Here is a 55,773-nt window from a genome sequence, read left to right as displayed (position 1 = left end):
CAACCCCTGCTTGCTGACCTTGCCGATGCCGGTCTGCGGGAAGGCGTCGACGAACGCGACGCGGTCGGGGACCTTGTAGGCGGCGACGCCGCGCTCGCGGACGTAGCGCTTGAGGTCGGCCGGTCGGAGCGGTGCGGCGTCGGCCCGCAGGATGACGTAGGCCAGGGTGCGTTCGCCGAGGAAGGGGTCGGCGACGGCGATGACGGAGACGTCGTGCACGGCCGGGTGGCCCAGCACGATGTTCTCGACCTCCTCGGGCGCGATCTTCTCGCCGCCCCGGTTGATCTGGTCCTTGGCCCGCCCCTCGACGACGAGGTGTCCGGTGGGGGTGCGGCGCACGATGTCCCCGGTGCGGTAGAAGCCGTCGTCGGTGAAGGCCGTGGCGTTGTGCTCCGGGGCGCGCCAGTAGCCGCGGATGGTGTAGGGACCGCGGGTGAGCAGGTGCCCGAAGGCGCCTTCGGGGACGTCGCGGTCGGCGTCGTCGACGATGCGGACCTCGTCGTCGGGGGAGATCGGTCGGCCCTGCGTGGTGACGACGGTCTCCGGGTCGTCGTCCAGGCGGGTGTAGTTGACCAGGCCCTCGGCCATGCCGAAGACCTGCTGGAGGCGGCAGCCCAGGGCGGGGGCGAGCCGGCGGGCCGCCTCGGTGCTGAACTTGGCGCCGCCGACGAGCACCACGTCCAGGCTCGACAGGTCGTGCGGGTGCTCGGTCGCGGCCTGCGTCCAGACCAGTGCGAGGGGCGGCACCAGGCCGGTCATGGTGATCCGCTCCCGTTCGATCAGCGGGAACGCGGTCTGCGGCGCGGGCTCGGGGCACAGCACGGCGGAGCCGCCGGCGTACAGCGCGCCGAGCCAACCCGGTGAACTCATCGGGAAGTTGTGGGCGGCGGGCAGCACGACCAGGAAGCGGGTGTCCTCGTCGACGCCGCAGATCTCGTTGGATCCGCGCAGGGAGTAGAGGTAGTCGTCGTGGGTGCGCGGGATGAGTTTGGGCACGCCGGTGGTGCCGCCGGACAGCTGGAGGAAGGCGATCTCGTGCGGTTCCGGGCCGGTGAGCGGGGCGGTGGGGTCGCACGGGACGTCGCTCAGCGCGGTGTGCTCGCCCGGGTCGCCGACCACGAAGACGTGGCGCAGGCTCGGGGTGCGGGCCCGGACCTTCGAGGCGAGGACGCGGTGGTCGAAGCCGGCGTGCACGTCGGGCACGACGTACGCGGTGGCCTCGGTGAACGAGCAGAAGTAGCCGATCTCCGTGTCGCGGTGCGCGGGGAGGGCGTAGACCGGCAGCGCCCCGATCCGGAAGAGGGCGAAGACCACTTCGACGAACTCGCCGACGTTGGGCAGTTGCAGCACGACCCGGTCGCCCTTGCCGATGCCGCGGGCCAGGAAGCCGGCCGCGAGCCGGTCGGCGCGCTCGTCGAGTTCGCGGTAGGTCCAGGTGCGGCGGGTGGGCGCGGGATCGACCAGGGCCGTGCGGTCCGGGTGGGCGGCGGCGCGGTCGCGCAGCATCCCGCCGAAGGTCTCCCCGCGCCAGTGGCCGGCCGCGCGGTAGCGCTGGGCGAACCGCAGCGGCCAGGTGGGGGCGTGGAGTCCGGGGGTGGTGGCGGGGAAGCGGGGGGCGGTCATCGGGCGGCTCCCACGGCGGTGAGGAAGGTGCGGAACTTGGCGGCGGTCTCGGCGGTCTCGGCCTCCGGTGTGGAGTCGGCCACGACCCCGGCGCCGGCGAACAGCCGCAGCGTCCGGCCGTGGGCCTCGGCGCAGCGGATCGTCACCACCCACTCGCCGTCGCCGTCCGCGTCCTGCCAGCCGACCATGCCGGTGTAGGGGCCGCGCGCGAACGGTTCGGACGCGGCGATGACCTGCCGGGCGGTCGCGGTCGGGGTGCCGCACACCGCGGGGGTGGGGTGCAGCGCGGACGCCAGTTCCAGGGCGGTGGCGGTCGGGTCGGCGAGGGTGCCGGTGACGGTCGTCGAGAGGTGCCACATGGTGGCGGTGCGCACCAGCGTCGGGCGGTCGGGCACGTCCAGGTGGGCGCAGAAGGGGGCCAGTGCCGACCGCACCGCGTCGACGACGACGGCGTGTTCGTGCAGGTCCTTGGCGGAGTCGAGGAGCGCCGCGGCCCGCCGGACGTCCTCGGCCAGGTCGGCGCTGCGCGGCGCGGAGCCGGCGAGCGGATTGGCGACCAGGTGCCCGGCGGAGCGGGAGACCAGCAGTTCGGGGCTGGCGCCGAGGAGGGTGCGGCCGGGGCCGCTGGGCACCGCGAAGGTGTAGCCGGCGGGGTCGCGGCGGGCCAGGCGGTTCAGCATGGCGGGGAGGTCCGGTTCGCGGGCGCCGGTCAGTTCCAGGGTGCGGGCCAGGACCACCTTGTCCAGTTCGCCGTTGCGCAGGCGGGCCACCGCGGCGGCGACGGCCGCGCCGAAGGCCCCGGCCGACGGGACCTCCGCCAGCTGCCAGGCCAGGTCCTCGGCGGGCGGTGCGGGCAGGGCGGTCAGCGGGTCCTCCCGCAGGGGCGGCGCCCACTGCACGGTCTCGGGGACGGCCAGGGCTGCGGGCGCGTCCGGCGCGAAGGGCACCGAGCCGACGACGATCGGCGCCGGGTCACCGGTGCGTCTGCGTGCGGAGAGCAGCTCGCCGACCCGCCGGGCCAACGGTCTGTCGTCGTGCGGGACTTCCTCGGCCGTGCCGCGGGCCAGCAGGGTGCGGTGCGGGGTGGCGAGGAAGCGGTCCGGGCCGCCGCGGTAGTCGTCGAGGAGTGCGGTGGCCGCGCCCGGGACCGGCAGCGGGTGGACGTCGGGTGCGGCGAGGGGGGCGGCTGGTTCGAAGAGCGTGGTGGACATGGCGGTCTCCAGGGAGGTGTGCAGCGGGTGGGGTGCGGGGGTGCCTCGGTGCGGGGGTGGTGGGTCAGGCGCGCAGCGTCGCGCCGCCGTCGACGTAGAGGTCGTGCAGGGTGATGTGCCGGGCGCGGTCGGAGGCGAGGAAGAGGACCGCCTCGGCGACGTCGTCCGGGGCGGCGATCCGGCCGAGCGGGATGCCGGTACGGTGCGCCGCGAGGTCGCCCTCGATGACCCGGCGGGCGGCGGCGTCGCGGTCCGTGCTGCCGGCTTCGGCCCACAGGGCGCGTTGCATGTCGGTGTCGGTCGAGCCGGGCGAGACGGTGTTGCAGCGCACGCCCCGCGCGGCCACTTCCAGGCCCAGGCACTTGGTGAACATCACGGCGGCGGCCTTCGACGCGGCGTAGGCCGCCATGCCCGTGCGGGGGATGCCCGCGGCGTTGGAGGCGACGGTGACGATGCTGCCGGTGCCGCGTTCGACCATGCGTCGGGCGGCGGCGCGCGAGACGTGCAGCACCCCGTTGGTGTTGACCGCGAAGGTGGCCGCCCAGTCCTCGTCCCGCAGTGCGGTCACCGGTGAACTGCGCAGGATCCCGGCGACGTTGACGGCGACGTCCAGGGGCCCGACGGTCCGCTCGACGTCCGCGACGAGCGCCTCGACGGCCTCCGGGTCGGTGACGTCGAGGGGGCGGACGGTGAGGCGGTCGGGGTGATCGGGGTGGTCCGCGGCGAGCCGGTCCAGGCCCTGGGCGTCCCGGTCGGTGGCGACGACGTGGGCACCGCGGGCGACGAGCGCCCGGGTGACCGCCGCGCCGATGCCCCGGGCGGCGCCCGTCACCAGCGCGAGGCGTCCGCGGAATTCGGTGTCGGGGCTCACTTGACCATGGCCTTCCGGATGTCGCCGAGCACCGAGACGGCCGCCTGGGCGCCGCCCTGGCTCGTCCACTTGGAGCCGTCGACGGTGGTCGCGTGGTGGCCGCGGACCGCCTTCAGCTGCCGGTAGGCCGGCTTCGCCGCGAGCTTGTCCAACAGGCCGGCGTCGGGGCCGCCGGTGGCGAGAGTGCCGATGAACAGCCAGTCGCCGTCGATCTCGTGGAGGTTCTCGTCGCTGATCGGGGTCGAGTGCCCCTCGCCCTTCTGGTTCTGGACGCCGGGCCGGGTGAAGCCGAGGTCCTTCAGCACGTCGCTGATGAAGACGCCCTGCTGCATCACGGCGGTGCCCTTCGCCGAGTAGCGGGCCACGGACACCTCCGCCCCGGCGGTCGGCCCGAGGTCCTTCGTGAGCGCGGACACCTCGGCGCGGTAGTCGGCGAGGAACTTCTCGGCCTCGTTGCGCTTGCCGAGGACCTGCCCGGTGAGTGCGAGGGACTGCTTCCAGTCCTTGCCCTTGCCGAGGGTGAGGACGGTGGGGGCGATCTTCCGCAGTTGGTCCAGCACTTGGGAGTCGGTGGTCTGTCCAGCGAGGATGACGTCGGGTCTGGTGCGGACCACCTTCTCGATGTCCGGGCCGGTCACCGCGCCCACGACGGGTATGCCCCGGGCTCGTTCGGCGAGGTAGCCGGGGGCTCCGTGCTGGCCGCGGCCGGCGGTCAGGCCGACCGGCTTGACGCCGAGGGTCAGTGCCGAGTCGAGGTCCATCTCGCTGAGCACCACCACACGTCGGGGGGCGGTGGGCACCTCGACCCGGGCACCGGTCGCGTCGGTGATCCGGTGGGTGCCGCCGGGGGCCGCCGCGTCGCTGGCGCCCGGGGCGTCGGTGCCGCCGCAGGCGGCCAGGGCGGGGGCGCAGGCCGCGAGGAGGCCGGCCGCGAGCGCCCGGCGGGCGCGGCGGGCGGGTCGGGGGGTGGGGGACAACATGGCCTGGGATCTCCGTGGTTCGAGGAGGAATGAGTCCGGGAGGGTGCCGACTCCGCCGCACTGGCGGGTGAGAAGTGGGGGCGAAAGGGGTCGTTCTTCGCCCGGGGTCGTCAACCCACGCGGAGAGTCGAACTTAGGTTAGGCTAACCATATGTCAATCACGCAAGGGGACGAACCGGAAGCGGACGGTTCCGCTCACCAGGCGCCGCCCGCCCCCCGAAACCGCCCCGTGCGCCGGGCGGCGCTCGCACTGCTCGTCCTCCTGCTGGGCCTGGCGGTGGCCTCCCTCCTCATCGGCACCGGATCGAGTTCGCCCGCCCGCGCCTGGGAGTTCCTGGTCGGCGCCCCCGATGCCCGCGCCGACCCCCAACTGCGGCTCGCCGTCGTGGACGTCCGCCTCCCGCGCACCCTGGCCGCCGTGCTGGTCGGCGTCTGCCTGGGCACCTCGGGCTGCCTCCTCCAGGCCGCGACCCGCAATCCACTGGCCGAGACCGGCCTGCTGGGCGTCAACTCCGGTGCCGCGTTCGCCGTGGTCCTCGCCCTGACCTTCTTCGGCGCCGACTCCCCCACCGCCCTCCTGCTGTGGGCGCTGCTCGGCGGGATGGCGGCGAGCGCGGTGGTGCTGCTGCTCGCCGGCTCCGGGCGGGCCGCCGGTTCCCCGCTGCGCCTGGTGCTGGCCGGCTCCGCGCTCGGCGCCACGTTCCACGGCCTCACCGCGTACGTCCTGCTCGGCACCCAATCGACCTTCGACACCTACCGGTACTGGACCATCGGCTCCCTCGCCGGCGTCGAGACCGGCACGCTGCTCCGGCTCCTCCCGCTGGTCGCCCTCGGCCTGCTCACCGCCTTCGGCTGCGCCCGTCCACTGTCCGCCCTCGGCCTGGGCGACGACGCCGCCCGCTCGCTCGGCCACCACCCCGCGGCGATCCGGCTCGTGGTGGCCGGCGCCGTCGCCCTGCTGGCCGGCTGCGCGGTGGCGGTCGCCGGGCCGATCGCCTTCCTCGGACTGCTCGCGCCGTACGCCGCCCGGGCGCTCGCCGGGGCCCGCACGACCGCCCAACTCGCCCTGTCCGGACTGATCGCCGCGGACGTCATGATCGTCGCCGACGTCCTCGCCCGGATCGTCATCCGCCCGTGGGAGACCCCGGTCAGCGTGCTGCTCGCCTTCGTGGGCGGCCCCCTCCTGGTGTGGATCGCCCGCTCGTCCCGCCTGTCCACCGCTGGAGCCTCGGCATGACGCCACCGCGCACCGCCCCGGCGCTCACCCCGCCCGACAGCACCGTGCTGCGCGCCGGCACCCTCTCCTGGCTCTTCCCCCGCCGCAGCGCGCTGGCCGTCGCTCTCCTGGCACCGCTGGCGCTGCTGCTCATCACCGTGGCCGTGGCGGCGAGTTCGACCGGCATGAGCCCGTCGCAGACCGTGTCCGGCCTGCTGGGCACCGGCGACCCGGGCACCGTGCTGATCGTGCGCGACTTCCGGCTGCCGCGCGTCCTGGTCGGCCTCATGGTCGGCGCCGCCCTCGGCATCGCCGGCTGCCTCACCCAGACCCTGGCCGACAACCGGCTCGCCACGCCGGACCTCGTCGGCGTCAACGACGGCGCCACCGCGGCCGTCGTCGCCGCGGCGGCCGGCTCCACCACCGGTCTGGTCGGCCACTGGTGGCTCGGGCCGCTGGGCGCGATCGCCGCCGCGGCCCTGGTGGTGCTGTGCGCGGGCGGCGCCGGCAGCCGCGGCTACCGGGTGCTGGTGGTCGGCATCGGCGTGTCCACGTTCCTCGGCGCGGTGGGCGACCTGGTGATGTCCCGTCAGAACGACAACACCGCCGGCGGGGTCTTCCTGTGGGCCGTCGGCAGCCTCAACGGCCGCGACGCCACCGCCGGCACCCCGCTCCTGGTGGCCCTGGTGTTCCTGGTGCCGCTGTGCCTGGCCGCCGGCCACCGGCTGCAACTCCTGCGCTTCGACGACGACCTGGCCGCCGGCCTCGGCGTGGACCTGCGCCGCCTGCGGGCCGCCGCGCTCGCACTCGCCGTGGCCCTGGCCGGCGTCGCGGTCGGCGTCGGCGGCCCGATCTCCTTCGTCGCGCTCGCCGCCCCGATCCTGGCGCAGCGGCTGAGCGGCCCCACCCGCGTCCCGGTCCTCGGCTCCGCCCTGGCCGGCGCCTGCCTGACCACCGCGGCCGATGCGTTGGCCCGGGTGGCCGCCCCCGTCGAACTCCCCGTCGGGGTCGTCACCAGCGTCCTCGGCGGCCCCTTCCTCCTCTGGGTCCTCTTCCGCCCGGACCGCAACACCGGAAAGGTCTGACCACCATGACCGCAACCGCCGGGCTCGCCCTCGACGGCCTCACCGTCGGCTATCCGCACCGCCGCGTGGTCCACGACGCCTCGTTCGCCGTTCCCCGAGGGAGCGTCACCGCGATCGTGGGCCCCAACGGCTGTGGGAAGTCGACCCTGTTGCGGGCCGTCGCCCGCCTCCACCGACCGGACTTCGGGACGGTGCGGGCCGACGGGCACGACCTGTGGCAGCTGACCCGGCGTCAGGCCGCCCGGCACGTCGCCCTGCTCCCGCAGGCACCGCGCGCCCCGGAGGCGGTGACCGTCGCGGGCCTCGTCCGCTACGGCCGCCATCCCCACCAGGGACTGCTGCGCCAATGGTCACGCGAGGACGAGCGCGCGGTGCACGAGGCGCTGGAGGCCACCGGCACCCGGGCGCTGGCCGCCGAACGCCTGGACCGGCTCTCCGGCGGCCAGCGCCAACGCTGCTGGCTCGCCATGGTCCTGGCCCAACAGACCCCGGTGGTCCTGCTCGACGAACCCACCAGCGCCCTCGACCTGGGCCACGTCATCGACGTGCTCTCGCTCGTCCGCACGGTGGCGGCGGCCGGCCGGACGGTCGTCATGGTCCTGCACGACCTGGCCTCGGCCGCCCGCTACGCCGACACCGTGATCGCCATGAAGGACGGCCGCGTCATCGCGCAGGGCGCCCCCCGCGACATTGTCGACGGCCTGCTGGTCAAGGAGCTCTACGCCGTGCACGCCGACATCCTCACCGCCCCCGGCGACGCCGCCCCCATCGTGGTGCCGCGGGTGCCCGGGGCCTGAGGACCACCCGCCGGAGCGCGTCGACCGCGGTGCCGAGAACCGCGATCCGCGATCGAGGTGCATCGAACCCTCTACGGAATTGCATAGTGTCGGGTGCAGTTCGATGCGGGGATGAAGCCAGAACCAGCCACCATGGCGGACACTCACCGCTTCGCCAGGACCGTGGTCCCCTTCGAGCACTGGTACTTGGGGTTCCCCGCCGCACTGTCGCCGGTGCTCAACCTCGTCGTCGAGGGCGCCGGCCGGATCGACGCCGCAGAACTCCGCCGGGCGGTCGCCACGGCCGCGGAGTCCTGTCCCGGCGCCCGGTTGGCCCGGCGGGGCAACCGCTGGTCCGACAGCCGCCGGCCACCACCGGTCCATTGCGCGACCGGCACCGTGCTGGACCGCACCACCCTCAACGACGTCCCGGAGCTGCGGCGGCCCCTGCCGGTGCACGGCGCGTACTGCGAGGTCGTACTGTGCGACGGGGAGTTCCCGGCCGTCGTCTTCCGCGCCTCGCACGCGGTGATGGACGCCCGCGGGCTGCGCCTGTGGGCGCTGGACGTCTTCCGGGCGCTGCGCGGTGAGGAACCGGAGGGCGCGCAGTCGGTGACGACCGTGGCCGAACTGGACGACCCGCTGATCGCCCAGGCGGACGCCAAGAACCAGGACTTCGTCCTCCCGTCGCTGCTGGGCGTGCCGGCGGACGCGCGGTTCGGCGGCCACCGCTGGTGGCGGCGCTCGCTCGACGGCACCTTCCCCGCGGTGGCCGCCCGGCTGGCCACCGAACTGGCGCGGCTGTCGGGGCAGGAGACGGTGCCGGTGAGCATCCCGGTGGACCTGCGGCCGTACCACCCGGGGGTGCGCTCCACCTCCAACTTCGCGGTCACCGTCTCGCTCCAGGTCACCCCGGCGGACGGGTGGCAGGCCACCCAGCAGCAGCTGCTGACGGTGCTGTCCGAACGCCGGGGCACCGTGCGCGCCCCGGGGCCCGAGGTGCTGAAGGTGCCGCTCGGGCTGCTGCGCATGCTCGTGCGCGGGGTGGACCGCAAGGCGCGCCGGACGGACCGTTTCTCCTCGCTGGCCGGCGTGAACAGCCTCGGCAAGACGTCCGCCGACGCGTTCGCCACCGACACCTTCGAGCCGGTCGCGAGCTACCTGCTCGCCCCGCGCGAGCCGGCGAGCCCGTTGGGCCTGAACGTCGTGGAGTCCGACGGCCGCACCGAACTGACCCTGTCCTGGTGGCCCGGCGAGGAGACCGAGGCCGGAGCGGAACGGCTGCTCGACGCGCTCTGCGAGTCCCTGTCGCCGGCCGCCCACCGGGAGCGGGCCACGCTGCTGCCGCCGGCCCCGGCCGACGGGGCTGCCGCGCCCGGGGACCGGACGGTGGTCGACCTGTTCCGCGAACAGGTGCGCTCGCGGCCCGACGCGGTGGCGATCAGCGGCCCCGAAGGCGAGGTGACCTACGCCGAACTCGACCGCCGGGCGCGGGTGGTCGCCGCGGAGCTGCGGGCCCGCGGCATCGGCCGGGACACCGTCGTCGGGTTGTGCACGGACCGGACGGTGGCCGCGGTCACCGGGGCCTGGGGGGCGCTGCTGGCCGGCGCGGCCTACCTGCCGATGGACACCAAGCACCCGGACGGGCGGATCCGCGACCTGCTCCAGGACGCCCGGGCACCGCTGTGCCTGACCCAACACCCGCACGACGGACGGGACTTCCTGCCCGAGGGCTGCGAACCGCTGGTGCTGGACGAGCTGTCGTACGCGGCCGACCCGGCCGAGCCGCCGACGCCGCCCGCGCCGTCGGACCTGGCGTACGTGGTGTACACCTCCGGCTCGACCGGCCGGCCCAAGGGCGTCGACATCGAGCACCGCAGCCTGACCAACTACGCCGACTGGGCGCTGCGGGAACACGGCATCGGCCCGGACACCCGGCTCCCCCTGCTGTGTTCGCTCTCCTTCGACGTCGCGCAGATCTCCCTCGTGCTGCCGTTCCTGGTCGGCGGCACGCTGCTGCTCATGCGCGACGAGCTCGACCACCTGTCGTTGCAGGAGGTGTTGGAGGCCGGGGCGACCGCGCTCGCGCTGACACCGTCGCACCTCGACCTGATCACCCGGTTGGGGCTGCGGCCCGGTGCGGTCGGCACGCTGATGGTGATCGGGGAGCAGTTCACCCGGGCCCTCGCCCTGCGGGCCCGGGAGGTGTTCGGCCCCGCCTGCCGCATCATCAACCTCTACGGGCCGGCCGAGGCCACCATCGGGGTCAGCGACCACGTCTTCGACCCCGAACAGGACACCGGTGCGAACGTGCCCATCGGGCTGCCGCGGGACGGCGTCTCGCTGTTCCTGCTCGACGCGGAGCGCCGGTTCGTCGCCCCGGGCGAGACCGGTGAGCTCTACATCGGCGGCGTGCAGCTCGCCCGCGGCTACCGGGGCCGGCCGGACCTGACCCGGCAGCGGTTCGTGCGGCTGGCCGACGGCACCCGCGCCTACCGGACCGGGGACCTGGCGCGCCGGCTGCCGTCGGGCGAGGTGGAGTGCTGCGGGCGCGTCGACGACCAGGTCAAGGTGCGGGGGCACCGCATCGAACCGTCGGAGATCGCGTTCACGCTGGAGTCGCATCCGGCGGTCGCGGCGGCGGTCGTCGTGCCGCGGACGCCGCCCGGCCGGACCGACCGGGCGCTGTGCGGCTACGTCGTGCTGCGGCCCGACGTCCCCCCGGTCGAGGTGGCGGAGCTCACGGCGCACCTCCTCGAACGCCTGCCGTCGTACATGGTGCCCGCCGCCATGCTGGTGGTCGCGGAGATCCCGCGCACCGTGAACGGGAAGGTCGCCGCGTCGGCGCTGCCCGATCCGTTCGCCGACGCGCAGGCGCCCGCCGACGCGACGCCGTTGGACGACACCGAGGCGGCCGTCGCGAAGATCTGGGCGCGGGTGCTGGGCACCGACCCGGACGGGATGGGGTCGGGGACCGACTTCCACCAACTGGGCGGCGATTCGCTGGCGATGATCGCCATGGTCGCGGAGGTGGCGAGCGCGCTCGTCGGCGCCGCGGGGGCCGAGGCGTTCACCCGCCGGGCGCCCGAATTCCTCGCGGAGCCGACGCTGGCCCGGGTGGCCCGGCTCGCCGACGCGGTCCGCTCGGCGTGACGGGCCCGGGATCCGGCCGCGTCGGGCCGCCGGAGCGGTGCGGCGCGGTGCGCGCCCCGGGCGGCGGGCGCCGCCCGGGGCCTCCCCCGCGCCGGTGCGGTCCGCGACCGCCGGCGCCGGTGTGGCCTGCGGCGCTGTCAGACTGAGCCGATGGACTACCTCAACGGCGAACCGGTCGGTGTCGACGCGCTCAAGGCACTGGCGCTCACCAACTTCGGCCACTTCACCACGCTGCGCGTCGACGACGGGCGCGTCAAGGGACTGTCGTTGCACCTCGACCGCTTGGCGGCCGACTGCCGGACCGTGTTCGACGCCGCGCTGGACCGCGCGCGGGTCCGCGCCCTCCTCGGCCAGGCCGTGGACGGGCGGACGGGTTCGCTGGCCGTGCGGGTGACGGTGTTCGACCCGGGCCTGGGGCTGGCCCGGCCCGGGGCCGACGCCGAGCCGCACCTCCTGGTCACCTGCCGCCCGGTGGGCGGCCCGCTGGCGCCGTTGCGGGTCACCACCGTCGCGTACCAGCGGGAGATGCCGGAGGTGAAGCACGTGGGGCTCTTCGGGCAGTTGGCCATCCGGCGGGCCGCGCAGCGGGCCGGTGCCGACGACGCGCTGTTCGTCGAGCCGGGGACCGACGTGCTGTCCGAGGGTGCGACGTGGAACGTCGGCTTCGTCGACGCGCAAGGACACGTCGTCTGGCCGGCGGCCCGGGTGCTGCCGGGGGTGACCATGCGGCTGCTCCAGACCGTGCACACGTGGCAGCGGCGCCCGGTGCCGCGCACCGAACTCCCCCAGCTGCGGGCCGCGTTCGCGACCAACGCCGCGATCGGCGTCCGCCCCCTCGCGGCCGTCGACGACGTGCCGCTGGACACCGACCACCCGCTCCTCGACGTGTTGCGGCAGCGCTATCGGGAGCTGCCCGACGACCGCCTCTGAGCCGGCCGCCGGGCGCGTCACGGCCGGTGCGGCAGGACCAGGGCCGCGCCGGTGCGCGGATGCGGCAGGACCTCGACGGGGTGCCGGTAGACGCGGCTGAGCAGTGCGGGTCGCAGGGCGTCGGACGGCGGCCCCACCGCGACGATCCGGCCCTCGTGCAGGACCGCCGTGCGGTCGGCGTGCGCGGCGGCCAGGCCGAGGTCGTGCAGGACGACCACCACCGCGGCGCCGGTGGCGGCCCGGCCGCGGCACAGGCGCAGCACGAGTTCCTGGTGGCGCAGGTCGAGGGCGGCGGTCGGCTCGTCCAGCAGCAGCAACGGCGTCGACTGGGCGAGGACCCGGGCGAGGGCGACCCGGGCCCGTTCGCCGCCGGACAGGGCGGAGAACGGGCGGGCGGCGAAGCACCGGCTGCCTGATCGCCGACGTCGCCACCAAGGACCGGGAGTCCGGCGAGGTCCGCACGTACCGGCAGCTGACGGTGGCGGACCCTCGCGCTCGGCTCCGGAGTGCCGTCCGCGCAGCGCGACGTGGTGGCCCTGGAGCGGGTTCCGGCCGCGCTCACCGAGGGCGGCGCGAAGGCGTTCGGCGGCTCCTACCGGGCGGGCGACGCCCTCGACCCGGTCAGCGTGGCGGTCGCCCTCACCGACGGCGCCCGACTCCCCTCTTCCGGCGCCTCGTCGGACGGCGCGAGCACGGCGCCCGGTGCCACCGGACCGGCCGGCTCGACCGGGCCGAGCGGCTCGACCGGCACCCTCGCCGCGACCGGTTCCGACGTCCCGGCCGGCCCGCTCGCCGCCGCCGCGGCGCTGACCGTGGCCGCCACGCGACGCAGCCGCCGACGCCTCACCAACGGGGCGTCGCAGTAAGGCAATCACCGCCTGATCGCGACGGAGTCCGCGGACGTCGAACGGCCCGCCCTTCGGGGCGGGCCGTTCTGTTGACGCGGGCGGGCGCGGCTCAGGTGAGCAGGTGGCTGGTGTGGGAGAGGCGCCGCGCCGTGGCCGCGAGGGCGTGGACCCGGGGGCCGGCCTGGTCGACATGGGCCAGCGGTGCGCTGAACGGCAGCCGGACATCCCGGTGGCCGCTCGGGTATTCGAGGCGCAGGACCAGCCCGTGGCGGTCCATCCGCACCGGCAGCACGCGCAGCACGCCGGCTTCCGGCACCGGCCGGACGAGGCGCAGCAGCAGGGGGACGAGTTCGGCGTGGTGGTCGACGAGGTGGGTCAGCATGCCCGCCTCGCTCGTCGCCACGGGGTCCGGTTCGGCCGCCTCCAGGGCTTCGAGGGTCACGTAGGCGCGGCCGTCGGCGTCTTCCAGGACGGCTTGGCCGAATTCCATACAGGTGCTCTGGGTGGCTTCGGGGCCGTACGGGGCGGCCAGCAGCCCGGCCACGGTGACGCGGGCCCGCAGGCGGTCGCGCACCGGGGTGGGCGCGATGTCGGTGAGTTCCAACCGGACCGGGACGCGTCCGACCAGGTGGGCGGCGTCGCCGTCGCACGGGGCGTGCAGGTGGAAGTGGCCCATCGCGTCGGTGCCGTCGAGGCGCCGCACCTCGGTGTGCAGCCCGTCGCTCACCACCGTCATGGAATGGGCGGCGGCCAGGATCGAGCGGACACGCTCGGCGGCGGTCGGGGGGTGAGCGCGAGCACTGAAAAGACGCATCCGGGTTCTCCAGGGGCAACCAGGGAGGGCTACTTAGGTTTGCCTAACCTAACCTACACCTCGTGGGTCGGCACCCGAACGAACCCGGCCGGTCGGCGCGCCCCCGTTCCGCCCCCAGAGACCCCCACCCCTCCCCACCCCACCTCCCTCTCGAATCTCACCTGCGTCCCCCCGTACCACCGCGCTACCTTGCTGCGATGACCGTCGACACACAGACCGTGATCCGCCCCGGGGAGCCGACCGACGCGGCCTCGATCGCCCACGTCCACATGACCTCCCGGGCCGCGACCATGCCGTACCTCCCGCCGCAGCGACGCACCCACGACGACGTGACCCAGTGGATCCGGGACATCGTGCTGCCCTCGTACCGGACGTGGGTCGCCCTGCGCGACACCGAGGTCGTCGGTTACGCCACCGTCGAGGGGGCGGTGCTGCACGACCTCTACCTGCGTCCGGACGTCCTGCGCCAGGGCATCGGGACGCTCCTGCTCGACGAGGTCAAGCGGCACAGCGGCGGCGACGTCTCGCTGCACGTCTTCCAACAGAACACCGGCGCCCGGGCGTTCTACACCCGGCACGGATTCACCGTGGTCGACACCGACGACGGCAGCCGCAACATGGAGGGGCTGCCCGACATGACCCTCCGCTGGCGGGCGGACGACGCGCACTGAACCGCCCCGGAACCGCCGCGCCGGACCGCACGCCCACTCCCCCGTGGTCGGCCCACCGGCGCGGCGGCAAGGGAGCCGACGCTCAGCCCAGCGAGCCGGCGGACGGCACGACCACGCCGTAGAGGTCGGCGATCGTGGCGAGCGCGCCGTGGTGGATCTGGTCTGCGGGCTGTTCCGCGACGGCCGTCCGCAGCGGCCGGGTCGCGCAGGCGTCGGCCACCACGGTGGGCCGGTTGCCGCGCAGGAAGGCGCCCTGGGCCGTGAAGGTCACGCACATGTGCGTCATGAATCCGATGACGATGACGTCCTTGTTGCCGGCGGCGTCGACGCGCTCCCCCAGGTCGGTGCCGACGAACGCATCGGGGGCCGCCTTGACGACGACGTCCTCGCCCTCGACGGGCGCCACGCTGGAGTGGATCTGACCGATGTCGGTCCGGATGTCGTAGGCACTGCCCTCCCCGCCGTCGTGGATGACGTGCAGGACCTTCGCGCCGGCCTGCCTCGCGTCGGCCAACAGCGCCGCCGCGGCGTCCAGGGCGGGCTGCCACCCGGTCAGTTCCAGCACGCCGCGGGTGTAGGTGTTCTGGTAGTCGACCAGGATCAGGGTCGCGTCGGCCAGTGACGCGGGCGTCTGGTCGAGGCCGGTGAGTTCGCGCAGGGTCGTCGTAGGCATGGCGGTGTCCCCTCGGGGTGCGGATCGGATGGTCAGGGCCAGCACGTGGTGGCCGCCTCCCACGCTAGGAGCCGCCGCGCATGTCGGCAATGACATGTAACCTGCAGATCCGGACATCGCCGGAGGCTCGCCAGCCGGACGGAGACCCTCGTGAGCAGCATCGAACGGTTCATCGTCGTCGTCCTCTTCGACGGCGTCGACCTGCTGGACGTGACGGGACCTCCGGAGGTGTTCGCGCTCCTGCAAAGGGAGTTGGCCGGCGAAACGGGCTACCGCGTCGCGCTGGCCGCCGAGACCATGGACCCGGTCACCACCTCGGCCGGCGTCCGCGTCCTGCCCGACACCACCTTCCGCGAGGTCGCCGACCGGAGCATCGACACCCTGCTGGTCCCGGGCTCGGTCGAGGTGGACGGCGACGGCCGCGTCCGCGCGGTCACCGACCCGGCGGTGGTCGCCTGGGTCAGGACGCTCGCCGGCCGCACCCGGCGCGTCGCCTCCGTCTGCGTCGGCGCGCACCTCCTCGCCGCCGCCGGGCTGCTCGACGGCAAGCGCGCCACGACCCACTGGTCGACCGCCCGGCAACTCGCCGCCGAACACCCGTCGATCGAGGTGGACGCCGACCCGATCTTCATCCGCGACCGCGACGTGTGGACCGGGGCAGGCATCAGCGCCTGCCTGGACCTGTCACTGGCCCTGGTGGCGGACGACTTCGGCGAGGCCGCGGCGCTGCGCGTCGCCCGGCAGCTGGTGATGTACCTCAAACGCCCCAGCGGACAGAGCCAGTTCAGCGTTCCGCTGGAGCCCGTCTCGACGACCCGGCGCATGGACGAACTCCGCCACCACATCACGCGCACCCTCGCCGGCAGCCTCACCGTCACCGACCTCGCCGCGCACGCCAAGGTCGGCGAGCGGCAACTCACCCGCATCTTCAAGTCCGAACTGGGCATGACGCCCGCGGCCTACGTCGAGGCGGCCCGGGTGGAAGCGGCCCGCAACCGACTGGAATCGACCGACGACACCCTCGAACGCGTCGCCTCCGCCTGCGGGTTCCACACCGTCGACACCCTCGTCCGCGCCTTCCGCCGCAAGCTCGACACCACCCCGACGGAATACCGGAACCGCTTTCGCTCCACCGTCTAGCGGGCCAGCGGGGCCGGGCCCGCGGTTCCGGGCAGGACCGGGTCGGCCGCCGGCCCCCTGCCGGCTCCGGCCCCGACGATCGGGCGACCGGCCAAAGGTCCTCCCCCAAGGTCCCCGGCCGGCCGCCCGGTCATGGCGTGCCGGCCGGGTCGGCCCGGCAGGTCGCGCCGCGGCGGCGCTTACGGCACGAGCACCACGGAGTTGATCGGCGTCATGTTGTAGGGCGCGGACTCACCCACGCCACGCATCACGACGGAGCAGCCGCCACCGCCGTTGTACCCGTAGCAGAACTGGAATCCGGCGCCGCCCGTCTGGTTGTTCACGATCACCCGGTCACCGGTGACGTTCGACAGGTTGTGGGCGCCGTAGCTGTAGAAGATGTTCTTGCTCAGGATGCTGCCGTTGGTCTCCCGGATACAGACCGCTCCGGACGGACAGGGCGTCGCCGCCGCGGCACTGGGCACCACGGTGAGCCCGAGGACCCCCACGGCCAGCGTCAGACCAGCGGCCGATACAGCAATCTTGCGCATTTTTCCCCCCAATCTCTTGATGCCCCGTTATGGGGCACCTCGCAGCAGAACGTATCCCCCGCCGACGAGTGGGCACCAGAGCGCCGGTACAAGTCATCGGCACCGCTTCCGCTTCCGGGGCCGACCCGGGCGGGCCACCGGAAGCGGGAGGGTCCGGCCGTCACTTGGCCAGGTATCCGCCGTCGACCACGTGGTCGCTGCCCGTCAGGTACGAGGCGTCGTCGGACACCAGGTACGCGACGAGTCCGGCCACCTCGGCCGGGCGGGCCGCGCGCCCCAGCGGGACGGCGGCGAGCAGTCCGTCGGTGGCACCGGGCGGCAACGCGGTGACCATGGGCGTCTCGACGATGCCCGGCGACACCGACAGCACCCGGATGCCCTGGTCGGCGTGTTCCCGGGCCGCGGTCCGGGTCAGCGCGAGGACGCCCTGTTTGGCCGCGGTGTAGGCGGCGTGGTTGCGGAAGCCCGCATGCGCGGCGATGGAGGCGAGGTTGACGATGACGCCGCCGGTGGCCGCCATCGCGGGCAGTTGGTGGTGCAGGGCGTGGAAGACACCGTGCAGGTTCACCTTCAGCACGGCGTCGAAGTCGGCGGGCGACAGCTCGGCCAGCGGGCTGAGCGGGCCGTTGATCCCGGCGCTGTTCACCGCGATCCGCAGGCCGTTGCGCACGGTGGCGGCATCCGTGACGACCCGGGCGACGCTGTCCGGGTCGGTGACGTCGACCCGGCGCGCCAGGGCCGTGCCACCGGCCGCGCCGATCCGTTCGGCCACCCGCTCCGCACCGTCCTCGTCGAGGTCCGCGACCACCACCACGGCCCCCTCCCCGGCCAGGCGCGTCGCACAGGCCGCACCGATCCCGGAGGCGCCACCGATCACCAGGGCGACCCGGTCCTGAAGCCGCCCGGACCAGGGCCCGGGCCACGGACCCGCCTGCGAAGCGGTCACGGTGCCTGGCTGCGCGCCTGGCTGCGTGCCTGGCTGCGGCGCGGCGGGCGCCGCGCCGTCGGACGGTGATGCGGGGCTGGACATGTGCGGCTCCGACCAACGAGGAGGGACGGGGGAAGCGTTCCGGTGATTGATGGTTGGCGATGGGCGATTGGTGGTTGGTGGCTGGTGGCTGGTGATTGGCCGCCGACGGTGCGGTGAGGTGCTGGCGGCGACGGGTCAGGCCGGGCGGGGCCGGGCCGTCAGCGGGAGCCGGTCCGGGCGCAGGACGGTGCCGACCAGGGCCCGGACGGGGGCGGTCCCGGCCGGTTCCAGGCGGCGTCCCGCGGTGAACGCGGCCACCGCCAGGGTGAGTTCGGTCCAGGCGTAGTCCTCGCCGATGCACAGGCGACTGCCCGCCCCGAACGGCAGGAAGGTGTGCCGCGGCGCCTTCGCCGCGGCGTCGGCCGGCCACCGGTCGGGGGCGAAGTCCTCCGGGTCCTCGTACAGGTGTGGATCGCGGTGCAGGGCGTACGGGCTGAAGAACACCTCGTCGCCCGGGGCGAGCCGGACCCCGCCGAGCGTGACCGGCCGCACCGCGCGGCGCATCAGCAGCCAGGACGGCGGATGCAGCCGCAGCACCTCGGTCAGCACCTGCCGCGTGTGGACCAGCGCGGGCAGGTCCTCGAACGCGGGTGGTCGTCCCGCGAGCACGGTGTCGAGTTCGTCGTGGATCCGTCGTTGGACGTCCGGGCGGCGGGAGATCTCGTGCAGCGCCCAGGCCAGGGACGCGCTGACCGTGCCGGTGCCGGCCAGGAACAGGGTGATCAGTTCGTCGGTCACCTCGGCGTCGGTCAGCGCCCCTTCCGGGCCGCCGGCGAGCAGGAGCATTGACAGCAGGTCGCCGCGGTCCCGCCCGTCCGCCCGGTAGCCCTCGATGATCCGGAGCTGGACGTCGACCAACCGCCGCAACGGGCCGGCGTCCGGCGGTCGCCACCCGGGGAGCAGCGGGACGCGTTCGGCCCAGGCGTGCAGCGGGGACAGGGCCAGGCGCATCGAGTGGTACTTGACCGACAGCCAGTCCTGCACGGCGGCGTCCAGGCCCGGCTCGTGCGGAGCGGCGAAAAGCGTGCGCAGCAGGACGTCGAGGGTCAGGCGGTGGATGTCCGGCACCAGATCGCGCGTGGTGCCGGGCGCCCAGTCGGCGGACCGGGCCAGGGAGCGTTCCGCCATGGTGCGGGCGTAACGGGCGATCCGCTCGTGGTGGAAGGCGGGTTGCACCAGTCGGCGGTGGCGCAGGTGGCGGTCGCCGGCGGCGGTGATCAACCCGTCGCCGAGCGGGACGCGCAGCGCGTCGAACATGGCACCCTTGTCGAAGGACCGCGCCTGCACCGTCAACAACTCCCGCACCTGCTCTGGTGAGTTGACGACATGCACCGGCCGTGGCCCGATGTAGATCTTCGTCACCGGGCCGCGCTGTCGCAGCCCGCACAGGAAGCGCAGCGGGTCACGCCGGAGCGGGACGGAGTGCCCCACCAGCGGCAGGCGTCCGGGGGCGCCGGCGGCCCCTCGCCGGCTGCCGCCCCGCGGGTCGTCGCCCGGCACGCCGGCCCCCGTCACGGCGTTCCGCCGGCGGCGCGGAGCCGACGCACCACCGCGAAGAGGCCGTCGGCGGTGAGGGCGTGGTTCTGGGTGGGGAAGTGCGTCAAAAGCGGGCGGGGGCCGTACATCAACGGAACGCCGGGCCAGGTGCCGTCGTCGCGCTGGGTCCGCAGGAGGTGGCGCAGCCCCTGCGTCCCGTACGTGGCGTCGTGCACGCCGCCCCGTTCCAGGGCGGCGAGGGCCAGGCCGGTGGCGACCGGCGTGCTGGGGTCGCCCGGCTCGACGGGCCAACCACCGTCGGCGTTGCGGGTCGCGGCCAGGGCCCGGGCGGCGGGGTGGCCGCCCGCGTGGGCCGCCGCGTCGAAGGCCGGCAGCACCTCGGCGGTGGCGTACGGCAGGCCGCGGTACCAGCCGGCGTGCCACCGCCCCTGCTGGGCGAAGCGCCCGGCGAGCCAGTCACGGGCCGCGGCCACCGGTACCCGGTGCCGGTCGACGTGACGGTCCAGTGCGGTCACGACATGGGCGATCACGTCGTCCACCGGAGGATCGCCGGCGGACTGCCAGGTGCGCCAGAGCCCGTCGGGCGTCTGCTGGTCGGCGAGATGGCGCAGGCCGGCCCGTAACGTCGCGGCCGGCGCACCGCACGCGCCGGCCAGGGCGATCAGGGCGGCCGCCGTGGTGTCGTTGTCGGACTCGACGCCCGACCGGTACGGCCAGCCGCCGTCCGGGTTCTGCGCGGCGACGAGGAACGCCACCGCGCGCCCCGCCCCCCGGTCGTCGAAGTCCGCCGCACCACGGAAGACCCGCAGGGTCAGTGCGGTGTCCCAGACGTCGCTGGAGACGAAGCGCCAGGTGCCGTCGGCCAGTTGGCTGGCGAGGAGGTACTCCGTGCAGCGCCGGATGGCCGCCGTGCCCGGGGCGGCCGCCTGGAGCGCGAGCGCGGCAAGGGCGGTGCTGACCGGGTTGGCGAAGAAGTCACCCGCCGGGGACTGCTGGTCGGCGATCAGCCGGGTGGCCCGCAGCGCGGCCGCCCGGTCGCCGAAGTGCAGCTCCACCAGGGCGTGTGCCGACCAGAGTTCCACCTGGGTCCAGCGCTTGAGCCGTTCCGGGGCCGCGACGGCGGCGGCCAGTCGGGCGCGCAGCGCGGCGGGCTCGGCGCCGCCGCGGGTCGGCCGGGCGGTGTGCAGGGCGACGGACGCGAGGAGCCTGGCGCGGGCCGACAGCGCCCGGTCCGTGAAGGCGGGGTGGCTGACGTCGACGGGTTCGCCGGTGTCCAGGGCCAGGGAGCGCAGCGCGGTCTCCACCGCGTGGGCCACCGGATGGTGCCGCTGCGGGGCGGCTCCGGCGACGAGCCACGCCTTCCCCCGTTCGGCGGCGCGGCCGGCTCCCGGGTACGGGGAGCGCGCCAGGGCCAGTGTGCACAGTGCGGTCTCGGTGATGCGGGGGTCGGGAACCGCGCGCCACGAACCGTCGCCCCGTTGGGTGGCGAGGACGTAGCGGGTGGCGAGCGCAAGGGCCTGGTCGGCACGGCGCAGGAGGGGCGGTGCGAGGTGCGCGTCCGGTATCGCGGGCTCGGTACGTCCTGGTGACATCGGTCCTCTGCTCCTCCTGGTTCCGCCGTGCACGGTTCGGCCGTTCGCGCAGGAACCGTCCGCCGCTCCGTACGCGGGAACCTCCGGGGCACCGGACGTAGCCTGACGGCGTGGACACTTCGCGACCTGCCAGTCACCCTCCCCGGGAGATCGTTTCCCAAGCGGACACATGCTCCGCCGCACTGCGGAACATGCCGCGGCTCGACATCTGGCTCAAAGGGCTCGGCCTGCCCGTGAGCCCCGCGCTCGTCCCCCTGATGTGCCTCCAAACGGCCTTCTTCACCCCGTGGTTGCCTCCCGAGCGCTGCTATCTGCTGTCCCGCCTCACGGTCTGGCTGATGGCGATCGACAACGTCCTGGACGCACCGGAACTGCCTGTCCCCCAGGGCCCGTTGGGCACCGGGGCGGGTCAGCGCACCACCGAACGGGACACCACGGACGCCCGCGTCCGGGCCTGGCACGAGGTCCTGGCCGGACGCGCCGACGGCAGCACCAGCGCCGACCCGGTGACGCGCGCACTGGCCGAGATCGTCGCGGCCATGGAGCACGACGGCCGGCCCGAACTCCTCGCCGTCTGGCGGAAAAGCATGCACCAGACCCTCGTGGGCATGGACCGCGAACGCGAGGCCGCACGCACCGCTGCCACCGGCGGCGGAATACCCCGACTGGCCGACTACCTGACCCACGGCGCCTGGACGATCGGCGTGGAACAGCAGGTCACCGCCCTGTGGGCGCTCATGGACGAGCCCGATCTGCCCAGGCGCCTGCCGGTGCTGCGCGGGGCGCTGCGCCAGGCGGCGATCGCGATCCGACTGCTCAACGACCTCCGCGGCCACCAGCGGGAACGGCACGAGGGGAAGACCGACGCCCTGGCCATCGGTCTCGGCCAACAGGAGGCGTACCAGCGGGCCGAGGCGGCGCTCGACGACTGCCGGCGGTCCCTGGCTCCGCTCACCGCGGCCGGGTATGGTTCCGCGGTGGCGCTGGAGCGGGTGGCGCTCTGGCATGCGCGCATGTACCACCGCTTCGACCCCGTTCGGCCCGGCCGGGCGGACTCCGCTCCCCTGCCTGGTGAGCCGGGCGCCACCCCGCACACCCCACCCACCCCGTCCGCCCGCCGGCCGAAGGAGACCCCGCCCATGAGCACCGAGCAGGAAGTCCTCGACGTCATCGCCTCCGGAGGGGAGTACGACGACTCGACGTTGGCCGAACTCTTCGACCGGCTCGAACCGGTCGACGTCGACCTCCTCGTCGGCACCTGGGAGGGCGGCGGGTTCGAGCGGACGAGCGAGAACGCCGCGCAGCTGGCGCACATGCGCTGGTACGGCAAACGGTTCGTCGACGCCGAGCACGTGGAGCCGCTGCTCTGCCGCGACGAGCACGGGGCGGTCTTCTCGTTCGAGGGCATGGGCCTCGCGACGCTGCGCGAGGTGGTCTTCCGCGGCAAGCAGTCCGCCGCGATGGTCTACGACCAACTCCCCATCGTCGACCACTTCCGCCGGCTCACCGACGACGTCCTGCTGTGCGTGATGGACAAGAAGGACGACCCGACGGACTTCTACTTCCACCTCACCCGCGTCGCCGGTCCGGTGTCCCCACCAGCCGGCGAAGACAACTGACGCCTCATCAGCCCACCGTTCCGACGGAGCGGGACGGGAACGGGCGGTCCCGCGGCGGAGCCCGCGGCCGGCACGCCCGTCGATTCAGCCGTTGAGGGTGGCGAGCCAGGCGATCAGCAGGCGGTTGACCTCCTCGGGACGCTCCTGTTGGATCCAGTGCCCGCAGCCGGCCAGGATGTGGCTGGCGGCCAGGCCGGGGAGGGTGACGGGGTAGGCGTCGATCGCGTCGGCCATCCAGGTCGTGGACGCGTCCAGGGCGCCGCCGATGAACAGCGACGGCTGCGTGATCGGGGCACCGCGGTACGGGGCGAGGTCCTCCCAGTCGCGGTCCATGTTGCGGTAGCGGTTGAGGGCTCCGGTCGTGCCGGTGCGCTCGAACTCCCCGGCGTACACGTCGAGGTCGTCCTCGGTCAGCCAGGCGGGCGGCTTGCCGCCGGGGAAGCGGTCGCGCAGCCGGCCGCCGGCGCGGGCCACGAAGTGCGGGTCCGGCTCTCCCGGGGCGGGCATGGTGTCGGCGGACAGGGCCGCGTAGAAGCCCGCGAGCCAGCCCCGGACGTCGGGCTCCATCTCCGCTTCGGCCCGGCCGGGTTGCTGGAAGTAGGAGACGTAGAACTCCTCGTCGCCGCCCATCTGCGCGAAGGCATCGGTGGGGCGGGGGCCGCCGGGCGGCGCGTAGGGGACGCTCAGCAGCCCGACGGCGCGGAAGACCTCGGGGTGGAGCAGGGCGGAGGTCGCCGCGATGTTGGAGCCCCAGTCGTGCCCGACGACGACCGCCCGCTCCTCGCCCAGGGCGCGCACCAGAGCGACGTTGTCCGCCACCAGGTCGAGCATCCGGTAGGCGTCCGGCGCGGCCGGTTTGGAGGAGCGGCCATAGCCGCGCACGTCGAGCGCCACGGCCCGGTACCCGGCCGCCGCGAGGGCCGGGAGCTGGTGGCGCCAGGAGTACCAGGACTCGGGGAAGCCGTGGACGAGCAGGACCAGCGGTCCGGTGCCCTGCTCGACCAGGTGGAGGCGCCCGGCGGGTGCCTCGACGGTGCGGTGGCTCAGGTCGGCGGACGGTGCGGGCTGATGCATCGCTTCTCCTCGGTTTCACGGACGGCCGTGGTTGCCCACCGATCATGCGGCGGGGCGGCCGACCGGCGCGAGCATCCTTGCCATCCTGGCAAACTGGCAGGACAGGACGGTGGAGGCGGCACGGCCGGCGAGGGAGCGGGGCGACGATGACGGACGACGGCACGGCGGACACGCTGGCGGCCATGGGCCCCCGGCTGCGGGCCGCACGCGAGCAGCGCGGCACCACGCTCAGCGACGTCGGCCGCGCCACCGGCATCGCGCTGAGCACGCTGTCGCGGATCGAGACCGGCCGCCGCAAGCCGACCTTGGAGGTGCTGCTGCGGCTCGCGAAGGTGTACGGCGTGTCCCTGGACGAGCTGGCCGGCACCGCGCCCGTCGCCGCGCCCCGACCGCACACCCCGGTGCCGCACCGTTCCGACGACGACAAGGCGGTGCTGCCCCTGACCCGGTACGTGGGGGGCCTGCACGCCCACAAGCACGTCCTGCCCGCCGTCGACGCCCCGCCGCCGCGGCCGCGGCAGGTCTCCCACGACGGCTACGCGTGGCTGTGCGTCCTGTACGGGCGGCTGTGGCTGGCGCTCGGCGAGCAGGACCTCATCCTGGGCGCCGGGGACGTGGCCGAGTTCGACGCCCGCACCGTTCACGGAGTCGCGAACGCCGGATCCGGTGGGCCGGTCGAGTACCTGATCCTGTTCGGGCCGCAGGGAGAGCGCCTACGACGGCGCACCCCAGCTCTCGGCCGCGGGGCCCGGTAGTACGGGAGCCCAGCAGCCACGCCCCCGCCGGTGCCTGCGGCGCCACCTCTCGGCGGCGTCCGCCTCGCGCACCGGGCGCGGGTTGTTGGGCATCTCGGCCACCTCGCAGGTGCACCCCCGGCCAAATGTGCTGCGCGAGCGGCGCCACCGGGGACCGCTGCCCGGACCGCTTCGGCCTGGCCCCCGGTACCGACGGCGGCGGTTAACGAAGGGCCACCCGCTGCCCGTTGCCGACCGTCGTCGGACTGACCTCGACGAGGCGGTCGCGTAGGGTGCGGTGGCGAGGGCCTCAAGGTCCGGGTTCGCAGCCCGACCTGCGGGGTCCTCTCCTCTTGTTCGGGCCGACGAGGCGTGAGGAACGGCTCGGCGGCCGTCCGATCCGGAAGGAAGACCATGGCACTAGAGGTTCTGCGGGCGCAGGAGAGAACACCCGCGCCGTGGAAGAACGGTGGAGGCGTCACCACCGAGGTGGCCGCCCGTCCCGAGGGAGCGGGGACCGGCGATTTCCTCTGGCGCGTCAGCATCGCCGACGTCGCGCAGAGCGGACCGTTCTCCGTCTTCGAGGGCGTGGACCGGACCATCACCGTCGTCGACGGCCCCGGCATGGCCCTGACGGTCGACGGCACCCTGCACGTACTGGCCGCCCCTTACGAGCCGTTCGCCTTCCCCGGTGACTCCGACACGCAGTGCGAGCTGCTCGACGGCCCGATCGTCGACTTCAACGTCATGGTGCGGCGCGCCGAAGCGACGGCGCAGGTCCGGGTCGTGCGCGACCGCGTCGCGATACGACCGGAAGCCGGAACGTGCGTGCTCGCAGTCGTCCTGGACGGATCGGCCACCCTCGACCAGGAGTCCGTCCGCCTCGACCGCCTGGACGCCGCACTGCTGGCCGAGGGGGACGCCGACACCCTCGAAGTCGACGGCCGGCTCGCACTGGTCACCCTCACCCTCGCCGCCACCGACCGCAGTTCGGACTGACCCCGGGGGGCCCAACTGCCCCACCCTGTCCGTCGGCTGACCACCGGGGCCGAGACGAAGTCCGCCCCCTCCGAGCGCGACCGCCCCGGCGCGCTCGGCATGCCCTCCACGGCCTGACCACGGTCGCCGCCGGCCTCAGCGGACGATGCGGGCCGCGGTGACGACGAGCATCGAGGCGCTGACGTGGTAGACGACGAAGGCGCCGGCGACGGTGACTTGAACCTCCTCGGCTTCGACCGGCACGCTACCCGTTGCGGACCGCTCGGCAGGGCAAGCGCCCGACTGCCGGGGCGGGTGAGGCCGTTGGGGTGGACGGCCGTTTGCTGGGCCGAGGGGCACCGGCCGGTTCGGCCTGCGCCTTGCCGGTTCGTCGCCCGTTCCTCCCCGGACCGCCTCCCCGGGCGTCGCTGCGCGGCACCCGCGCACCGTGCTTCAGCCCAGCACCCGCCCGAGGAAGCCGCGCAGATAACCCGCGACGACGTCCAGGTGGCTCTCCAGCAGGAAGTGACCGCCGTTGATCAGGTGCACCTCGGCGTCCTTGGCGTCGCGGGCGAAGGCCCGCGCGCCGGCCGGGCCGAAGATTTCGTCGTTGCGGCCCCAGACGGCGAGCACCGGGACCTCGCTGGTGCGCAGGAACTCCTGCAGCAGCGGGTAGAGCGGGCGGTTGTTCGGGTAGTCGCGGAACAGCGCGAGCTGGACCTCGTCGTTCCCCTCGCGGGAGACGAGGGCGAAGTCGTGCTCCCAGGTGTCCGGGCTGACCAGGCTCGGGTCGGGCACGCCGTGCAGGTACTGCCAGCGGATGGCGTCGCGGCCCAGTGCGGCGCGGACGGCGGGTTCGGTGGCGGGCCCGGGGTCCGCCGCGTAGGCCCAGACGTCCGTCCAGAACGACTCGACGAAACCGTCCTCGTAGCCGTTGCCGTTCTGGGTGACGAGGGCGGTGATCCGCTCGGGGTGCCTGAGCGCGAGGCGCCATCCGATGGGGGCGCCGTAGTCCTGGACGTAGAGGGCGTAGCGGTCCAGGCCCAGGTGGTCGAGGAGTTGGGAGGTGACTTCGGCGAGGGCGTCGAAGGTGTAGGTGAACTCCCCTGCGAGGGGGGCGGCGGAGTGGCCGAAGCCGAGGTGGTCCGGCGCGATGACGTGGTAGTCGCCGGCCAGCAGCGGGATGAGTTCGCGGAACATGAACGAGCTGGTCGGGAAGCCGTGCAGCAGGACGATCGCGGGCGCGTCGGCGGGGCCGGCCGCACGGTAGAAGATCTCGTGGCCGCCGACGGTGGCGGTCCGGTGGTGCACCGAGCTCATTTCTAACCCCTTCAAGCCATTGAACCGGTCAGGTTCTCACCATGGCAGCACGAGAGGGACTAACCTGTCAAACAATTCAATCCGGTTAGAGGGGGTGGCGCCCGATGGACGCGCTGCTGGACCTGCTCAACAGCAGACCACTGATCAACGGCGAGGAACGGGACGCGCTCGGCGACCCGGCCGGCGGCAGGCGCTGGGCACGGGAGCACGGCGGCGAAGGCAGCCTCGCGGAACTGGCACTGCTGCGCCAGACACGGGACGCCCTGCGGGACGTGGTGCGCGGGGACAGCCCACCCGCCGTGTTGCGTCCGCTGCTCGAAGGGGTCCACCAGTTCCCGGAGGCCACTGCGGATGGCCTGCGATGGACGGTCGAGGCTCCCCCGCACGCGCGACTGGCCGTCGAGATGGTCCTCGCCTGGGACGCCGTCCAGAAGCAACTGCCCGGCCGACTACGCCCCTGCGCCAACGACGAGTGCCGGCTGTTCCTCCTCGACCGCAGCCGCGCCAACCGCGCCCGCTGGTGCTCCATGGCGGTCTGCGGCAACCGCGCAAAGGCACGCCGCCACTACGAACGCACCCGCTGACCCGGCCCGACTCCACTGACCGACGCGCCCCCCCGCGATTCGGCACGCCCGCATCCCCTCTGCGCCAAGAGCGCCTGCGCCCTGCCGTCCGATCACGCGGCCGCCTCGGCGGCTGGCGGAGCGGGCTGACGGTGGACACCGTTCGACGCACATGGGGCGTCGTCCGAGGGACGAGACGCCGTTGACCGGCCGAGGGTCGTACCTGCTAGCTTCTGCCGCGTGTTCACCTCATATTTACCAGGCGATTCCTGCGAACGGTTCTCTTGACCTGCTAAGCGGGACCCCCTCCGCACGCTGTCGCGGCCGGCGATGCTTTCCCGCTTCCCACCGCTCCGCGTCTCACGGCCGGCGCCGTGACGGTCTTCGCCGTCGATGCCGCCGACAGCCGCGCACGCCCCGCGTCCGCGTCCTCCCGCCCCCGACGTGGAGCCCTTCATGAGCACTCACGACACGCCGCCTGAAGCGCACACAGCGGTGGTTTCAGGTGATGGTCCTGAACGTGCGGTCGCACTCGGTGCGGCGGCCGTTGAGCTGGAGCGCCTCGTCTCCGCGTCGTCCCGGCGGCGCAGGGTGCCGCGCTGGCTCCGACGCGCCACCGGGCCCGTGCTCCTACTGGTGCTGTGGCAGGTGCTCAGCGCCACCGGCGTGCTCCAGTCGGACGTCCTCGCCTCCCCCGGCACCATCGCCCGAACCGCGGGCGGGCTGTTCGCGGACGGCACGCTGCCGTCCGCGATGGCGGTTTCGGTGCAACGCGTGGCCGTCGGGCTGGTGTCGGGCGTGGTGGTCGGGGTCGGGTTGGGGCTGCTGTCCGGGCTGATGCGGACGGGCGAGGATCTGATCGACGCCGTGGTGCAGATGCTGCGCGCGGTGCCGTTCGCCGGCCTCGTCCCGCTGCTGATCGTCTGGCTGGGCATCGGCGAGACCGTGAAGGTGGCGCTGATCGCCCTCGCCGCGGCCTTCCCGCTGTACCTCAACACCTATGCCGGGATCCGCGGGGTGGACGACCAGCTGATCGAGGCCGGGGCCACGTTGGGCCTGGGCCGCTGGGGGCTGATCCGCCACGTCGTGCTGCCCGGGGCGCTGCCCGGCGCCCTGACCGGGCTGCGTTTCGCGTTGGCCTCGGCGTGGCTGGCCCTCGTCTTCGGCGAGACGGTCAACGCCAGCGACGGCATCGGCTTCCTGATGGATCAGGCCCGTGAGTTCTACCGCACCGACGTCATCGTGGTCTGCCTGATCGTCTACGCCTTCCTCGGCCTGGCAGCCGATGTCGTCGTCCGCACACTGGAAAGGCTGTTGCTGCAATGGCGACCGACGTTCACGGGGAAGTGACCGCCGACCGGGCGGTCGTCGAGATCAACGGGCTGACCCGGTCCTTCGACGGCCGGGCCGTCCTCGACGAGCTGGATCTCACGGTGCGGTCCGGCGAGTTCGTGGCCCTGCTGGGGCGCAGCGGCTGCGGCAAGAGCACGCTGCTGCGGGTGCTGGCCGGGCTCGACCGGGACATCGACGGCAGCGTACTCGTGCCGCGTCGCCGGGCGGTGGCCTTCCAGGCACCCCGACTGATGCCGTGGAAACGCGTCTGGCGCAACGTCGTGCTGGGCCTGCCGGGTCGCCCCGCGCGGGAGACCGCGGTACGGGCGCTGGCCGAGGTGGGTCTGGAGCACCGAGCGGATGCCTGGCCCAAGACGCTCTCCGGGGGCGAGGCCCAACGCGCGTCACTGGCACGGGCGTTGGTCCGCGCACCGGACCTGCTGCTGCTCGATGAGCCGTTCGGCGCACTCGACGCGCTCACCCGGATCAAGGCGCAGCAGCAGGTCGCCGAGGTGTGGCAGCGCAGGGGCTGCGCCGTGCTGCTCGTCACCCATGACGTGGAGGAGGCGCTGTTGCTGGCCGACCGGGTCCTGGTGATGCAGGACGGCGTCATCGCCCATGAGCAACCGGTGGACCTCCCGCGCCCGCGCGACGTGGGCGCGCCGGAGTTCACCGTGCTGCGTGCCGGGCTGCTGGCCGAACTCGGCGTGGTGGCGCCCCAGTCCCCCCACTGACCGCCCCGCCACATCCTACGAATCGAAGAGAGACTCCCGTGAAACGACGCTTCGTCGGCGCTTTGCTCATCCCGTTCGCCCTGCTGGCCACGGCCTGCGGAGGGAAGTCGGCAGACGCCCGCACCAGCACCACGCTCGACGTCGGTGACCAGACGGGCGGCGACCGGGCCATGCTGGAGGCCTCGGGCGAACTGAAGGACCTGCCGTACAAGATCAACTGGTCGACGTTCGCCTCCGGGCCGCTGCTGCTGGAAGCCCTCAACGCCAAGGCGATCGACCTCGGCTGGACCGGAAACACGCCACCGGTGTTCGCCGCCTCGTCCGGATCGAAGATCACCGTCGTGGGCGCGATGCACAGCTCGGTGGCGGGCACGGCCATCCTGGTGCCGCACGACTCGCCGCTGAAGAGCGTCCAGGACCTCAAGGGCAAGAAGATCGCGGTGATGCAGGGCACCACCGGGCACGACCTGCTGCTCGCCGCACTCAAGCGGGCCGGCTTGTCGATCCACGACGTCAACGTCGGCTACCTGCAGTCCGCCGAGGCGAAGACCGCGTTCAAGCGCGGAGACGTCGACGCCTGGGCGGCGGCGGACCCGACCACCACCCAGGCACTGGACGGCGACCACGCCCGCGTCCCCTCGGCACGGACCCTGCCCACGGGCGGTACCGGCCGGCCCCTAACCGACCGGCACGCCGACGGCGGCGGGAGCCCGGCGGTCCCGCACCGCGCCGGAAGGCGGGTCCGTTCGCCCGGCGGCCCTGACGCAGATCGTCCGGGCCGCCGGGCGCCGGGCGTGGGGCGTCGGACCCCCGTCGGCATACCCCTCCGGGTATTCTGTGCAGGGCAGGACCCACCCATGAGAAGGGAACGATCTCCATGAGCGCTGCCCCCGAACTCACCCCGGACGAGGCCCGCGCCCGCCTGGCCTCGCTGATCGTCATCGACGTGCGCACGCCCGGCGAGTACGCCACCGGCCACCTCCCCGGCGCGCACAACGTCCCCCTCGACCACCTCGACGCGGCACTGGGCGCCCTGAAGAGCGCGGCCGACCGCGACGAGCTCCTCGTCGTCTGCGCCTCCGGGGTCCGCTCCGCCCAAGCTCACCGGCGGCTGGCCGAGCACGGCGTCCGGGCCCGCACGCTCGCCGGCGGCATCGACGACTGGGCCCGGCTCGGGCACGACGTGCACCGTCCCGCACGGGCCCGCACCGCCTGGGCGATGGAGCGGCAGGTCCGTCTCGCCGCCGGCTCGCTCGTGCTGGCCGGCCTGCTCGTCGGGCGGCGCCGGCCCGCCGCCCGTTGGTTGTCCGCGGGCGTCGCCGGGGGCCTGGTCTTCTCCGCCGTCACCGACACCTGCGGCATGGCCCGCGTGCTCGCCAAGCTCCCCCACAACCGGCCCCGCGCCGTCGATCTCGACGCCACGCTCGCCGCCCTCGGCGGCTGAGGCCGCTCGCCTGGACGTCCCGCCCCCTCCCTGTGTTAAGAAAGCGTCAAGGGAAAGTCAAGAAGAACGCAGCGAGGAGTGGGGAACGCGTGACGGGGCGGGAGCTGCCCGAGGAATTCCTGGCCGGGTACGCGGGGGTCCTCACCGATGTGGCACGGACCGGGCGGCGGCTGAATCGCGAGGAGCTCCAGGCACGCCGCGCCGCGGGCGAACGGGCCGCGGAGGCGGGGCACAGCCTGCGGGTGCTGGTCAATGCGCATCTCGCCGTCGCCCGGGCGGCGTGGCCGCGGTCCGCCTCGGCACCGGCCGACAGCGTGCTGGCCGCGCTCGCCCAGGCGGTGGACGCGCTGGCCGGCGGCTACGAGCGGGCCCAGCACCTCGCGGTGCGCCAGGAGGAGGCCGCGCGGCGGGAGTTCATCGACGACCTGCTCTACGGGGGCAGCGACCTGGGGCGGCTGGCGGAGCGGGCGGAACGTTTCGGGCTGCGGCTCTCACACGCCCACGCCGTCGCGGTGGCCGAGGGCCCGGCGGCGTACACGGACGCCGACCCGGTGGCCCGGCGGGTGGACCGGGCCCTGGTGGGGCGGTTCGGGGACCGGCAGCTGCTGCTGACCACGAAGGAGGGCCGGCTGATCTGCATCGCCCCGGGCGATCCGGCGCAGGTGCTGGCGCACTTCGCGCACGAGGCGCGCGAGGCCACCGCCGGCGGCCGGGTGGCGGTCGGCCGGACGCACGGCGGCGCCCGGGGCATCGTCCAGTCCTACGAGGAGGCGCTCAACGCGCTGGAGCTGGCCGAGCGGATGGGGCTCGACGACCCCGTACTGCGCGCCGCCGACCTGCTGGTCTACCCGGTCCTCACCCGGGACCGGCAGGCGATGGCGGACCTGGTGCACAGCACGCTGGGCCCGCTGCGGGAGGCCCGGGGCGGGGCCGGGCCGTTGTTGGAGACCCTCGCGGTGTACTTCGACTCGGGGTGCATAGCGGCGGAGGCGGCCCGGCGGTTGTCGCTGAGCGTGCGGGCGCTGACCTACCGGCTGGCGCGGGTGCACCAGCTCACCGGCGCCGACCCCGCCGACCCGGTGCACCGGTACACCCTGCACACGGCCGTGATCGGCGCCCGGCTGCTGGACTGGCCCACCCAGGAGATGTGACCCGGGAAAGGCGTTCCGGGAGCCGCGCGCGGGCGGACGGCCTGCGGGCCGTCAGTGGAGGACGCCGAGGACGAGCAGGACCGCGCCGGCCAGGGCGGCGAGACCGGCGCCGATGCCGTAGCCGAGCACCCGGTTGTTCTCGGCGCGCAGCAGTTCCTCCTCGGACTTGACCCGTCCTGCGCACCTCCGTCGCCCACGGCCGGACCGGCGGGCGCGCCGCCGTGCTCGGCATCCTGGCCGGGTGCCCGGCCTGGGGCGCGGCCACCGCCACCAATCTGCTCAACCCCAAGGCAGGCATCTTCTCCATGAGCCTGATCCCGCAGTTCGTGCCGCACGGCGCCCCGGTGTTCCGCACGACGCTGCTGCTCACCGCGGTCGACGTGCTCGAACTGGCGCTGTGGTACTGGATCGTCACCACGACCGCGGCCGCCCTGGGCGAGCGGGTCCGCCGCCCGTCGTTCCGACGGCGGATGGAGCAGGTCAGCGGCATCGCCTTTCTGGGGTTCGCCGCCAACCTGCTGCTCGCGGAACGGGCCCAGCGGGGCCGTCCGGCTCAGGCCGCGCCCTGCTCCTTGCGGCGCCGGAGGGCGAAGAAGGTGCCGGTGGCGCCGGCCGCGACCGCGGCGGCGGCGATGCCCACGGGCATGACGGGGAAACCGGACTGCTCGTCGACGGCCGCGGCGTTCTGCATCGCGGGGCCCGCGGTGATGCTGGTCCGGACCGGCTTGACCGGGCGGATCGGGCCGACGCTCTTCACCGAACCGTCGGCGTTCAGCAGCACCTGCTTGCCGTTGGGGTGCCGGAAGTCGAACATCGAGGTCAGTGCGCCGGCACGGGCGTCGAACGAGGCGTCACCCAGGCGTCCGGTGTGCCAGTTGTCCTCGATGAACTTGATGATCGAGGTCTGCTCGGTGGCCGTGTGGTCGATGTGGTTGGTCTTGCTGTAGGGGGAGATGACCAGCAGCGGCTGCCGGGTGCCCGGGCCGCAGCGGTCCTGGTAGCCGCCGGCGGCCGCCGGCCCGGACTGGCAGGCCGGGCTGTCGGTGGACTTGCCGTTGGAGCCGGCGGCGGTGTCCTTGGAGCCGTTGCGCGGCTTGGCGAAGGCGTGGTCGTACCAACCGTCGGAGTCGTCGTAGGCGACGACGACGGCGGTGTCCTTCCACTGGGGCGCCTGCTGGATGCGGTTGATCTGGTCGACGAGGAAGTGCTGTTCGTCGATCGGGTCGGAGTTGCCGGCGTGGCCGTCCTGATAGGCCGGGGCCTTGAGGAAGCTGACGGCCGGGAGCTTGCCGGCACGCAGGGCCGCGTCGAAGTCGGTCAGGTCGTAGTTGTGGTTGGCCTGGCCGGCGTGCCCGATCTCGTCGACGCTCTTGGGCGGCAGGTGGTGCGGGTTGGCCGTGGACTTGTAGTACTGGAACGGGGCGTGGTGCGGGCTGTAGTCGACGACGGCCGCTCCCCCGACGTTGGCGTGGGTGGTGCCGCCGCACTTGGCGTAGTGGCCCTGCTGGCCGTCCCACGCCGTGCTGGGCCGGAAGCCGCCCTGGAACCAGCCCCAGCTGACGTTGCGGGCGTTGAGCAGGTCACCGATGGTGCGGCCCTGCATGGCGGCGAGTGCGCTCTTGCCGGTGTGGTCCTTGTTCGCGCAGTCGTCGTAGGCCGGATCCGGGTCGTTGATCATTGTGCCGACGCCCTTGGCGTCGGGCGACTGGACGGCGTAACCGTCCGGCTTGGCGGTCTGCCGGGGGTTCTCGGTGCCCGAGGCCGGGTCGGTGGAGATCACGCCGTGCGTCTGGCCGGATACCAGGTTGATGGCGCCCGGGGTGGAGGGGCCGTAGACCGAGCCGAAGGAGCGGTCGTTGAGGGCGTAGTGCTGGGCGTAGTTCCACAGGCCGGTGACGGTGTTGCCGTCGTAGTAGTCCATCACCAGGCCGGGCTCGCCGAAGAGGCCGCCGGAGCACTTCCCGGAGTCGGTGTTCTGCACGAACGCGTCGGCCTTGCCGCCGTTGTAGGCGTACTGCTCGGGGCCGTACTCGTGGTTCTGGTCGCAGGTCATGGCCTGCTCGGGGGTGAGCCGCTTGGGGAGGTACTGGTTCGGGTTGTGCTTGAGCAGCCCGGCGGTGCGCAGGTTGTCGACGTCCCGGGGGGTCTTCGGCGACGGGGTGAACTTCGTCCCGTCGGTGTTGGCCGCCTGGGGGTAGGTGGCGAAGTAGTGGTCGAACGAGATGTTCTCGTCGAAGAGGACGACCACATGCTTGATGGGGGTGGCGGTGCCGGAGGGACCCGGGTGCGGGCCGCCGGCGGCCAGGGCGGGGGCTCCCCCACCCAGCGCGGCGAGCGCCACGGCGCCGGTCACGGCCCCCACGATCCGTATCGCTTGGCTCTTTCCCCTGATGGCCATCTGCTTCTCATCCTCCGGGCGGTTTCCGGTTGCTCCGTACGGCCGGATGCTCTGCCGGACGGACGGCGGCGGGGCAGAGCCATGATGGCGGGTGGGTGAACACCGGGTCAGGTATCCAGGGGCAAAGCTTGACCGGCTGTTGACCCTCGGGGCCTCGGGTGGCTCGTGCCTCCGTTGTACGCGAGCGGGGGGCCGGGTGCCGGGCGACCGGGCCGGGGCCGCTACGCCAAGAGGGCCCGTCCGTACCAGTCGGCGCGGTCCCGTACGCCCGGCAGCGCGAAGAAGTAGCCGCCGCCGAAGGGCGTGACGTAGTCGACCAACGGCTCCCCCGCCAGGCGCCGCTGGACGGTCTCGAACTGGCGGGCCAGGTCCTGCTGGTAGCAGCAGAAGAGCAGGCCCATGTCGAGGTTGCCGTTGCCGTCCATCCCGCGGTCGTAGTTGTAGGCGCGGCGCAGCAGCCGCTGGTCGGTGGTGTCGGCGGTGCGCGGATTGGCCTTGCGGATGTGGCTGTCCAAGGGGATGACGTCGCCCTTGGGGTCGCCGGGGTAGTCGGGGGCGTCGTACTCGTCGTTGCCGTCGAGCGGGGCTCCGGTCTCCCGGGCCCGGCCGAACATCCGCTCCTGCTCGGTCAGCGAGACCCGGTCCCAGAACTCCACCAGCATCCGGATCAGGCGGACGACCTGGTAGCTGCCGCCGACCGCCCAGTCCGGCTCGCCCGCGCCCGGGCCGACCCAGACCAGGTTCGTCATCTCGCGGGCCGAGCGGGCGTCGGGGTTGGCGGTGCCGTCCTTGAAGCCGAAGAGGTTGCGGGGGGTGCCGGTGGGGCGGGGCGGGCTGGCGAAGCCGTCCAGCCGCCAACGGACCTGGAGGCCGCCGCGGGTGTGCCGGGCGACGTCGCGCAGGGCGTGCAGCACGGTGTCGGTGTCGTCGGCGCACAGTTGGAGGCTCAGGTCGCCGTGGCACCAGTCCGGCTGGAGGTCGTCGTCGGGGAAGGCCGGCATGGTGGTGAGGCGGCGGGGGGCGCGGGCGTGCAGGCCGAACCGGTCGTCGAAGAGCGCGGCGCCGACCCCGACGGTGACCGACAGCGCACCGGACGGGAGTTGGGGGCCGAGGAGGCCGGAGTCGGCGGGCGGTCCGGTGATGCCGAGCGGGTCCGGGACACCGCCGCCGGTGAGGAAGCGGGTCCGTTCGGTGAGGGTGCGCAGCAGGTCGGCCAGGTCCCGGCGGCCCTCGGCGGTGACGTCGAAGGCGACGAACGCGGTGACCCGGCGGGGCGGGGTGAGGACGGCGGCCTGGTGCGGCCCGTGGAAGGGCACGGCGGGCGCGGCGCCGCCGAGGGGTGCGGCGCCGGGCAGCGGGAGCTGCGGGACGGGGCCGCCGGCGCCGGAGGGGGCGCGGGCGGGCGCGGCGGCGCCGCCGGCCGCGAGTCCGGCGCCGGCCAGTGCCGCGCCGCGCAGGAACCCGCGCCGCGCGAGGCGGCGGGCGTCCTTGGCGCCGTCGTCCGTCGTACCGTCGCCGCCGTGCCGGGCGTCGTTCACACCGTCCTCCGCGGATCGCACAGGGTGGCCACCGAGGCCAGCCGCTCCACCAGATCGCCCACCGCCGCGTTGGTCCGCTCCCGGTCGGAACGCTTCAGGTCGCCCGGCGGCTGCCAGCCACCGCCCTTGCGGAAGCCGTCGAGGAGTCGTTCGGTCCGCGTCAACTCCCGCTCCAGCGAGGGGAGTTCCGGATAGCGGGTGGTGAGCAGCGGGTGGAGCCGGGCGAGTACCGCGCGGGTGCCGTCGAGGTTGGCGCGGGCGGTGGCGAGGTTGCTGCCGCTGCCGTAGTCGGTGCGTCCGGTCAGCTCGAACTGCGCGGTGTTCTCCAGGATTTCGTGGGCCCGCAGGCCCAGCGCCGCCGGGTCCATCCGGGCCTGGGACCAGTCGTCGCGCAGGGCGCGGACGGCGTCGGCGAGCGCGCCGGCCGGGGCGCGCAGTCCGGCGGCCGACTCGCCGTGCCACAGGCCGTACTCGACGCGGTGGAACCCGGTGAAGCCGGGGTCGTGGACGCCGCCCGGCAGTCCGGCCGTGGTCCCGTTGATCTTCTTGTCCGCGTCGCCGAACGCACCGTAGGCGGCGCCCAGTCGCTCGTAGGCGAGGTGGGCGGGCAGCCAGGCGGCGCGGGCGGCCGGCAGGTCGCCGCCGGTGAGCGCGGCACGCAGGGCGTCGGTCCGGTGGACGAGGTCGTCGAGGCCGCCGGCGACCCACTTCTGGTAGTCGATCGCCGGGGCGATCAGGTCGTGTTGGGTGATCGGTGCGGCGGCGGGCCCGGCGGCGCCGCCGCCGGCGACGCGGACGGTGGGGCCGGTGGTCGCGTTGGCGTCGTCGGGCAGGCAGGTGAAGGCGTACGCGCCCGGGCCGAGCCGGACCCGGAGTCGGCGGGTGGTGCCGGGGCCGATGCCCTCCACCTCGCCGTAGACCGGGCCGCCGCCGGCACCGCGGAGGTAGACCTCGGCGGCGCGGCTGGAGGTGTTGCGGAGGTCGAAGACCTGGGTGCCGGGACGGGGGTGTCGCCAGCCGCGGCCGCAGTCGCCCGGGGAGATCTCGACGGTGGTGTGCGGCAGCCCGTCGGCGGTGGCCGGGGCGTCCGGGCCGGCGCCGGCAGTCAGCGCGGCCGCGGTGATCGCACCGGCCACGACCACGGCGCCGCCGGGGCCCCAGACGCGCGGTGACCGCAGTCGCCGCAGGCCGGCTCGTGGCACGGGGCCTCCTGGGGGCGTACGGGACGGATCGGGGGCGGGAGGGATTCGCGGTCGCTCCGCCGCACATGCTAGGCAGCCGCGGCGCCGCCGAACATCCTTCCGGCGTGCTGGACACCAAGAGTTTCCCCTGGTTTCACTTCCCGGCCGGGCAGCGCGCGGGCGGCCGGGCGGCTCGGGCGGGCGGCCGGGCGGCTCGGGCGGGCGGCCGGGCTCCGGTCGGTCGCGGGAATTCCACGGGCCAGGGGGATGAACCTACCGCTCCACTTAACCGTCTACAGTCCTGTAGACATTTAGCGAGCAGGGAACGCGCGCCACCGTGCGCCAGAAGGGCGGAACATGACGATCGGACAGCCGGACGGCACGGCGGTGGCACCCCCCGGGCCCGCCGGGGCGCCCGCGCACACGACGGCGCCCGGCCGACGCCTCGGCGTCCCGGCGGGCCGGAGCAAGGTCCCCGAGGTCGCGGTCCTGTTCTGGGTGGTGAAGATCCTCACCACCGGCATGGGCGAGACCGCCTCGGACTACTTGGGACGCACGCTCGGGCCGATACCCGCCGGCGCCCTGGGCTTCGCGGGGTTCGCCGTCGCGCTGGTGGCGCAGTTCCGTTCGACCCGCTACCGGGCCGGGACCTACTGGACGGCGATCGTCATGGTGAGCGTCTTCGGCACGATGGCCGCCGACGTCGTCCACGTCATCGCCGGCGTCCCCTACCTGGTCTCCACCCTCGCCTTCGCGGTGGCACTCGCGGTGATCCTCTTCGCCTGGCACGCCACCGAGGGCACGCTCGCCATCCACAGCATCCGCACCCGGCGCCGCGAGGTCTTCTACTGGGCGACAGTGCTCGCCACCTTCGCCCTGGGCACCGCCGTCGGCGACCTCACCGCCGGCACCCTGGACCTCGGGTACCTGCCCTCGGGCCTCGTCTTCGGCGCGCTCATCCTGGTGCCGGCGCTCTCCGGACGGTTCCTCGGGCTGAACGCGGTCGCCGCGTTCTGGGGCGCCTACGTCCTGACCCGCCCGCTGGGCGCCTCGTTCGCCGACTGGATGGGCGTCTCGACCGCCCGCGGCGGCCTCGGCTGGGGCACCGGACCGGTCACCCTGGCCCTCACCGTGCCCATCGTGCTGCTCGTCGGCTACCTCGCGGTGAGCAGGAGGGACACACCGCGGGAAGCGGCCGACGGCGCCTAGGGCGCCCTAGCGGATCGCGACCAGCACGCAGCTGTCGCCGAACTGCCACACCGGGACCACATGGCCGAAGCCGGCCGCCCGCAGCAGGGCGGCGTGGTCGGACACCGACAGACCGTTGTCCACCCCGCCGCCCTCCTCGCCGGCCGGCGCACTCAACCGGCGGCGCCGTTCGGCGAGCGGTTCGGCCAGCTCCGGCTCCGCCTCCACCGCCGCCCACCAGGATTCCCAGTCCTCGTGGTCGCCGTCCCGCAGCCGCTCCGCGCGCCGGCGCCCGACGTGCGCGGCGAGCGCCCCGGCCACGGCCCCGGACTGCGGCAGGTGGTCGCCGTTGACCAGCGCACCGCCGGGCCGCAGCAGCGCGGCGAGTTGGACGTAGGTCCGGCGCAGCACGGGCTCGGGGAGGTAGTGCAGCGCGGTCGTCGACACGGCGGCGTCGAGCGGGCGGCCCAGCGCCAGCGCGTCCGTCCAGCCGTCCGCGCCGATCTCCGCGTCCACGTAGCGGGCGGCCGACGCGTGGTGGGTGCGGGCCAGTTCCAGCAGCAGCGGGTCCATGTCGACCCCGACGACCTCGGCGCGCGGCAGCCGCTCGGCGAGCCGGGCGGCGAGCGAGCCCGGGCCGCAGCCGAGGTCGACGACCAACGGCCGGCGCTGGCCCAGCGTCACGTACTCGACGACGTCCGCGATCACCGTGAACCGCTCCTCGCGGTCGATGGCGTACCGCCGTTGCTGCCGCTCCCAGCGCTCCACCCACCACTCCGCGACGGCCATGCTCAGCCCCATCTGGTCGCACCACCCCATCCGTTCCCACCCGCGCCCTACGAGCGATCACGAGGCTACAGGTGGAAACGGTTTCCATTAGCCATAGGGGCTCGCTTTCACTCCGGAGAGGGACCGCGCGGCATCGTTGCAGGGCAGAGGCGTTTTCGGGTCAGCAAGACAGCAGGGGGCGACTCCGGTCCACTCAACCGTCGCCGTCTTTCAGCATGCGACGCCGTGCCGCCACACGCCACCACGCGGACGAGTTCTTCTTCACGAGGGCCTCTCACTGCCGACCCCACGCGGGCCCCGAGCACATGCTCAAGTGCCCCGATGGGCAGCCCATGTGGCCTCCTCGCCTGCGCGCTCATCGGCTCTCTCCCCCCCGCGCTCCGGGCGGCGCCGTCGTCCGGCGCGTCAGGGTTGGTGATGGGTTCGTGCGCCGGGTGGGTGGTGGCGGGGGGCGCGCCAGAGTGTGCTCGGGTTGGTGAAGTCCCAGGCGAATGGCCGGATGAGGGGGTGTGGGAGGTGTCTCAGGGCCCAGCTCGCGCATGTGTAACGGCGGTTGGGGATGCTGACGTAGCGGCCACGGGCCAGGTCGCGCAGGGCGGTGGCAACCACGTGTCCGGGGCTGAGCCAAGCCCAGGAAGGAAGGTTGGGCGTGGCGAGCTGGTTGCGGTCGAAGAAGCCGGTGGTGACGGAGCCGGGCAGGAGCGTCATCATGCGGACGCCGCTGGTGACGACCTCCCTGATGCCACTGTCGTCCGCTGCCTGCTCGTACCCGCCGCCATGTCCCTCGCCGGCCGCTGGAACTGGTGGTCTCCCCTGGACCGCGGTGACTCCCACGCAGCGAGCCTTTCCGCTGCGCCGACGCTCCAGGACTGAGGCGGGGCCCGTGGGGTTCCCACAGCAGGAGCCCCACGCCACCGCTGCCCTCACCCGAAACGAGCGGGGTGAGGGCAGCTGCCTTTCAGCCCAGCGCTCCCCCGGGTGCCGCCAGCCACTCCGGCCTCCCCCTCGAAGGACGCCTTCGCCGGGCCGCTGCGCCCTCCGCTCCGGTCCGTCACCCCGACCCCTCGGACACGTCAGTGGACCATGTTCCACATCTGGTACCGGTTGGTGTGGTTGTAGCAGGTGGTCTTGGCGACCGGGGCGCCCTGCGGGTGGCCCTGGGCCCACAGCAACTGGTTGTAGTGTCCGTCCTGCCCGCGATCCAGGCAGAGCACCTCGTTGAGGTTGGAGTCCGCCTGGTAGTTGGCGAACTGCCAGCTGTTGCGAGGATTGCCGGAGCTGTTGCCGACCCAGGTCATGTTCCACTGGTCGTGGTAGTCGCTCGAATTGCACCCGGCCGCGCGGGTTGCGAACCAGCCACTGGGATCCGAGACGGCATGCGACCACTGGACTCGAAGGCAGTTGCCCTCCTTGCGATGGACGATCTGCACCCGGTCGTAGTAGCCCCCGACGTTGCCGTCGTAGGACACGACGTTCCACCGCTGCCACGGATTACCGGGCTGGCACGGATTGGTGTAGACGTCGCCGCCATTGGAGTCCAGGCAGTAGCCGGTGGCGTAGTCCTGGAGCATCACGTTGTACTGGTAGGTGTTCGCTTGGGCGGTGCCCCCTGTTCCCGCCACTGCCGCGGTCGCCAGCACGCCGGCCACCAGCGCCGATCTCACCCTTGGATTCACCGAGAGCCCCTTCTCCTCGAACCTCAGTGGTTTTCACGAGAACCCTGGCAGGCAAGCGAACAGGCGAGTAGATGACGGGAGGTCAAGAAACGGTTCATTCCACTCTCGGCACCCGCGCGCTCAGCCCGCCGGAAGCTCCGGACCGCACCTCCAACCTCCAACCTCCGCCCGCCACCCGCCTCCGCCTGGCCGCCATGCCCTCCACCGCCTCCGCATGCGGCCGATCGGCGCGCCTGCCGCGACGGCCAGGGCGGCCTCGTTGACCCGCTCGGCGAGCAGCCGGCACCCGTCGTGTTCGGCGTGCGGGTTGACGGAGTGTCAGATATGAGCGCCTCCCCCGGACACCAGTCCCCCCAGCACACCCCAACTCACCAGCCACACCACGAACATGACAACTCCGTCCGGCATGCCCATGGACCTCCGGGCCAACCCAACGCTACGTTCCGGGCCATGCGCTTACGGACCCTCCTGCTGGCCACCGCCCTGGCCGCAGCCGCCACCCCCACGGCAGCCGCCGCCCCCGGTGCCACCACCTACTACCTCGACTGCCGGCACGGTGACGACACCGCGACCGGCACCTCCCCCACCGCCCCCTGGCGCACCCTCGCCCAGGCCAGCGCCCACACCTACGCCCCCGGCGAGCGCCTGCTCCTCAAGCGCGGTACGCAGTGCGAAGGCACACTCGCGCCCAAAGGAAAGGGCGCGGCAGGAGCGCCCGTCCAGATCGACGCCTACGGGAGCAAGAGCGCGAGCAAGCCGCACATCGAGGGCGGGGGCGCCCGCGCGGCGCTCCTCCTCGCCAACACCGAGCAGTGGGAGATCCGCAACCTCGACCTGTCCAACACCGGCCCCGACACCACCACCGACCGCCGCGCGGGCCTCTACGTCGAGCTCACCGACTACGGCGTCGCCCATCACTTCGCCGTCGAGGACCTCGACGTCCACGACGTCAAGGGGGCCGACTTCAAGGACCCGGACCCGAGCGGCGGGATCCTCTTCACCGTCAAGGGGTCCAAGACCCCCACCCGCTTCGACGACCTCCGCGTCAACCGCTCCACCGTCCGCCACGTCGACCGGACCGGCATCGCCACCTCCTCCACCTGGAACCGCAAGGCCGGCGTCGGACAAATCCAGTCCACCGGAGTCGTGTTCACGCACAACAAGGTGTACGACGTCGGGGGCGACGGCATCGTCGTACAGAAGTCGCGCGGCGCCCTCGTCGAGCACAACTACGTCAACGGGTTCAACATGCGCTCGACCGGCTACAACGCCGGCGTCTGGGCCTGGGACTCGGACGACGTGCTGTACGAGTACAACGAGGTCACCGGAGGCCACGGGACGCAGGACTCCATGGCATACGACATCGACGGCGGCAACAACCGCAACGTCTACCGGTACAACTACAGCCACGACAACGAGGGCGGATTCCTGCTCGTCTGCAACGCCGCAGGCATGGTGAGCAGCGGGAACCGCGTCCACGACAACATCAGTGTCAACGACCGGAACACGGCCTCGCCCTACGGCGTCGTCTCCGTCGTGTGCGGCGCTTCCACCGATACGCGCGTCTACCGCAACACCCTCGTCACCAACCGATCCGACACCGCACTCGTCTCCGACAACGGCCCCACCGGCGTCACCTTCGAGGACAACATCTTCGTCGGCGCGACCGGCCAGGGCTCCCCCCTCCGCGACACCGCCAGCACCTACCGCAACAACCTCTACTGGCACACCGACCAGCCCCGCGATGCCACGGGCGTCCGCGCCGATCCGCTGCTCAGGTCCACCCAGCCGGGCACCCCGGACGACGTACGCCTGAAGGACGGCTCACCCGCGCGCGGGGCCGGGTCCGCCAAGGCGGGCGGGAACGACGCAACCGCGTACGACTACTTCGGCAATCCGATTCCGGACCCGCCCAACATCGGCGCGGATCAGTCGAGTTGAGCGGGACGAGCCTGTAGGCGCGGGGAGCGCTCCGCCCGGTTCCCGCGACGCAGGGTGCGTGACCACACCCGCGGACTACCGGGCCCGGTCGGCCGCCCATGCGACGGTGGCAGAGTCGCACTCCTCTGCTCGTATGCAACGGTCGCCAGTGTCAGTCGTCAGGAGAGGCGCCCACCACGGAGCACGGTCCCGAGGCGACGCGGAACGGGCACGGCACGGCACTCATCTCAGGGAAGCGAGCACCGCGAGCAACCGGTCGATCTCCTCTGGGGTGTTGTAGACGTGCAGGCTGACCCGTACGGAGCTGGTCCGCTCGTCCGCACCCGCCTGGCAGTGGCCGTCCGTGCGCACCATGAACCCGTGGCTGAAGAGGATGAAGCCGAGGTCGCGCGCGCCGATGTCGCGGTGGCGGAAGGTGACGATCCCGCAGCGCTGCTGGACCGGTGCGTCGGCGGCCAGACTGCGCTGGCAGCCCAGCACGTCGTACGCGTCGAGGTGGCGCAGCCCCTCGGACAGCCGGGCCGCCAGTGCGACCGTCCACTGCCCGATCCGGTCGGTGCCCGCTGCGGTCAGCCAGTCCAGCGCCGCCGCCAGGCTCGCGATGCCGGTGGTGTTGGGACTGCCGCGCCAGCCGCCCGGGCGCAGCTCCGGGCCCCGGGTCTGCCGCGCCCAGAGCGCCCCGGAGCCGGGCAGTGCCAGCGCCTTGTGCCCGGAGAACGCCACGAAGTCCACGTCGAGGTCGGCGACCGAGACCGGCAGGTGGCCGACGCTCTGCGCGGCGTCCAGGCAGATCGGCACGTCCGGCCCGACCGCGCGGCGGATGAGGTGCACGTTCATGTTGCCGCCGTAGACGTGGTGGACGTGGGTGGCGGCCACGAAGCGGGTGCGGGGGCCGACGAGTCGGGCCAGCGCCGCCGGATCGTAGTCCCCGGAGGAGGACTGGTACGGCAGCTCCCGCACCCCGATCCGCACGCCCTGCCGCTCCAGCAGGCGCTGCGCCTCCAGCCAGGGCTCCAGGTTGGCCTCGTGGTCGGCGAACGGGACCACGATCTCGTCGCCGTCCGCGAGGAGCCCGGGCAACCAGTCCCGGGCGACCAGGCGCAGCCCCTCGGTGGTGCCGCTGGTGAAGTGGACCGCCGACCGCGCCGGATCCGGGTCGCCGAGGAAGCCCTTGATCCGCTCCCGGACGTCGGCCACCAGCGCGGTGGAGGCGTTGGCCCACGGGTAGGAACCGCGGCCGGCGTTGGCGTGCGCGGCGGTCAGGTGGTCCTGGACGGCGTCGAGGACGGCCTGCGGCTTCTGGCCGGTGGCGGCGCTGTCCAGGTAGGCCAGCTCCGGGTTGGCGGCGATGATGGGGAACTGGGCACGCAGGGCGCGCTGCCACGGCCCCAGCTCCGCGAGGAGCGCGGCACCCTGCCCGTGCGCGGCGATCGGGGCCATCGCGGTCAGTCCCGGACCAGCGGCGCGCCGGCGTCCCGCCAGGCGATGACGCCCCCGGTGAGGCTGCGGACGTCGGGATGGCCCATCCGGGTCAGCAGGGCGGCGTAGCGGGCGGACTGCTCGCCGACGGGGCAGACCAGCAGCACCGGCTGCCGGGTGCTGAACGGCAGCCCGCCCCGCACCAGTTCGTCGAAGAGCTCGTCCACGATGTTGATCGCTCCCTCGATGTGCAGTGCGGCGTACGCGAACGGACTGCGCAGGTCGACGACGAGCGGGCGGTCCCGCTCGATCCACTTCTGCGCGTCCGGCGTCTCGACGGCCGGGGCCGCGGCGATCTCGGCGTCGGTCAGGTCGGCCGGGTCGTTGCGGCGGGGCGGCTGCCGGAACAGGTCGGGGCGGCGGCGCTTGGTGTAGCTGAGGTAGCTCTCGATCCGGTCGCAGACGATGAACACGGCCGATCTGCGGACCGCTGGACCGGCTCCCTGCTGTTCCGCCAACTCGGCGTCCAGGGCGCGCAGATGACGGACCGTCCCGTGATATGCGGCGCCGCCGGTGGGGCCGGCCAGGATCCCGCAGCGGCGGGCCAGCGTCAGCATGCCCTCGATGGCCTCGTCGGAGGTGACCGCCGCGACCGTGTCGTACGTGGCGGGGTCGAAGAGGCCGACCTCGTGGACCTCGTCCAGGGTGCGGATGCCGGGGATGAAGTCGGACTTCGCCGCGACCAGGCCGACGACCTGCACCCGGGGGTCGTGTTCGCGCAGCACCCGGGCCACCCCGGTGGACGAACCGGCGGTGCCGACGCAGGCGACGAAGAAGTCGGGGGCCCGCCCGTCCAGGTCCTTGACGATCTCCGGGCCGGTGCCGGTGGCGTGTGCCTCGGTGTTGCGGGGGTTGAAGTACTGGTCGGTGTGGAGGTAGCTGCTGCCGGGTTCGGACAGCTCCCGGTGGAAGAGGGTCAGCGGGTCGTCGGTGTTGGTCGGGTCCAGGCATTCGCTCTGCCCGGGCAGTTCCTCGATGTCGGCGCCGAGTAACAGCAGCAGGTCCTTGATCTCCGGTATGCGCATCCGGTTGGTGACGCTCTTGAACCCGAGCCCGTGCATGCCCGCGATCACCGCCAGTGCCTTGGCGGTGTTGCCGCTGGAGAGCTCCACGACCTGGCTGCCGTGCTCCGCGGCGGCCGTCAGGCCCGGCCGCGCCATGTTCCAGGCGGCCCGGTCCTTCACCGACCCGAAGGGGTTGAGCAGTTCCAGCTTGGCGTACAGGTCGATGTGGTGCAGACCGTGGACGGCCGGATCGATCCGTACCAGCGGGGTGTTCCCGATGGCCTCGGTGATGCTCTCGTACCTCATGGCTCTCCCCCTGGACGTGTGATCGGCCAGTACTGCTCGTCGAGGCACCAGCGCCAGGAACCCTCCTCCTGCCAGGCGGCGACCTTGCGCGCGACGGGCTGGTGCTGCGCGCGGCTGGTCTGGAAGTCCATGCAGTAGCCGGCGGTGTTGGCGAAGACCAACAGCTCCCCGGGGCGGGGCAGTCGGGGCAGGAACACCATCCGACGGGTGATCAGGTCGGCCTCCAGGCACAGGCTGCCGGCGAGGTAGACGCCGGCCGCCGGACCGTCGCCGGCCACCGCGCGGGCGCCGTCCCGCCCGAGCAGCACCGGGTCCATCAGCACCCCGTGCTCCTCCAAGGCGGCGTCGTCGGCCTTCATCGCCAGGCGCACCAACGGCTCGCCGCTGTCCGTGCGGCGCACCTCCAGCACCCGGGCCGCCACCAGGCCGCACTGGTCCACCAGCGCCCGCCCCGGCTCGGTGTAGAGGTCGTAGAGGTTCTCCAGCAGGAGGGTGGCCAGGCTCCGGCCGCCGAACGAGGCGGCGGGCAGTGCCAGCAGGTCGTCGAGGTAGCGGGCGCCGGCGACCGGGCGGTGGGCCGGGTAGAGGCCCAGCGCGCCGCGCAGCGTGCCCGCGTCGTTGCGGAGCCCGTAGCCGTGGCCGCGCCAGGTGAGCGGCGGGCGGTGACCGAGCACCGCGGCGGTCAGCTCGGAGGTGTAGCGCTCCCACTGTGCCGCGTGCGCGAGGTAGTTGACGCCGAAGCCGCCGCCGATGTCCACCGCCCGCGGGCGCAGTCCCCGGTTCCGGCAGGCGTCCAGGGCCCGCACGCAGCCTTCGAGGGCGCGGGCCTTCTCCTCGGCACTGGTGGTGTCGAGGTGGTAGCCGACGCCTGTCAGGTCGAGCACGTCGGCGTGCCGCTCGACGGTCTTCAGCAGGGCGTCCAACTCCCCCGCCGGGATGCCGAACCGGCTGGGCCGGGTCAGCACCCGCACGCCGGGCCCGTCGAACGCGGACAGCCGCACCAGCACCCGCATCCGGGCCAGTTGGTGCGCGCGCACCAGGGCCGCCAGTTCGTCCAGCTCCGCGGTCGAGTCGGCGTTGACGGTGGCGCCGACCCGGGCTGCGAGCCACAGGAACTCGCCGTTCTTCGGCCCGGTCGCCATGATCCGGTCCGGGGCGAAGCCGGCGCCGAGGGCGTGCTGCAGCTCGCCGAGCGAGGCGACGTCCACCGCCGTGTCGGTCGCCGCCAGCCGGCGCAGCAGCGCGCTGGAGCGGTTGGCCTTGTGCGCGTAGAAGACCTGACCGCCCAGTCGGTGGGTGCCGTACGCGGCACGGAACCGCGCGGCGTTCTCGGCGATCTGGTCGGGCAGCACCACGGCCAACGGCGAGCCCAACGCGTCGACGAGCGAGGGGAGGAGGTCTCCCGCGCCCAGCAGCGCCGCCAGTTGCGGCTCCAGGCGTGGTTCCAGAGACAGCGGCTCCACAGACGGAGGCACAGCAGCCGCCAAGAGACCTCCTTCGAAGGGGGCGCGAACTCGACCCGCACGGTTCGCCGTTAACCACTTCCCGCTCCCGACGGCCTTTACGCCCGCCCGCCACCGGCCGCCCGGACTTGGCCCGATGCGCCGGCCGTCCGCGGCGAACGGGCCGCCGCGGACGGCCGCCGGAGCCCGCGGGGAACCCCGAGTGATCCCCCCGCGGCGGATTCCCGGCCCGCCCGGACCGACCGGGTACATCATGGGGTCGGACGCCCGACGGGACCCGGGTGGAGGACGGCAGAGCGGAGTACGGCGTGACGCGGATACTGGTCATCGGCGGTGGGATCGCGGGCACGGCGACCGCGCTGGCCCTGCACAAGGCGGGGTTCGACGTGACGGTGCACGAGGCGCACCACGACACGGCCGAGGACATCGGGGCGTTCCTGACCCTGGCGAGCAACGGCATGCGCGCCCTGGCGCAGCTCGACGCCTCGCACGTGGTGACCGCGCTGGGCTTCCCGCTGCGCGCGATGCGGGTCCTGGACGCCACCGGGGGCGAACTGGCCCGGGTGCCGCTGGGCGAGGCCGACGACGCGGTCCTGCGGTACCGGTGCCTGCGCCGCGGCGAGGTGAACGCCGCGCTCCAGGCGGAGGCCGTCCGCCGCGGCATCGGGTTCGCGCACGGGGCGCGGCTGGTGGCCGTGGAGGACGGCCCGGACCGGGTCACGGCGCGCTTCGCCGACGGCGGCGTCGCCACCGGCGACCTGCTCATCGGTGCGGACGGCCTGAACTCGCTCGTGCGGCGCACGATCGCGCCCGGCGTGCAGCCCGTCTACGCGGGCCAGTCCGTCTACTACGGCTACACCCGCCGCGCCCCGGTCACGGAGGACACCGGCCACATCACCATGGTCCGCGGCACCACCGCCGCCTTCGGCTCCGCGGTCTCGCCGGACGGCGAGACGTACTGGTTCGCCCGGGTCTCCGGTCCGGCCCTGCCCGCCGAGGAACTCGCGCACCCCGCGCCCGCCCGCTGGCGCGAACGCCTCGTGGCGTCGCTGCGCGAGGACACCACCCCCGCCGCGGACATCGTCGCGGCCTCCACGGACGGCATCCTGGCCACCAACGCCACCGAAATCCCGGCCGGCACCCCCTGGCGCTCCGGACGGACGCTGATCATCGGTGATGCCGCGCACGCGGCGTCACCGGCGACGGGCCAGGGCGCCTCGATGGCGCTGGAGGACGCCGTGGTCCTCGCCAAGGCGCTGCGCGACCTGCCCGGTCCGGACGAGGCGTTCGCCCTCTACGAGGAGTGCCGCCGCCCGCGGGTGGAGTACAACATCACCGTCAGCGGGGAGCTGTCGCGCGGCACCCGGACCCCGTCGCAGGCCGGCCGCGCCCCGTCCGCCCAGCGCCCCGGTGACGACAACTTGGTCCCGTTGTTGGAGTGGGACCGCGATCTGCGCAGCGCCCGCGTCAACGATCGTTGACGTGCGCGTCGGGCGGGCGCACTCTGGGGGTGTGGACGAGCGCCCGCTCGTAGTGGTGCACCCGCCGTCGGCGACCGGTGGTCGACGGGTGACGGTGGACGCCGAACCTCTCGGGACGGCGTACGAGCCCGGTGACGTCGTCGACTTCCTCTCCCGCGCCGGGATCGATCCGGACGCCGTGTGGTTCGACGACCCGACGGCGCTCGAATGGCGCGGCGGCGGACCGGACGTCTGGGCCGTGTGAGCGCGGGTACGGACCCGGTCGCCCACGCGTCGGTCACGCGGGCCGGGTGTGGTCGTCCAAGCGGCACAGGCGCCGGGTGCCGTCCGGGTCGGCCGGGTAACTGTGATCCAGCCGCCGGCCCTGCTCGGCGGCGGCCGTCAGCACGCCGTGCGCCCCGATCCCGCGGAAGTGCCGGGTCCGGACGCTGACCCGGCGCAGGATGCGGGCGTGCTCGTCCCAGGTGTGGTGCGGGCCCCGGCCGGCCCGTTCGGCGCGCCGCCGCCAGGAGAGGCCGGTCCTGACGAAGGCGAAGGCGAAGGCGCGTTCCGGGGACCGACGTTGGCGTTGGAGTCGGCGTCGAACCAGATCGCCGCCACCGCCACCGTCAGGGCGGTCGCGAGCAGCGCCCAGAGCGGTATGTAGGCGCATTGCAGCACGAATTGCGCCATCAACCCGGTCCGCGAACGGCGGGGCCCCGGGCCGGGGCTCCGGGGGTGTGCTCACGGGTCTCCTCGTCGGGCGGTGCATCCAGAGGGGCGACGGTGCGGCGCCGGAGAGGGGCACGGCGGACTGCCGGGCGCGAGGGCGCCGGGCGTCCGCCCGCCGGCCGTTCGGCGACACGTCATGCCGCACCGGTCCCGGCGGATGCCCCGGAGATCGCGCGCCCGGCGCGGGGCGGCGCGCGGGGGCGCGGAGTTGCCCACCAGCGCTCCGCCTGCCAGGTGTCCGCGGCCCGGGCCGGGGTCGTTTTGGAGTCGGGCCGATTTCTCCATACGATCCGGCGATGATCACCAGAACGATCACCAAACGGATCTCCAGGAGAAGGCTGGCGGCCGGGGTGTGCGGACTGCTCGCCGCGATGGCGGTGACGCTGTCGCCCACACCGGCCGCCGCCGGCGAACCCACCCCGGGAACGGCCCCGGGGGCCGCCCCCAAGGTCGAGCTGACCCTCGACGTCAGCGGCTCGATGCGGGCCCGGGACATCGACGGGCAGAGCCGGATGGCCGCGGCGAAGCAGGCGTTCAACGAGGTGCTGGACGCCGTGCCGAAGGACGTCCAGCTCGGCATACGCACGCTCGGTGCCAACTACCCCGGCAACGACCGGCAGGTCGGCTGCAAGGACACCAAGCTCCTCTACCCGGTCGGACCGCTCGACCGGAACGAGGCCAAGACCGCCGTGGCCACGCTCGTGCCCACCGGTTGGACGCCGATCGGCCCGGCCCTGCAAGCCGCGGCCAAGGACCTCAAGGGCGGTGACGGGCAGCGCCGGATCGTCCTGATCACCGACGGCGAGGACACCTGCCAGCCGCTCGACCCCTGCCAGGTGGCCCGGGACATCGCCGCCCAGGGCATCCACCTCACCGTCGACACCCTCGGGCTGCTGCCGGACGCCAAGACCCGCAGCCAGCTGAGCTGCATCGCCGAGGCCACCGGCGGCACCTACACCTCGATCCAGCACACCGACCAACTCCGGGACCGTGTGCACCAGTTGGTGGACCGAACGGCCCGCCGGGTGACCACCCCGGTGGCGACCCAGGGCGCCGCCCAGTGCGCCACCGCCCCCGCGCTCAAGCCGGGCCTCTACAGCGACCGGGAGAAGTTCGCCGAGCACCGCTGGTACCGGGTGGACGTCAAGCCCGGCCAGGAGCTGCGCGCTTCGGTGAGCATCGGCGCGGACCGCGCGGTCAACGACGACTACGGCGTGCTGCTGCGGGCCTCGACCGTGCACGGCCGGGAGATCGTCCGCGGTGCGGAGGCCGGTGACGGCCGGACCGACGTCGTCTCCACCGGACTGCGCTACGCCAAGTCCGAGGTCGACGCCTCGGACGACGCCACCAAGGACGCCGCCGAGACGGTCTGCCTCCAGGTCAGCAACTCCTTCTCGGCGGGCCCCTCGGTCAAGACCGAACCGGGCCTGCCGGTGGAACTGGCCGTGGACCTCGTCGACGGGCCGCACGGCGCCTCCGACGTGGCCTCCTTCGGCCTCGGCCGGGGCTGGTGGCTGCTCGGCGCCCTCCTGCTCGCCGGCTTCGTCGGCGGTGTCGTGTGGGGCTGGATCTCCCGTTGGCGCATCACCGTCTGGAGGACCAACTGATGCGGAGCGTACGTAAGGTGACGGGCCGTGCGGTGCGGACGGCCGGACTGCTGGCCAGCGCCGCGGCCCTGGCCTTCGCCGGTGGCGTGGCCGGCGCGGGCGCGGCCGTCGCCGACAGCCCGAGCCCCAGTGCCAGCCCGAGCGACGGCGGGGACGCCGCCAAGGGCCCCACCGAGGCGGGCACCTCCTTCCGCACGGCGACCCCGTTCGCACTGGACCAGCGCGCCACCGCCAGCGCCTCCACCGGTGACTACCTGTACTGGGTGCTGCCGGTCGACGCCGGGCAGCAGGTCACGGTCAAGGCCAAGGTCACCCTGCCGGAGTCCGCCCGACACGGCGCGGCCACCTGGCAGTTGGACGTCTACGACGGGCTGCGCCGCCGGCAGGCGTGCCGGTACGGCGTGCAGACGAAGGCCGCGGCCCAGGACGCCGCGACGGTCGAACTGTCCTGCGCGCTGCGCACCGTGCGCGGCTGGGCGGAGCAGTGGTCGAACGATCCGCTGCCGGGCGACTACTACGTCCGGCTGACCGCCGTCGGCGTGCCGGCGGAGGACCTGGGCCAGCCGGTCCAGGCGGAGGTCCAGGCGTCCGCGAACGACGCCGGTGGCGCCCAGGCGGTGGACGGCAAGCTGTCCGCGCCGCTGGTGCCGGGCGCCGGTTCACTCACGCCCGAACCGCAGCCGAGCGCCTCCGCGGAGCAGCAGGCCGCGGACGGCGCGCCGGACGGCGGCTGGTCCGCCGGCTGGTGGTCGGACCGCTGGGTGTGGACCGCGGTGGGCGGTGTGCTGGCGGCCCTGGCGGGCATCGGCGGCTACCGGCTGACGCGCGGCTCGGGCCGCCCCGCGCACCTGCCGCCGGGCGTCTGACCGGGCCGACGGTCGAGCCGGGCGGTCGCGGCGGGGCTCCCCGCCCCGCCGGGGCCACCCGGCCGCCGGGCCCGCCCGCGGGCGGCGGCGACGTGCGCCGGAGCGGCTCCGCCCCCGCCTCGTGCGGGGGCGGCCCTGCGCGCGCGGGGATCGCCGCAGGTGTAAAGAAGAGGTATGCGTGTCCCGCGCGGTCTTCCCGGCAACGGCCGGCCCTGGCGGCTGCGTCACGGGCTGCCGGCCGTCCCGCTCGCGCTGATCGTGGCGATCACCCTGCTGGACGTCAACATGCCCACCACCATCCACCTGGGACCGTTCCTGGTGGTGGCCCCGGCGCTCACCGCCTCGTTCGCCGGCGCCGGGCTGACCGGCGCCGTCGGCTTCCTGGCGGTGGCCGCCCAGGTCCTCATCGGCCACCTGCACGGCGGGCTCACCACCCCGAACCACGAGGCGCAGATCGCCGGCCTCTTCGTGATCTCGGTACTGCTCACCCTCTACCGCTACGCCCGGGACCGGCACCAACGGCAACTGAGCCGGGTCCGCTCGGTGGCGGTCGCCGCCCAGCAGGTGCTGCTGTGGCCACTGCCGCGACGCATCGGGCGGCTGCGGATCGAGTCGGCGTACATCTCGGCGGAGGCCGAGGCGGAGATCGGCGGCGACCTCTACGGGGCGGTGCCCCTGCCCGGCGGGACCCGGCTGGTGATCGGGGACGTCCGAGGCAAGGGCCTGGCCGCGATCGGGGAGGCCGCGGCCCTGGTCGGGGCGTTCCGCAGCTCGGCCTACCAGCACCTGCCGCTGACCGCGGCGGTGGCGCACCTGGGCAACTCCGTCCACTGGAACACCGCGAACGCCCCGGAAGAGGACCTGGAGTCCTTCGTCACCGCCCTGGTCCTGGACGTCCACGACGACGACCCGACCGTCGAGATCGTCAACTGCGGGCATCCGCCGCCGCTACTGCTGGGCGGCGGTCGGATCAGGTCGCTGGAGGCCGCCGAGCCGGCGGTGCCGCTGGGGCTCACCGCCCCGGTGGAGAGCGACTACAAGGTCGAGAGCTTCACGTTCGCGCCCGGTGAGGTGCTGCTGCTCTACACGGACGGCGTGATCGAGACCCGGGACCGGGCGGGGGCGTTCTATCCGCTGACCGACCGGCTCGCCGCGTGGCACGAGACCGATCCGGCCGCGCTGGTCCGGCGCCTGCGCGACGATCTGCTGCGGTACGCCGGCGGCCGGCTGAACGACGACGTCGCGATGATCGCGCTCAGCCGGCCGCCCTGGCCCGGCCCGCCGTGACGAGCCCGGTCACCGGCCGCGGATCCGGGCGGCCAGCACCGCCACGTCGTCCTCGACGTGCCGGCCGCCGAGGCGGCGCAACGCCTCGTCGAGGAGGTCCGCCGGGGCGGCCCCGGCGGGCAGCCGCAGCCCGGCGAGCCGGGACAGCGAGGCGTCGATGTCCTCACCGCGCCGCTCGACCAGGCCGTCGGTGAACATCAGCAGGGTGTCGGCGGGGGTGAGGGCGCTGGTGACGATTTCGTAGCCGCCGGCGCCGGTGCCCAGCGGCGGTCCGGCCGGCACGGCCAGCAGCCGGGCGGAGCCGTCGGCGCCGAAGACGACCGGCGGAAGGTGCCCGGCGCTGGCGAAGGAGGCGATCGAGCGGGCCGGGTCGAGCTGGGCCAGCAGACAGGTCGCCGGGCGCCGGCGGTCGTCCCGGGCCACCACGGCGTCGAGCTGACGCAGCACCCGGTGCGGCGGCAGCTCGGCCGAGGCGACGTAGCGCAGGGCGGAGCGGTAGGCGCTCATCTCGACGGCGGCCTCCAGCCCGTGCCCCATGACGTCGCCCATGACCAGCAGGGTCCGTCCGTAGTGCAGCCGTATGGTCTCGCACCAGTCGCCGCCGACCAGGGCCCCGCGCTCGGCCGGCAGGTAGCGGGTGGCCAGCTCCACGTTGGGGTGCGGTCGGCCGGGCTCGGCGAGCAGGGCCCGCTGGAGGTCCAGGGCGGTGCGCCGGGCCGCGGCGTGCCGGCGGGCGTGCGCGAGGTGGACGGCCGCGAGGCGCGCCGCGTGCTGGAGGGTGGCGGTCTCGTCCGCGGTGAAGCCGCCGTCGGCCCGGGCCGCGCGCAGCACGCCGTGCAGGTGCCCGTGGGCGAGGAGCGGAACGGACACCGGGGCCGGCACGCCGCCGCGGTCGGCTTCCAGGAGGTGGGCGCGGCCCTCGGTCGCCACCCGGTGGAGCGTCGCCCGGGCCACGGCGGCGGCCGGGTCCGCAGCGGTGTGCTCGGCGACGGCGGGCACCGCGTCGTCGGGGAGCAGTTCCACGGTGGCGGCGTCACACAGCGAGCGGCAGACGAACCGGGCCAGTTCCGTGCAGGTGGTGCGGGCGTCCAGCGTGGTGCCGATCCGCTCGGCGGCTTCCTCGGCGGCGCGCAGCCGCGCCCGTTCGGCATGGCCGGTGCTGCTCGCGCTCATGGACCCACTTCCGGAAACCGCAGGTGCGGAGAGCCGTCGAGGTCGGGTCGTGGGGTGGCTCCCCCGCACCTTCGATCAAACACGGTGCGGAAGCCACCGGTCCGCCCCTGTGGGCGGAGGGCGGATGAATTCTGGGTGCACGCTCGTTACCCCGGCGTACGCCGGGGCGTCACCGGACGGCCGGCGCGCGGCCCGCGGTGGTCCGCGGGGCGGGCGGGAGGTAGGCGCGGTAGCCGCGGAAGAGGCCGCTGCCGGTCAGGGGCACGGGCCGCCAGTCGCGGGCGAAGGCGGGCGCGGCGTCGCCCGGCGGGACGAGCAGCGCCACGGGCCGGCGGGCCGCCGCGGCGCGCAGACCCCCCGGGGTGGTGCTGGCGTCGGGCCCGGCGGTCTGCCGGGAGGAGCAGCCGGCGTAGTAGGCGAGCTGCACGGCGTGGTCACCGGAGAGCACGCAGGGCGGCCGCACCCCCCGGGCGTGCAGGGCGTCGGCGGCGGCCGTGAAGTCCGCGCGCATGTGGCGGTTGCGGGCGGTGTTGCCGGTCAGCACGGCGCCCTGGACGGCCAGGTGGGCGGCGAGCACCACGGCGAGGAGGGCGGTGGCCCGCGGCCGGAACCGGCCCCCGGGAGCGGCCGCCCGCCACAGGGCGTCGGCCGCGGGCAGGGACAGCAGCGCGTAGGCGGGCAGCAGGAAGCGGGGCGCGGCGTAGTCGATGAGGAAGAGGTACGGCACCGCCACCGCCACCGCGACGGCGGCGGGCAGCACGGCGGTGGCCGGGCGCCGGGCCCGCACCGCGACCCGGATGCCGACGGCGGTGAGCAGCGGCAGCGCGAAGAACCACGCGGCGGTGTAGGGGTGGCTCCAGGGCACGTCGCAGGGCCGGCACAGCCCGCGCCCGTCCAGGCTGCGGATCTGGTCGTCCAGGGCGGGGTGCCAGCCGATGCCGCCCTGGATCTCGGCGGCGCGGTCCAGCCTGGCCAGCAGGCCGCCGTAGCGGGTGTACGCCTCGACGATCCAGTCCGCGGCGCCCAGCAGCAGCCCGGCGGCCAGCAGCGCGACCAGGGCCGGGCGCCGCCACCGGGGCACCGCCAGGGCCGCCGCGGCCGGCACGAGCACCAGCCAGCCGGCGTCCGGCGGGCGCATCAGCGCCACCACCGCGACGGCCAGCGGGAGCCCGACCAGCGCCCGGCGGTCCGTGCGGTCCCGTACGGACCGCAGGAAGCAGCCGGTGGCGGCGAGCGCCCCGTAGGCGGACCAGAGGTTGGGCATGACCTGGGGGCCGTAGTACAGGGTGATCCAGAGGGTGGCGAAGAGCGCGCCGGCGAGGACCAGCACCCGGGTGGGGAGCAGGGGGCGCCAGACCCGCAGCGCCGCCCAGAGTCCGACGCCCGAGAGGACCGCGAGGGCGAGCCGCAGGGCCGTGGTGGCGGAGGTCAGCGCGGCGACCGGAGCGATGAGGTACGTGATGCCGCGGGCCCGCGGCGCGCTGAAGAAGGCGGCCGGGACGTCCCGGGCGACCTGGCTCGCGTAGACCGTCTCGTCCCAACCGAGTCCGGTGCCCGGCACCACCAGGACCAGTTGCAGGAGGGTGAACGCGGCGCCGGTCAGCGCCAGCCACGGCAGCGGACGCGCGGTGGGCCGCGGTGCGGCGGACGGGCGGCGGTCCGGGGCCGGCGCCGTGCGCACCGCCGGGCCGTCCGGGGCGGACCGGCTCTCTTCCATGAGCAGACCTCGCGGGGTGGGGTGGCGCCCGTCGGGAGCCGGTCGGATCCTGGCGCCATCATGCGGGCCGCGGACCGGCCCGGCACCCCGCACGCGCCTGTTCGGCACCGGCTTCGGCCTGCCGGTGGATCCGGCGCGCCGCCTACACTGGGCGCTCCGGGGCAAGGGGCTCCCAACGGGACGGAGAGCGGCAGTGGTGAGGAGCATCGAGGGGAAGGCCGCGCCGGCCGATCCGCCCGCCGACGTGCTGGCCGAGGCGGCCGCGATGTTCGGCCTGCTGGCCTCTCCCCCGCGCCTGCACCTCGTCTGGGCGCTCGCCCAGGGCGAGAGCGACGTCAGCGGCCTCGCCGAACGCGTGGGCGGCGCCCTGCCCGCCATC

The 55,773-nt window shown here is 74.0% G+C and carries 48 protein-coding genes and 3 pseudogenes (1 of these 51 only partly in view); 26 read left to right on the top strand and 25 right to left on the bottom strand.

All coding sequences use genetic code 11. The annotated features are described in order from the left end of the window. From ACJ6WD_RS35880 to ACJ6WD_RS35865, 4 genes are all read right to left on the bottom strand, one after another. On the bottom strand, positions 1-1,623 hold the 5' portion of the coding sequence (locus ACJ6WD_RS35880; RefSeq protein ID WP_233660697.1) for a (2,3-dihydroxybenzoyl)adenylate synthase. The gene continues 33 nt to the left of window position 1, outside the view; the window shows 1,623 of its 1,656 coding nt (coding positions 1-1,623); its start codon is at positions 1,621-1,623; the stop codon falls past the left edge of the window. Next, a complete protein-coding gene (locus ACJ6WD_RS35875; protein WP_407617335.1) occupies positions 1,620-2,834 on the bottom strand; it encodes an isochorismate synthase in 1,215 nt (404 codons plus the stop codon). Before ACJ6WD_RS35875 ends, ACJ6WD_RS35880 begins: the two co-directional genes overlap by 4 nt. Before the next feature lie 64 nt (positions 2,835-2,898). Then, positions 2,899-3,705 carry a 2,3-dihydro-2,3-dihydroxybenzoate dehydrogenase gene (locus ACJ6WD_RS35870; RefSeq protein ID WP_233660699.1) on the bottom strand — a complete coding sequence of 269 codons (807 nt, stop codon included), beginning with the start codon at positions 3,703-3,705 and terminating at the stop codon, positions 2,899-2,901. Then, positions 3,702-4,685 (bottom strand): ABC transporter substrate-binding protein, encoded by a 984-nt coding sequence (locus ACJ6WD_RS35865; protein WP_376444720.1) that lies wholly within the window; start codon positions 4,683-4,685, stop codon positions 3,702-3,704. The genes ACJ6WD_RS35870 and ACJ6WD_RS35865 overlap by 4 nt, the downstream gene beginning before the upstream one ends. Before the next feature lie 151 nt (positions 4,686-4,836). Here ACJ6WD_RS35865 and ACJ6WD_RS35860 point away from each other — a divergent pair, with 151 nt between their 5' ends. From ACJ6WD_RS35860 to ACJ6WD_RS35840, 5 genes are all read left to right on the top strand, one after another. Continuing rightward, positions 4,837-5,922, top strand: coding sequence for an iron ABC transporter permease (locus tag ACJ6WD_RS35860; RefSeq protein ID WP_233660701.1), 1,086 nt, complete (start codon positions 4,837-4,839; stop codon positions 5,920-5,922). After that, positions 5,919-6,986: a FecCD family ABC transporter permease gene (locus tag ACJ6WD_RS35855; RefSeq protein WP_376555475.1), complete on the top strand. Its 1,068-nt coding sequence runs from the start codon at positions 5,919-5,921 to the stop codon at positions 6,984-6,986. The genes ACJ6WD_RS35860 and ACJ6WD_RS35855 overlap by 4 nt, the downstream gene beginning before the upstream one ends. Before the next feature lie 5 nt (positions 6,987-6,991). Then, on the top strand, positions 6,992-7,783 hold the full coding sequence (locus ACJ6WD_RS35850) for an ABC transporter ATP-binding protein (RefSeq protein ID WP_407617334.1): 792 nt from the start codon (positions 6,992-6,994) through the stop codon (positions 7,781-7,783). A gap of 111 nt (positions 7,784-7,894) precedes the next feature. Further along, positions 7,895-10,915, top strand: coding sequence for a non-ribosomal peptide synthetase (locus tag ACJ6WD_RS35845; RefSeq protein WP_376555469.1), 3,021 nt, complete (start codon positions 7,895-7,897; stop codon positions 10,913-10,915). A 150-nt stretch (positions 10,916-11,065) separates the two neighbouring features. Then, entirely contained in the window at positions 11,066-11,845 is a 780-nt protein-coding gene (locus tag ACJ6WD_RS35840; protein ID WP_376444712.1) for an aminotransferase class IV, read from the top strand. A 17-nt stretch (positions 11,846-11,862) separates the two neighbouring features. Here the strand turns inward: ACJ6WD_RS35840 and ACJ6WD_RS35835 are convergent. Further along, positions 11,863-12,246, bottom strand: a pseudogene (locus ACJ6WD_RS35835) (ATP-binding cassette domain-containing protein); the annotation flags it as partial. Positions 12,247-12,351: 105 nt separating this feature from the next. On the opposite strand from ACJ6WD_RS35835, the gene ACJ6WD_RS35830 reads away from it, so the two are divergent. After that, positions 12,352-12,711, top strand: a complete 360-nt coding sequence (locus tag ACJ6WD_RS35830; protein ID WP_407617333.1) for an HtaA domain-containing protein — start codon at positions 12,352-12,354, stop codon at positions 12,709-12,711. A gap of 91 nt (positions 12,712-12,802) precedes the next feature. On the opposite strand, the gene ACJ6WD_RS35825 is transcribed toward ACJ6WD_RS35830, so the two are convergent. Beyond that, complete coding sequence (locus ACJ6WD_RS35825; RefSeq protein ID WP_407617332.1) at positions 12,803-13,507, bottom strand: DUF2470 domain-containing protein; 705 nt, start codon at positions 13,505-13,507, stop codon at positions 12,803-12,805. Between the two features lie 197 nt (positions 13,508-13,704). Between ACJ6WD_RS35825 and ACJ6WD_RS35820 the strand changes: the two genes are divergently transcribed. Further along, positions 13,705-14,178 (top strand): GNAT family N-acetyltransferase, encoded by a 474-nt coding sequence (locus ACJ6WD_RS35820; protein ID WP_407617331.1) that lies wholly within the window; start codon positions 13,705-13,707, stop codon positions 14,176-14,178. Between the two features lie 82 nt (positions 14,179-14,260). Here the strand turns inward: ACJ6WD_RS35820 and ACJ6WD_RS35815 are convergent, their stop codons facing one another. Beyond that, positions 14,261-14,851: a cysteine hydrolase family protein gene (locus ACJ6WD_RS35815; protein WP_407617330.1), complete on the bottom strand. Its 591-nt coding sequence runs from the start codon at positions 14,849-14,851 to the stop codon at positions 14,261-14,263. A 150-nt stretch (positions 14,852-15,001) separates the two neighbouring features. On the opposite strand from ACJ6WD_RS35815, the gene ACJ6WD_RS35810 reads away from it, so the two are divergent. After that, positions 15,002-15,991 (top strand): DJ-1/PfpI family protein, encoded by a 990-nt coding sequence (locus ACJ6WD_RS35810; RefSeq protein ID WP_331248163.1) that lies wholly within the window; start codon positions 15,002-15,004, stop codon positions 15,989-15,991. 179 nt (positions 15,992-16,170) lie between these two features. Here ACJ6WD_RS35810 and ACJ6WD_RS35805 read toward each other — a convergent pair whose 3' ends face one another. From ACJ6WD_RS35805 to ACJ6WD_RS35790, 4 genes are all read right to left on the bottom strand, one after another. Beyond that, positions 16,171-16,521 carry a hypothetical protein gene (locus ACJ6WD_RS35805; protein WP_331248162.1) on the bottom strand — a complete coding sequence of 117 codons (351 nt, stop codon included), beginning with the start codon at positions 16,519-16,521 and terminating at the stop codon, positions 16,171-16,173. Positions 16,522-16,681: 160 nt separating this feature from the next. After that, positions 16,682-17,467: an SDR family NAD(P)-dependent oxidoreductase gene (locus ACJ6WD_RS35800; RefSeq protein WP_407617329.1), complete on the bottom strand. Its 786-nt coding sequence runs from the start codon at positions 17,465-17,467 to the stop codon at positions 16,682-16,684. A gap of 219 nt (positions 17,468-17,686) precedes the next feature. Next, entirely contained in the window at positions 17,687-19,051 is a 1,365-nt protein-coding gene (locus ACJ6WD_RS35795; protein WP_407617328.1) for a cytochrome P450, read from the bottom strand. A gap of 11 nt (positions 19,052-19,062) precedes the next feature. Further along, positions 19,063-20,640 carry a prenyltransferase/squalene oxidase repeat-containing protein gene (locus ACJ6WD_RS35790; RefSeq protein WP_407617327.1) on the bottom strand — a complete coding sequence of 526 codons (1,578 nt, stop codon included), beginning with the start codon at positions 20,638-20,640 and terminating at the stop codon, positions 19,063-19,065. A gap of 191 nt (positions 20,641-20,831) precedes the next feature. Between ACJ6WD_RS35790 and ACJ6WD_RS35785 the strand changes: the two genes are divergently transcribed. Beyond that, positions 20,832-22,259 (top strand): DUF4334 domain-containing protein, encoded by a 1,428-nt coding sequence (locus tag ACJ6WD_RS35785; protein WP_407617326.1) that lies wholly within the window; start codon positions 20,832-20,834, stop codon positions 22,257-22,259. An 84-nt stretch (positions 22,260-22,343) separates the two neighbouring features. Here ACJ6WD_RS35785 and ACJ6WD_RS35780 read toward each other — a convergent pair whose 3' ends face one another. Beyond that, positions 22,344-23,333, bottom strand: a complete 990-nt coding sequence (locus ACJ6WD_RS35780; RefSeq protein WP_407617325.1) for an alpha/beta fold hydrolase — start codon at positions 23,331-23,333, stop codon at positions 22,344-22,346. A 146-nt stretch (positions 23,334-23,479) separates the two neighbouring features. Here ACJ6WD_RS35780 and ACJ6WD_RS35775 point away from each other — a divergent pair, with 146 nt between their 5' ends. Together ACJ6WD_RS35775 and ACJ6WD_RS35770 are read left to right on the top strand one after the other, a co-directional pair. Next, positions 23,480-24,088: a helix-turn-helix domain-containing protein gene (locus ACJ6WD_RS35775; RefSeq protein ID WP_407617324.1), complete on the top strand. Its 609-nt coding sequence runs from the start codon at positions 23,480-23,482 to the stop codon at positions 24,086-24,088. Between the two features lie 393 nt (positions 24,089-24,481). Further along, the gene (locus ACJ6WD_RS35770; protein ID WP_233660717.1) at positions 24,482-25,066 is read left to right on the top strand and encodes a HutD family protein; all 585 of its coding nucleotides are present in this window, start codon (positions 24,482-24,484) and stop codon (positions 25,064-25,066) included. A 432-nt stretch (positions 25,067-25,498) separates the two neighbouring features. On the opposite strand, the gene ACJ6WD_RS35765 is transcribed toward ACJ6WD_RS35770, so the two are convergent. Next, positions 25,499-26,365 (bottom strand): alpha/beta hydrolase, encoded by an 867-nt coding sequence (locus tag ACJ6WD_RS35765; protein WP_331248156.1) that lies wholly within the window; start codon positions 26,363-26,365, stop codon positions 25,499-25,501. 104 nt (positions 26,366-26,469) lie between these two features. Here ACJ6WD_RS35765 and ACJ6WD_RS35760 point away from each other — a divergent pair, with 104 nt between their 5' ends. The 7 genes and pseudogenes from ACJ6WD_RS35760 to ACJ6WD_RS35730 all read left to right on the top strand — a co-directional run. Beyond that, entirely contained in the window at positions 26,470-26,949 is a 480-nt protein-coding gene (locus ACJ6WD_RS35760; protein ID WP_407617323.1) for a CGNR zinc finger domain-containing protein, read from the top strand. 435 nt (positions 26,950-27,384) lie between these two features. After that, entirely contained in the window at positions 27,385-28,278 is an 894-nt protein-coding gene (locus tag ACJ6WD_RS35755) for an ABC transporter permease (RefSeq protein WP_407617322.1), read from the top strand. After that, positions 28,251-28,994, top strand: a complete 744-nt coding sequence (locus ACJ6WD_RS35750; RefSeq protein ID WP_407617321.1) for an ABC transporter ATP-binding protein — start codon at positions 28,251-28,253, stop codon at positions 28,992-28,994. The genes ACJ6WD_RS35755 and ACJ6WD_RS35750 overlap by 28 nt, the downstream gene beginning before the upstream one ends. 38 nt (positions 28,995-29,032) lie before the next feature. Further along, positions 29,033-29,875 carry an ABC transporter substrate-binding protein gene (locus ACJ6WD_RS35745; protein ID WP_407617320.1) on the top strand — a complete coding sequence of 281 codons (843 nt, stop codon included), beginning with the start codon at positions 29,033-29,035 and terminating at the stop codon, positions 29,873-29,875. Further along, entirely contained in the window at positions 29,872-30,438 is a 567-nt protein-coding gene (locus tag ACJ6WD_RS35740; RefSeq protein WP_233660723.1) for a rhodanese-like domain-containing protein, read from the top strand. Before ACJ6WD_RS35745 ends, ACJ6WD_RS35740 begins: the two co-directional genes overlap by 4 nt. 89 nt (positions 30,439-30,527) lie before the next feature. Continuing rightward, on the top strand, positions 30,528-31,589 hold the full coding sequence (locus ACJ6WD_RS35735; protein WP_376444665.1) for a PucR family transcriptional regulator: 1,062 nt from the start codon (positions 30,528-30,530) through the stop codon (positions 31,587-31,589). 221 nt (positions 31,590-31,810) lie between these two features. After that, positions 31,811-32,101: pseudogene (locus ACJ6WD_RS35730) on the top strand (LysE family transporter); the annotation flags it as partial. Positions 32,102-32,142: 41 nt separating this feature from the next. On the opposite strand, the gene ACJ6WD_RS35725 reads toward ACJ6WD_RS35730, so the two are convergent. The 3 genes from ACJ6WD_RS35725 to ACJ6WD_RS35715 form a co-directional block, all read right to left on the bottom strand. Next, positions 32,143-33,987 carry a phospholipase C gene (locus ACJ6WD_RS35725; RefSeq protein WP_233660726.1) on the bottom strand — a complete coding sequence of 615 codons (1,845 nt, stop codon included), beginning with the start codon at positions 33,985-33,987 and terminating at the stop codon, positions 32,143-32,145. 221 nt (positions 33,988-34,208) lie between these two features. Continuing rightward, positions 34,209-35,525: an iron uptake transporter deferrochelatase/peroxidase subunit gene (gene efeB / locus ACJ6WD_RS35720; protein WP_407617319.1), complete on the bottom strand. Its 1,317-nt coding sequence runs from the start codon at positions 35,523-35,525 to the stop codon at positions 34,209-34,211. Then, positions 35,522-36,727 carry an EfeM/EfeO family lipoprotein gene (locus ACJ6WD_RS35715; RefSeq protein WP_407617318.1) on the bottom strand — a complete coding sequence of 402 codons (1,206 nt, stop codon included), beginning with the start codon at positions 36,725-36,727 and terminating at the stop codon, positions 35,522-35,524. Before ACJ6WD_RS35715 ends, efeB begins: the two co-directional genes overlap by 4 nt. A 336-nt stretch (positions 36,728-37,063) precedes the next feature. Between ACJ6WD_RS35715 and ACJ6WD_RS35710 the strand changes: the two genes are divergently transcribed. After that, entirely contained in the window at positions 37,064-37,915 is an 852-nt protein-coding gene (locus ACJ6WD_RS35710) for a hypothetical protein (RefSeq protein ID WP_376447202.1), read from the top strand. A gap of 6 nt (positions 37,916-37,921) precedes the next feature. Here the strand turns inward: ACJ6WD_RS35710 and ACJ6WD_RS35705 are convergent, their stop codons facing one another. From ACJ6WD_RS35705 to ACJ6WD_RS35695, 3 genes are all read right to left on the bottom strand, one after another. After that, entirely contained in the window at positions 37,922-38,695 is a 774-nt protein-coding gene (locus tag ACJ6WD_RS35705; protein WP_233660729.1) for a trans-aconitate 2-methyltransferase, read from the bottom strand. A gap of 393 nt (positions 38,696-39,088) precedes the next feature. Next, complete coding sequence (locus tag ACJ6WD_RS35700; protein ID WP_407617317.1) at positions 39,089-39,517, bottom strand: hypothetical protein; 429 nt, start codon at positions 39,515-39,517, stop codon at positions 39,089-39,091. Between the two features lie 239 nt (positions 39,518-39,756). Beyond that, positions 39,757-40,359 carry an RICIN domain-containing protein gene (locus tag ACJ6WD_RS35695; RefSeq protein WP_233660731.1) on the bottom strand — a complete coding sequence of 201 codons (603 nt, stop codon included), beginning with the start codon at positions 40,357-40,359 and terminating at the stop codon, positions 39,757-39,759. Between the two features lie 450 nt (positions 40,360-40,809). Between ACJ6WD_RS35695 and ACJ6WD_RS35690 the strand changes: the two genes are divergently transcribed. Next, complete coding sequence (locus tag ACJ6WD_RS35690; protein ID WP_407617316.1) at positions 40,810-42,300, top strand: right-handed parallel beta-helix repeat-containing protein; 1,491 nt, start codon at positions 40,810-40,812, stop codon at positions 42,298-42,300. A gap of 222 nt (positions 42,301-42,522) precedes the next feature. Here the strand turns inward: ACJ6WD_RS35690 and ACJ6WD_RS35685 are convergent, their stop codons facing one another. The 3 genes from ACJ6WD_RS35685 to ACJ6WD_RS35675 are packed head-to-tail and all read right to left on the bottom strand — an operon-like array spanning position 42,523 to position 46,564. Then, positions 42,523-43,740 (bottom strand): aminotransferase class V-fold PLP-dependent enzyme, encoded by a 1,218-nt coding sequence (locus tag ACJ6WD_RS35685; RefSeq protein ID WP_331248143.1) that lies wholly within the window; start codon positions 43,738-43,740, stop codon positions 42,523-42,525. Between the two features lie 5 nt (positions 43,741-43,745). Then, a complete protein-coding gene (locus tag ACJ6WD_RS35680; RefSeq protein ID WP_407617315.1) occupies positions 43,746-45,089 on the bottom strand; it encodes a pyridoxal-phosphate dependent enzyme in 1,344 nt (447 codons plus the stop codon). Further along, positions 45,086-46,564, bottom strand: coding sequence for a Y4yA family PLP-dependent enzyme (locus ACJ6WD_RS35675; protein WP_376555489.1), 1,479 nt, complete (start codon positions 46,562-46,564; stop codon positions 45,086-45,088). The genes ACJ6WD_RS35680 and ACJ6WD_RS35675 overlap by 4 nt, the downstream gene beginning before the upstream one ends. A 296-nt stretch (positions 46,565-46,860) precedes the next feature. Here ACJ6WD_RS35675 and ACJ6WD_RS35670 point away from each other — a divergent pair, with 296 nt between their 5' ends. Together ACJ6WD_RS35670 and ACJ6WD_RS35665 are read left to right on the top strand one after the other, a co-directional pair. Then, a complete protein-coding gene (locus ACJ6WD_RS35670; RefSeq protein WP_407617314.1) occupies positions 46,861-48,033 on the top strand; it encodes an FAD-dependent oxidoreductase in 1,173 nt (390 codons plus the stop codon). Between the two features lie 31 nt (positions 48,034-48,064). Next, complete coding sequence (locus ACJ6WD_RS35665; RefSeq protein ID WP_331248140.1) at positions 48,065-48,277, top strand: hypothetical protein; 213 nt, start codon at positions 48,065-48,067, stop codon at positions 48,275-48,277. Positions 48,278-48,310: 33 nt separating this feature from the next. On the opposite strand, the gene ACJ6WD_RS35660 is transcribed toward ACJ6WD_RS35665, so the two are convergent. Next, positions 48,311-48,685 carry a hypothetical protein gene (locus tag ACJ6WD_RS35660; RefSeq protein WP_407617313.1) on the bottom strand — a complete coding sequence of 125 codons (375 nt, stop codon included), beginning with the start codon at positions 48,683-48,685 and terminating at the stop codon, positions 48,311-48,313. Between the two features lie 355 nt (positions 48,686-49,040). On the opposite strand from ACJ6WD_RS35660, the gene ACJ6WD_RS35655 reads away from it, so the two are divergent. From ACJ6WD_RS35655 to ACJ6WD_RS35645, 3 genes are all read left to right on the top strand, one after another. Continuing rightward, the gene (locus tag ACJ6WD_RS35655) at positions 49,041-50,351 is read left to right on the top strand and encodes a VWA domain-containing protein (RefSeq protein WP_407617312.1); all 1,311 of its coding nucleotides are present in this window, start codon (positions 49,041-49,043) and stop codon (positions 50,349-50,351) included. Beyond that, positions 50,351-51,217 (top strand): hypothetical protein, encoded by an 867-nt coding sequence (locus ACJ6WD_RS35650; protein ID WP_376555412.1) that lies wholly within the window; start codon positions 50,351-50,353, stop codon positions 51,215-51,217. The genes ACJ6WD_RS35655 and ACJ6WD_RS35650 overlap by 1 nt, the downstream gene beginning before the upstream one ends. Before the next feature lie 174 nt (positions 51,218-51,391). Next, a complete protein-coding gene (locus tag ACJ6WD_RS35645; protein WP_331248137.1) occupies positions 51,392-52,504 on the top strand; it encodes a PP2C family protein-serine/threonine phosphatase in 1,113 nt (370 codons plus the stop codon). 9 nt (positions 52,505-52,513) lie between these two features. Here the strand turns inward: ACJ6WD_RS35645 and ACJ6WD_RS35640 are convergent, their stop codons facing one another. Together ACJ6WD_RS35640 and ACJ6WD_RS35635 are read right to left on the bottom strand one after the other, a co-directional pair. After that, positions 52,514-53,677: a PP2C family protein-serine/threonine phosphatase gene (locus ACJ6WD_RS35640; RefSeq protein WP_407617311.1), complete on the bottom strand. Its 1,164-nt coding sequence runs from the start codon at positions 53,675-53,677 to the stop codon at positions 52,514-52,516. Between the two features lie 169 nt (positions 53,678-53,846). Continuing rightward, a complete protein-coding gene (locus tag ACJ6WD_RS35635) occupies positions 53,847-55,394 on the bottom strand; it encodes a hypothetical protein (protein WP_407617310.1) in 1,548 nt (515 codons plus the stop codon). A gap of 193 nt (positions 55,395-55,587) precedes the next feature. On the opposite strand from ACJ6WD_RS35635, the pseudogene ACJ6WD_RS35630 reads away from it, so the two are divergent. Continuing rightward, positions 55,588-55,773 (top strand): annotated as a pseudogene (locus ACJ6WD_RS35630) (transcriptional regulator); the annotation flags it as partial.

This window comes from Streptomyces sp. VTCC 41912 (assembly GCF_045799175.1).
In the GTDB taxonomy this organism is placed as follows: Bacteria; Actinomycetota; Actinomycetes; order Streptomycetales; family Streptomycetaceae; genus Streptomyces; species Streptomyces albulus_C.
This window is presented reverse-complemented; position numbering and strand designations above follow the sequence as displayed.

Bases quoted from the DNA above. Each gene is read 5' to 3' on its own strand.
- ACJ6WD_RS35875 (WP_407617335.1), bottom strand. From the start codon at position 2,834: ATGTCCACCACGCTCTTCGAACCAGCCGCCCCCCTCGCCGCACCCGAC.
- ACJ6WD_RS35865 (WP_376444720.1), bottom strand. From the start codon at position 4,685: ATGTTGTCCCCCACCCCCCGACCCGCCCGCCGCGCCCGCCGGGCGCTC.
- ACJ6WD_RS35860 (WP_233660701.1), top strand. From the start codon at position 4,837: ATGTCAATCACGCAAGGGGACGAACCGGAAGCGGACGGTTCCGCTCAC.
- ACJ6WD_RS35855 (WP_376555475.1), top strand. From the start codon at position 5,919: ATGACGCCACCGCGCACCGCCCCGGCGCTCACCCCGCCCGACAGCACC.
- ACJ6WD_RS35850 (WP_407617334.1), top strand. From the start codon at position 6,992: ATGACCGCAACCGCCGGGCTCGCCCTCGACGGCCTCACCGTCGGCTAT.
- ACJ6WD_RS35845 (WP_376555469.1), top strand. From the start codon at position 7,895: ATGAAGCCAGAACCAGCCACCATGGCGGACACTCACCGCTTCGCCAGG.
- ACJ6WD_RS35840 (WP_376444712.1), top strand. From the start codon at position 11,066: ATGGACTACCTCAACGGCGAACCGGTCGGTGTCGACGCGCTCAAGGCA.
- ACJ6WD_RS35825 (WP_407617332.1), bottom strand. From the start codon at position 13,507: ATGCGTCTTTTCAGTGCTCGCGCTCACCCCCCGACCGCCGCCGAGCGT.
- ACJ6WD_RS35820 (WP_407617331.1), top strand. From the start codon at position 13,705: ATGACCGTCGACACACAGACCGTGATCCGCCCCGGGGAGCCGACCGAC.
- ACJ6WD_RS35815 (WP_407617330.1), bottom strand. From the start codon at position 14,851: ATGCCTACGACGACCCTGCGCGAACTCACCGGCCTCGACCAGACGCCC.
- ACJ6WD_RS35805 (WP_331248162.1), bottom strand. From the start codon at position 16,521: ATGCGCAAGATTGCTGTATCGGCCGCTGGTCTGACGCTGGCCGTGGGG.
- ACJ6WD_RS35790 (WP_407617327.1), bottom strand. From the start codon at position 20,640: ATGTCACCAGGACGTACCGAGCCCGCGATACCGGACGCGCACCTCGCA.
- ACJ6WD_RS35785 (WP_407617326.1), top strand. From the start codon at position 20,832: ATGCCGCGGCTCGACATCTGGCTCAAAGGGCTCGGCCTGCCCGTGAGC.
- ACJ6WD_RS35780 (WP_407617325.1), bottom strand. From the start codon at position 23,333: ATGCATCAGCCCGCACCGTCCGCCGACCTGAGCCACCGCACCGTCGAG.
- ACJ6WD_RS35775 (WP_407617324.1), top strand. From the start codon at position 23,480: ATGACGGACGACGGCACGGCGGACACGCTGGCGGCCATGGGCCCCCGG.
- ACJ6WD_RS35770 (WP_233660717.1), top strand. From the start codon at position 24,482: ATGGCACTAGAGGTTCTGCGGGCGCAGGAGAGAACACCCGCGCCGTGG.
- ACJ6WD_RS35765 (WP_331248156.1), bottom strand. From the start codon at position 26,365: ATGAGCTCGGTGCACCACCGGACCGCCACCGTCGGCGGCCACGAGATC.
- ACJ6WD_RS35760 (WP_407617323.1), top strand. From the start codon at position 26,470: ATGGACGCGCTGCTGGACCTGCTCAACAGCAGACCACTGATCAACGGC.
- ACJ6WD_RS35755 (WP_407617322.1), top strand. From the start codon at position 27,385: ATGAGCACTCACGACACGCCGCCTGAAGCGCACACAGCGGTGGTTTCA.
- ACJ6WD_RS35750 (WP_407617321.1), top strand. From the start codon at position 28,251: ATGGCGACCGACGTTCACGGGGAAGTGACCGCCGACCGGGCGGTCGTC.
- ACJ6WD_RS35740 (WP_233660723.1), top strand. From the start codon at position 29,872: ATGAGCGCTGCCCCCGAACTCACCCCGGACGAGGCCCGCGCCCGCCTG.
- ACJ6WD_RS35725 (WP_233660726.1), bottom strand. From the start codon at position 33,987: ATGGCCATCAGGGGAAAGAGCCAAGCGATACGGATCGTGGGGGCCGTG.
- ACJ6WD_RS35710 (WP_376447202.1), top strand. From the start codon at position 37,064: ATGACGATCGGACAGCCGGACGGCACGGCGGTGGCACCCCCCGGGCCC.
- ACJ6WD_RS35705 (WP_233660729.1), bottom strand. From the start codon at position 38,695: ATGGGGCTGAGCATGGCCGTCGCGGAGTGGTGGGTGGAGCGCTGGGAG.
- ACJ6WD_RS35690 (WP_407617316.1), top strand. From the start codon at position 40,810: ATGCGCTTACGGACCCTCCTGCTGGCCACCGCCCTGGCCGCAGCCGCC.
- ACJ6WD_RS35685 (WP_331248143.1), bottom strand. From the start codon at position 43,740: ATGGCCCCGATCGCCGCGCACGGGCAGGGTGCCGCGCTCCTCGCGGAG.
- ACJ6WD_RS35680 (WP_407617315.1), bottom strand. From the start codon at position 45,089: ATGAGGTACGAGAGCATCACCGAGGCCATCGGGAACACCCCGCTGGTA.
- ACJ6WD_RS35660 (WP_407617313.1), bottom strand. From the start codon at position 48,685: ATGCGCCTACATACCGCTCTGGGCGCTGCTCGCGACCGCCCTGACGGT.
- ACJ6WD_RS35655 (WP_407617312.1), top strand. From the start codon at position 49,041: ATGATCACCAGAACGATCACCAAACGGATCTCCAGGAGAAGGCTGGCG.
- ACJ6WD_RS35650 (WP_376555412.1), top strand. From the start codon at position 50,351: ATGCGGAGCGTACGTAAGGTGACGGGCCGTGCGGTGCGGACGGCCGGA.
- ACJ6WD_RS35645 (WP_331248137.1), top strand. From the start codon at position 51,392: ATGCGTGTCCCGCGCGGTCTTCCCGGCAACGGCCGGCCCTGGCGGCTG.
- ACJ6WD_RS35640 (WP_407617311.1), bottom strand. From the start codon at position 53,677: ATGAGCGCGAGCAGCACCGGCCATGCCGAACGGGCGCGGCTGCGCGCC.
- ACJ6WD_RS35635 (WP_407617310.1), bottom strand. From the start codon at position 55,394: ATGGAAGAGAGCCGGTCCGCCCCGGACGGCCCGGCGGTGCGCACGGCG.